52 protein-coding genes (2 of these 52 cut by a window edge) are annotated in these 57,137 nt (G+C 69.3%); 19 read left to right on the top strand and 33 right to left on the bottom strand.

The genetic code is table 11. From position 1 onward, the window contains the following. Window positions 1-1,232 carry the 5' portion of an MATE family efflux transporter gene (locus tag PGB26_RS04220; protein WP_271639097.1) on the bottom strand. The gene continues 337 nt to the left of window position 1, outside the view, so the window shows 1,232 of its 1,569 coding nt (coding positions 1-1,232); the start codon lies at window positions 1,230-1,232; the stop codon falls past the left edge of the window. Between the two features lie 184 nt (window positions 1,233-1,416). Between PGB26_RS04220 and PGB26_RS04215 the strand changes: the two genes are divergently transcribed. The 3 genes from PGB26_RS04215 to PGB26_RS04205 all read left to right on the top strand — a co-directional run bounded on the left by PGB26_RS04215 (window position 1,417) and on the right by PGB26_RS04205 (window position 3,557). After that, entirely contained in the window at window positions 1,417-2,391 is a 975-nt protein-coding gene (locus PGB26_RS04215) for a DNA topoisomerase IB (protein ID WP_271639096.1), read from the top strand. Between the two features lie 68 nt (window positions 2,392-2,459). Continuing rightward, complete coding sequence (locus PGB26_RS04210) at window positions 2,460-2,675, top strand: hypothetical protein (protein ID WP_271639095.1); 216 nt, start codon at window positions 2,460-2,462, stop codon at window positions 2,673-2,675. A gap of 84 nt (window positions 2,676-2,759) precedes the next feature. After that, window positions 2,760-3,557 (top strand): alpha/beta fold hydrolase, encoded by a 798-nt coding sequence (locus PGB26_RS04205; protein ID WP_442923005.1) that lies wholly within the window; start codon window positions 2,760-2,762, stop codon window positions 3,555-3,557. Window positions 3,558-3,560: 3 nt separating this feature from the next. On the opposite strand, the gene PGB26_RS04200 is transcribed toward PGB26_RS04205, so the two are convergent. Then, on the bottom strand, window positions 3,561-3,749 hold the full coding sequence (locus PGB26_RS04200) for a hypothetical protein (protein WP_271639093.1): 189 nt from the start codon (window positions 3,747-3,749) through the stop codon (window positions 3,561-3,563). 35 nt (window positions 3,750-3,784) lie between these two features. On the opposite strand from PGB26_RS04200, the gene PGB26_RS04195 reads away from it, so the two are divergent. The 7 genes from PGB26_RS04195 to PGB26_RS04165 all read left to right on the top strand — a co-directional run bounded on the left by PGB26_RS04195 (window position 3,785) and on the right by PGB26_RS04165 (window position 9,365). After that, window positions 3,785-4,699, top strand: coding sequence for a J domain-containing protein (locus PGB26_RS04195; RefSeq protein WP_442923004.1), 915 nt, complete (start codon window positions 3,785-3,787; stop codon window positions 4,697-4,699). A 48-nt stretch (window positions 4,700-4,747) separates the two neighbouring features. Continuing rightward, window positions 4,748-5,404: a histidine phosphatase family protein gene (locus PGB26_RS04190; RefSeq protein ID WP_271639090.1), complete on the top strand. Its 657-nt coding sequence runs from the start codon at window positions 4,748-4,750 to the stop codon at window positions 5,402-5,404. Between the two features lie 20 nt (window positions 5,405-5,424). Beyond that, window positions 5,425-5,595, top strand: a complete 171-nt coding sequence (locus PGB26_RS04185; protein ID WP_271639089.1) for an FAD-dependent oxidoreductase — start codon at window positions 5,425-5,427, stop codon at window positions 5,593-5,595. Between the two features lie 6 nt (window positions 5,596-5,601). Further along, window positions 5,602-6,717, top strand: a complete 1,116-nt coding sequence (locus PGB26_RS04180) for an FAD-dependent oxidoreductase (protein WP_271639087.1) — start codon at window positions 5,602-5,604, stop codon at window positions 6,715-6,717. Between the two features lie 95 nt (window positions 6,718-6,812). Continuing rightward, on the top strand, window positions 6,813-8,000 hold the full coding sequence (locus PGB26_RS04175; protein ID WP_271639086.1) for an AI-2E family transporter: 1,188 nt from the start codon (window positions 6,813-6,815) through the stop codon (window positions 7,998-8,000). 52 nt (window positions 8,001-8,052) lie between these two features. Then, the gene (locus PGB26_RS04170; protein WP_271639085.1) at window positions 8,053-8,829 is read left to right on the top strand and encodes an alpha/beta fold hydrolase; all 777 of its coding nucleotides are present in this window, start codon (window positions 8,053-8,055) and stop codon (window positions 8,827-8,829) included. A gap of 38 nt (window positions 8,830-8,867) precedes the next feature. Beyond that, a complete protein-coding gene (locus PGB26_RS04165) occupies window positions 8,868-9,365 on the top strand; it encodes a DUF427 domain-containing protein (protein WP_271639084.1) in 498 nt (165 codons plus the stop codon). A gap of 9 nt (window positions 9,366-9,374) precedes the next feature. Here the strand turns inward: PGB26_RS04165 and PGB26_RS04160 are convergent, their stop codons facing one another. The 8 genes from PGB26_RS04160 to PGB26_RS04125 all read right to left on the bottom strand — a co-directional run bounded on the left by PGB26_RS04160 (window position 9,375) and on the right by PGB26_RS04125 (window position 18,930). Next, entirely contained in the window at window positions 9,375-10,025 is a 651-nt protein-coding gene (locus PGB26_RS04160) for an LON peptidase substrate-binding domain-containing protein (RefSeq protein ID WP_271639083.1), read from the bottom strand. 49 nt (window positions 10,026-10,074) lie between these two features. Next, on the bottom strand, window positions 10,075-11,466 hold the full coding sequence (dnaB, locus tag PGB26_RS04155) for a replicative DNA helicase (protein WP_333909435.1): 1,392 nt from the start codon (window positions 11,464-11,466) through the stop codon (window positions 10,075-10,077). A gap of 392 nt (window positions 11,467-11,858) precedes the next feature. Then, window positions 11,859-12,887: a LacI family DNA-binding transcriptional regulator gene (locus tag PGB26_RS04150; RefSeq protein WP_271639082.1), complete on the bottom strand. Its 1,029-nt coding sequence runs from the start codon at window positions 12,885-12,887 to the stop codon at window positions 11,859-11,861. A 95-nt stretch (window positions 12,888-12,982) separates the two neighbouring features. Then, window positions 12,983-14,422: a GH1 family beta-glucosidase gene (locus PGB26_RS04145; RefSeq protein WP_442923003.1), complete on the bottom strand. Its 1,440-nt coding sequence runs from the start codon at window positions 14,420-14,422 to the stop codon at window positions 12,983-12,985. 1 nt (window position 14,423) lies between these two features. Then, window positions 14,424-15,344, bottom strand: a complete 921-nt coding sequence (locus tag PGB26_RS04140; RefSeq protein ID WP_271639081.1) for a carbohydrate ABC transporter permease — start codon at window positions 15,342-15,344, stop codon at window positions 14,424-14,426. Then, window positions 15,341-16,342 (bottom strand): carbohydrate ABC transporter permease, encoded by a 1,002-nt coding sequence (locus PGB26_RS04135; protein ID WP_271639080.1) that lies wholly within the window; start codon window positions 16,340-16,342, stop codon window positions 15,341-15,343. Before PGB26_RS04135 ends, PGB26_RS04140 begins: the two co-directional genes overlap by 4 nt. Window positions 16,343-16,424: 82 nt before the next feature. Next, the gene (locus tag PGB26_RS04130) at window positions 16,425-17,720 is read right to left on the bottom strand and encodes an ABC transporter substrate-binding protein (RefSeq protein WP_271639079.1); all 1,296 of its coding nucleotides are present in this window, start codon (window positions 17,718-17,720) and stop codon (window positions 16,425-16,427) included. 178 nt (window positions 17,721-17,898) lie between these two features. After that, on the bottom strand, window positions 17,899-18,930 hold the full coding sequence (locus PGB26_RS04125) for a Gfo/Idh/MocA family protein (RefSeq protein WP_271639078.1): 1,032 nt from the start codon (window positions 18,928-18,930) through the stop codon (window positions 17,899-17,901). A gap of 145 nt (window positions 18,931-19,075) precedes the next feature. Between PGB26_RS04125 and PGB26_RS04120 the strand changes: the two genes are divergently transcribed. Together PGB26_RS04120 and PGB26_RS04115 are read left to right on the top strand one after the other, a co-directional pair. After that, complete coding sequence (locus tag PGB26_RS04120; RefSeq protein WP_271639077.1) at window positions 19,076-20,080, top strand: hypothetical protein; 1,005 nt, start codon at window positions 19,076-19,078, stop codon at window positions 20,078-20,080. Window positions 20,081-20,163: 83 nt separating this feature from the next. Next, window positions 20,164-21,549 (top strand): chaplin family protein, encoded by a 1,386-nt coding sequence (locus PGB26_RS04115; RefSeq protein ID WP_271639076.1) that lies wholly within the window; start codon window positions 20,164-20,166, stop codon window positions 21,547-21,549. A 237-nt stretch (window positions 21,550-21,786) separates the two neighbouring features. On the opposite strand, the gene rplI is transcribed toward PGB26_RS04115, so the two are convergent. The 14 genes from rplI to PGB26_RS04045 form a co-directional block, all read right to left on the bottom strand. Beyond that, complete coding sequence (gene rplI / locus PGB26_RS04110) at window positions 21,787-22,239, bottom strand: 50S ribosomal protein L9 (RefSeq protein WP_271639075.1); 453 nt, start codon at window positions 22,237-22,239, stop codon at window positions 21,787-21,789. Window positions 22,240-22,250: 11 nt separating this feature from the next. Beyond that, window positions 22,251-22,505, bottom strand: a complete 255-nt coding sequence (gene rpsR / locus PGB26_RS04105; RefSeq protein WP_071641238.1) for a 30S ribosomal protein S18 — start codon at window positions 22,503-22,505, stop codon at window positions 22,251-22,253. Between the two features lie 45 nt (window positions 22,506-22,550). Next, window positions 22,551-23,045, bottom strand: coding sequence for a single-stranded DNA-binding protein (locus PGB26_RS04100; RefSeq protein WP_271639072.1), 495 nt, complete (start codon window positions 23,043-23,045; stop codon window positions 22,551-22,553). A 5-nt stretch (window positions 23,046-23,050) separates the two neighbouring features. After that, a complete protein-coding gene (rpsF, locus tag PGB26_RS04095; RefSeq protein ID WP_204974971.1) occupies window positions 23,051-23,416 on the bottom strand; it encodes a 30S ribosomal protein S6 in 366 nt (121 codons plus the stop codon). A 120-nt stretch (window positions 23,417-23,536) separates the two neighbouring features. Then, entirely contained in the window at window positions 23,537-24,868 is a 1,332-nt protein-coding gene (locus tag PGB26_RS04090; protein WP_271639070.1) for a DUF6716 putative glycosyltransferase, read from the bottom strand. Further along, window positions 24,865-25,737 (bottom strand): N-acetylneuraminate synthase family protein, encoded by an 873-nt coding sequence (locus PGB26_RS04085; RefSeq protein ID WP_271639068.1) that lies wholly within the window; start codon window positions 25,735-25,737, stop codon window positions 24,865-24,867. Before PGB26_RS04085 ends, PGB26_RS04090 begins: the two co-directional genes overlap by 4 nt. Window positions 25,738-25,851: 114 nt before the next feature. Beyond that, window positions 25,852-27,015, bottom strand: a complete 1,164-nt coding sequence (locus tag PGB26_RS04080; protein ID WP_271639067.1) for an acylneuraminate cytidylyltransferase — start codon at window positions 27,013-27,015, stop codon at window positions 25,852-25,854. Continuing rightward, on the bottom strand, window positions 27,012-28,373 hold the full coding sequence (locus tag PGB26_RS04075) for a polysialyltransferase family glycosyltransferase (RefSeq protein ID WP_271639066.1): 1,362 nt from the start codon (window positions 28,371-28,373) through the stop codon (window positions 27,012-27,014). Before PGB26_RS04075 ends, PGB26_RS04080 begins: the two co-directional genes overlap by 4 nt. Further along, complete coding sequence (locus tag PGB26_RS04070) at window positions 28,370-29,347, bottom strand: glycosyltransferase family 2 protein (RefSeq protein WP_271639065.1); 978 nt, start codon at window positions 29,345-29,347, stop codon at window positions 28,370-28,372. Before PGB26_RS04070 ends, PGB26_RS04075 begins: the two co-directional genes overlap by 4 nt. 64 nt (window positions 29,348-29,411) lie before the next feature. Beyond that, window positions 29,412-30,251, bottom strand: coding sequence for an ABC transporter ATP-binding protein (locus PGB26_RS04065; RefSeq protein ID WP_271639064.1), 840 nt, complete (start codon window positions 30,249-30,251; stop codon window positions 29,412-29,414). Then, window positions 30,241-31,035: an ATP-binding cassette domain-containing protein gene (locus PGB26_RS04060; protein WP_271639063.1), complete on the bottom strand. Its 795-nt coding sequence runs from the start codon at window positions 31,033-31,035 to the stop codon at window positions 30,241-30,243. The genes PGB26_RS04065 and PGB26_RS04060 overlap by 11 nt, the downstream gene beginning before the upstream one ends. Continuing rightward, entirely contained in the window at window positions 31,032-31,937 is a 906-nt protein-coding gene (locus tag PGB26_RS04055; RefSeq protein WP_271639061.1) for an ABC transporter permease, read from the bottom strand. The genes PGB26_RS04060 and PGB26_RS04055 overlap by 4 nt, the downstream gene beginning before the upstream one ends. Next, window positions 31,934-32,995 (bottom strand): ABC transporter permease, encoded by a 1,062-nt coding sequence (locus tag PGB26_RS04050; RefSeq protein WP_271639060.1) that lies wholly within the window; start codon window positions 32,993-32,995, stop codon window positions 31,934-31,936. The genes PGB26_RS04055 and PGB26_RS04050 overlap by 4 nt, the downstream gene beginning before the upstream one ends. Window positions 32,996-33,009: 14 nt before the next feature. Next, window positions 33,010-34,596: an ABC transporter substrate-binding protein gene (locus tag PGB26_RS04045; RefSeq protein ID WP_271639059.1), complete on the bottom strand. Its 1,587-nt coding sequence runs from the start codon at window positions 34,594-34,596 to the stop codon at window positions 33,010-33,012. A gap of 149 nt (window positions 34,597-34,745) precedes the next feature. On the opposite strand from PGB26_RS04045, the gene PGB26_RS04040 reads away from it, so the two are divergent. Next, entirely contained in the window at window positions 34,746-35,333 is a 588-nt protein-coding gene (locus PGB26_RS04040; protein WP_271639058.1) for an Lrp/AsnC family transcriptional regulator, read from the top strand. 14 nt (window positions 35,334-35,347) lie between these two features. On the opposite strand, the gene PGB26_RS04035 is transcribed toward PGB26_RS04040, so the two are convergent. Continuing rightward, window positions 35,348-35,707, bottom strand: a complete 360-nt coding sequence (locus PGB26_RS04035) for a hypothetical protein (RefSeq protein ID WP_271639057.1) — start codon at window positions 35,705-35,707, stop codon at window positions 35,348-35,350. Window positions 35,708-35,736: 29 nt separating this feature from the next. Here PGB26_RS04035 and PGB26_RS04030 point away from each other — a divergent pair, with 29 nt between their 5' ends. Both PGB26_RS04030 and PGB26_RS04025 read left to right on the top strand, forming a co-directional pair. After that, window positions 35,737-36,909 (top strand): hypothetical protein, encoded by a 1,173-nt coding sequence (locus tag PGB26_RS04030; protein WP_271639056.1) that lies wholly within the window; start codon window positions 35,737-35,739, stop codon window positions 36,907-36,909. A gap of 111 nt (window positions 36,910-37,020) precedes the next feature. After that, window positions 37,021-38,055: an NAD(P)-dependent alcohol dehydrogenase gene (locus PGB26_RS04025; RefSeq protein ID WP_271639054.1), complete on the top strand. Its 1,035-nt coding sequence runs from the start codon at window positions 37,021-37,023 to the stop codon at window positions 38,053-38,055. Between the two features lie 61 nt (window positions 38,056-38,116). Here PGB26_RS04025 and PGB26_RS04020 read toward each other — a convergent pair whose 3' ends face one another. The 4 genes from PGB26_RS04020 to PGB26_RS04005 form a co-directional block, all read right to left on the bottom strand. Then, window positions 38,117-38,512 (bottom strand): DUF779 domain-containing protein, encoded by a 396-nt coding sequence (locus PGB26_RS04020; protein ID WP_271639053.1) that lies wholly within the window; start codon window positions 38,510-38,512, stop codon window positions 38,117-38,119. Between the two features lie 73 nt (window positions 38,513-38,585). Next, complete coding sequence (gene exaC, locus PGB26_RS04015; RefSeq protein WP_271639052.1) at window positions 38,586-40,133, bottom strand: acetaldehyde dehydrogenase ExaC; 1,548 nt, start codon at window positions 40,131-40,133, stop codon at window positions 38,586-38,588. 107 nt (window positions 40,134-40,240) lie between these two features. Next, window positions 40,241-41,572 (bottom strand): GAF domain-containing protein, encoded by a 1,332-nt coding sequence (locus tag PGB26_RS04010; RefSeq protein ID WP_271639051.1) that lies wholly within the window; start codon window positions 41,570-41,572, stop codon window positions 40,241-40,243. Window positions 41,573-41,653: 81 nt separating this feature from the next. Beyond that, window positions 41,654-42,952: a glycosyltransferase gene (locus PGB26_RS04005; RefSeq protein ID WP_271639050.1), complete on the bottom strand. Its 1,299-nt coding sequence runs from the start codon at window positions 42,950-42,952 to the stop codon at window positions 41,654-41,656. 61 nt (window positions 42,953-43,013) lie between these two features. Here PGB26_RS04005 and PGB26_RS04000 point away from each other — a divergent pair, with 61 nt between their 5' ends. Beyond that, window positions 43,014-43,649: a TetR/AcrR family transcriptional regulator gene (locus tag PGB26_RS04000; RefSeq protein WP_271639049.1), complete on the top strand. Its 636-nt coding sequence runs from the start codon at window positions 43,014-43,016 to the stop codon at window positions 43,647-43,649. A gap of 142 nt (window positions 43,650-43,791) precedes the next feature. On the opposite strand, the gene PGB26_RS03995 is transcribed toward PGB26_RS04000, so the two are convergent. From PGB26_RS03995 to PGB26_RS03980, 4 genes are all read right to left on the bottom strand, one after another. Continuing rightward, window positions 43,792-45,219, bottom strand: a complete 1,428-nt coding sequence (locus PGB26_RS03995; RefSeq protein WP_271639047.1) for a CCA tRNA nucleotidyltransferase — start codon at window positions 45,217-45,219, stop codon at window positions 43,792-43,794. Window positions 45,220-45,300: 81 nt separating this feature from the next. Next, window positions 45,301-50,211, bottom strand: a complete 4,911-nt coding sequence (locus PGB26_RS03990) for a metallophosphoesterase (protein ID WP_271639045.1) — start codon at window positions 50,209-50,211, stop codon at window positions 45,301-45,303. A 138-nt stretch (window positions 50,212-50,349) separates the two neighbouring features. Next, the gene (locus tag PGB26_RS03985) at window positions 50,350-51,408 is read right to left on the bottom strand and encodes an LLM class flavin-dependent oxidoreductase (RefSeq protein ID WP_271639044.1); all 1,059 of its coding nucleotides are present in this window, start codon (window positions 51,406-51,408) and stop codon (window positions 50,350-50,352) included. 29 nt (window positions 51,409-51,437) lie between these two features. Further along, window positions 51,438-52,955 carry a DUF7059 domain-containing protein gene (locus tag PGB26_RS03980; protein ID WP_271639043.1) on the bottom strand — a complete coding sequence of 506 codons (1,518 nt, stop codon included), beginning with the start codon at window positions 52,953-52,955 and terminating at the stop codon, window positions 51,438-51,440. Between the two features lie 82 nt (window positions 52,956-53,037). On the opposite strand from PGB26_RS03980, the gene PGB26_RS03975 reads away from it, so the two are divergent. The 3 genes from PGB26_RS03975 to trxB form a co-directional block, all read left to right on the top strand. Beyond that, a complete protein-coding gene (locus tag PGB26_RS03975; protein ID WP_271639042.1) occupies window positions 53,038-55,155 on the top strand; it encodes a DUF6049 family protein in 2,118 nt (705 codons plus the stop codon). Further along, window positions 55,152-56,771, top strand: a complete 1,620-nt coding sequence (murJ, locus tag PGB26_RS03970; protein WP_271639041.1) for a murein biosynthesis integral membrane protein MurJ — start codon at window positions 55,152-55,154, stop codon at window positions 56,769-56,771. Before PGB26_RS03975 ends, murJ begins: the two co-directional genes overlap by 4 nt. Window positions 56,772-56,925: 154 nt before the next feature. Further along, on the top strand, window positions 56,926-57,137 hold the 5' portion of the coding sequence (trxB, locus tag PGB26_RS03965; RefSeq protein ID WP_271639040.1) for a thioredoxin-disulfide reductase. It continues 763 nt past the right edge of the window; only the first 212 of its 975 coding nucleotides appear in the window; it begins with the start codon at window positions 56,926-56,928; its stop codon lies off the right edge, out of view.

Raw genomic sequence — 57,137 nt, 5'->3', positions numbered from 1 at the left:
AAGTCCCAGACCGCGCCCAGCGCGACAGCGGCGATCACGCGGGCGACCAGCTCGACCACGCCCGTGATGGTGGGGATGGCGACCCGACCGACACCCTGCAGCACACCACGCAGCACGAACAGCACACCGAGGGCCGCGTAGCTCACGCCGTTGATGATGAGCATCTGATGGGCGAGGTCGACCACCCGCTCGGATTCGTCACCGACGAACAGCCGCACAACCGAGGCGCCGAAGGCGATCATGATCACACCGAGCAGCACCGAGGTGGCGATCGCCATCCACAGCGCCTGGACCGTTCCCCGGCGGATGCGGTCGGGGCGGCGAGCGCCGAGGTTCTGCGCGGCGTACATCGACGACGCGAGCCCCAGAGAGGCGAGCAGCGCGACGGCGAGGCCGTCGATACGGGATGCGGCGGTGTACGCGGCGACCGCGTCGGCGCCGAGCGTGTTCAGCGCCACCTGCACCGCGAGGGCGCCGATCGCGATGATCGATGCCTGGAAGCCCATCGGCAGGCCGAGCCTGAGGTGCTCGAGGGCGTCGGCACGACGCACCCTCCAGTCGTCGCGGTGCACGTGCAGCACGGGCAGCTTCCGCCACAGGTATCCGAGGCAGAGCAGCACCGAGATGGCCTGCGCGATCACCGTGGCCAGAGCTGCACCTGCGACGCCCCAGCCGAGCGGCCCGACCATGAGGATCACGAGTCCGACGTTCAGCCCGCACGAGATGGTGAGGAAGACCAGCGGAGTGGTCGAGTCGCCGATGGCCCTGATGATGGCGGCCAGGTAGTTGAAGAACATGATCGTGCTGCCGCCGATGAAGGTCACCTGCGTGAAGGTCGTGGCCTCGGCGAGCAGCTCGGACGGCGTCTGCAGCAGCTCGAGGAACGGGCGTGCGATGAGCGGACCGAGCACCGTCAGGATCAGGCTGGTGACACCGGTGAGCAGGGTGCCGGTGGCCACCGACCGGCTCACGCCCCTGGCATCCCCCGCGCCGAACGCCTGGGCGGTCGGGATCGCGAAGCCGCTGGCGAGACCCCACGCGAAGCCGATGATGAGGAAGATCAGGCTGCCGGTCGCGCCGACCGCGGCGAGCGAGTCGACGCCGAGCTGGCGTCCGACGACGATCGTGTCGACGAACTGATAGAGCTGCTGCACGACGTTGCCGATGAGCAGCGGCACGGAGAAGAGCAGGATGACGCGCCAGGGGCGACCGGTGATGAGTGTGGTGGCCATGATGATCCGGGGAGGGGAGGAGGGGATGCCGGTAAAAAAGACGGCGGCACCGTGGATCGTCACGGCGCCGCTCCCGACAGTCTATCGAATCGTTTCGAAGAGGTCGACACCGGCGATCTATTCCTTTCCGCCGCACGCCGCCAGGGGCTTGCCCGCTACCCGTCCCTTTGGGTAGTCCGGATGCATGACCCGCCTGCGTCGAAGCGACCCGCATGCCCCCGGAATCCGGCGCGTGCGTCACGGTCGCGGCTATAGGTTCCTCGGCGCGGACGGCGCCGCGGTCGACGACCCCGAGGTGCTCGCGAGACTGCGCGAGCTGGTCGTGCCACCCGCCTGGTCCGACGTGTGGATGTGCCCGTACGCGAACGGCCACATCCTCGCGACCGGCATCGACGCGGCCGGCCGGCGTCAGTACATCTACCACCCGGCCTGGCACGAGCGGATGGCGCGCGAGAAGTTCGATCGCATGCTGCAGCTCGCAGAAGTGCTCCCCGCCGCCCGCGGCGGCGTGACCCGCGATCTGCGCACCGACGGGTTCGGCCGCCCGCGGCTGCTCGCCGGTGCGTTCCGGATGCTGGACTCCGCCCTGCTGCGCGTCGGGTCGGAGCAGTACGCGAGAGCCCACGGCAGCATCGGGCTGGTCACCCTGCGCGGGTCGCACGCGCGCGTGCGCGGCGGCAGGATCGTCGAGCTGCGCTTTCCCGGCAAGAGCGGCCAGCCGTGGGAGTCCGAGGTCGACGACGCCGATCTCGCCGGGTTGATCGCCGGCCTGAAACGCCGCGGCGGCCGCTCGCTGCTGCTGAGCTGGCAGGACGACACGGCGCGTGCCGCTGCATGGCATCCGCTTCGCGCCGCCGACATCAACGACGACGTCAGACTGCGCACCGGTGGCGACTTCACGGCCAAGGACTTCCGCACCCTGCACGGCACCATCTCGGCCGCCGTCGCCCTGGCCCAGATCGGCCTCAAGCCGACGGCGACGGCACGGTCGCGGGCGGCCGCCCAGGCCGTGCGCGTCGCGGCATCCGCCCTCGGCAACACCCCCGCCGTCGCCCGGGCTAGCTACATCGACCCGCGCGTGTTCGACCTCTACGACGAAGGCGTGGTCGTCGACCCGACGCGCCGGGTCGAGGGGCAGCTGGTGACGCTGTTCGCCTGACTCTGTCAACCCGGTGGGCAGTACCGGATGCACGGGCTAGCGTCGCCCGCAACGATGGAGGAGGAGCGATGAACGACGACATGACGACAGACGAGCGCGGCGCCGACGACCGCGAACGGCGGGACGAGGTCCCGCAGGGCGACGACACCGGGCAGGCGACGGACACCAGCGGCCGCTCCGGCGGCGGCGATCACCCGAGCCAGGCCGAGGGCGAGGATCCGGAGAACCCGCCCGCGCGGCCCGACCCCGACACGACGGGGCACCCCTCCCAGGCCGAGGGCTGAGATCGGGGCCCGCACGCAGGCGCGCGGCACGCAGGCGCACGAGCGCAGCCATCCTGCGACCGCCGACAGGAGCATGATGGAGGTGTGGTCGACATCCTCTCCGCACTCTCGACGATGCCCGAGCCCCAGTACGTCGAGGTGGGTGACGGCGTCGCGCTCGCGACGTACTCCTGGGGCGAGGCTGATAGGCCCCCCGTCGTGCTCGTGCACGGGTTCGCGTCGAGCACCGCTGACACCTGGGTGCACACGGGGTGGGTGCGCATGCTCGAGCGCGAGGGCTTCCGCATCCTCGGTGTCGACCAGCGCGGGCACGGCGCGAGCCAGAAGCCGCACGACTCCGCCGGCTACACCGTGCGCAGTCTCGCCCGCGACATCGAATCGGTGCTCGACACCTTCCTCGTCGACGAGGCGCTGTACGTCGGATACTCCTTAGGCGCGCGGGTCGGCTGGCAGGTGGCGCTCGATCTCGGCGAGCGCATCACGCGGGCGGTGCTCGGCGGGGTGCCAGACGGCATCCCGCTCGATCGGCTGGACACCGCCCAGGTGCGCCGGTACGCCGAGGACGGCACGGCGGTCACCGATCCGGTGACGCAGCGCTACATCGCGCTGGCCGAGCGGGTGGCGGGGAACGACATGCGCGCGCTGCTCGCGCTTGCCGAGGGCATGCGCGACTCGCGCTCGATCGACCCCGATCCCGCGCACGCCCCGCAACAGCCGGTGCTGTTCGCGACCGGATCGCAGGATGCCGTGCTCGACGGTTCACGCCGGCTGGCCGAGGCGGCTGCGCAGGCGACGTTCTTCGAGATCCCGGGTCGGCATCACTTCAACGCTCCCGGGTCGAAGGCGTTCCGTCTGGCCGCCCTGCAGTTTCTGAAGGGCTGAGCCTCAGCGACGCTCGCCGCCGGATCGGGCCAGCAGCGAGCGGATGACCACGAAGACGATCAGGGCGACGACGGCGACGATCGCGAGCTTGGCGATGAACCAGATCAGCGAGAACAGCGCGTTCACGATCCAGAACGCGATGACGACCGAGACGACGACGGCGACGATGGTCCAGATGGTGCTCTTGTTCATGTCTTCAGCCTAGAAGAAGCGTCTAACGTGTGATGGTGACCTTCGACGGCCCGCTCTCGGCATCCGCATACGAGCTGCTCGGGGTCGAGTCCACCGTCTCGGACGACGAGCTGCGCCGTGCCTACCGGCTGCGGCTGCGCCAGACGCATCCCGACACCGGGGGCGACGCCGCCGTCTTCGTCCGCGTGCAGCGGGCCTGGGAGCTCGTCGGGACCGCGGCGGCACGCGCCGCGTACGACCGCGGGCGGGGAGCGGCGTCCTGGGCCGCGCGCCCGACGACTCCCGGCGCGACCGGCACCCGACCGCGCGGACGCTCGTACGGCCGGGCGGGCGCGTGGCGCCGTCGCCGCTACCGCGAGCTGCTGTCCGACCAGCTCGGCCACGAGGTGACGGATGCCGAGGCGTACGACCCGCTGGTCGTGCGCGCGGCGCCGTGGGAGGCGCGTCGCATGCTCGCCGACGCGCTGGCCGAAGAGGCCACGGCCGAGGCGATCGAAGAGCTCGGCATCGGGTTCACCGCCTGGCACGACGTCGTCACCGGCGAGGACGCCGCCGGCAAGCTCGATCACGTCGTGCTCAGCCCGAGCGGGCTGTACGGTCTCATGTCGGAGGACTTCGGCGGGCCGGTGAGATTCCGTCAGGGCGAGGTCATCGGCGCCCACGTCGGCGGCGCCGCTCCGATCCGCGAACTGCTCGCCCGCATGCGCACCGTGGCGCGCCGTGCGCGGGTGCGCTTCGGAGGAGCGATCCTCATCCTTCCCGACGACGACCTCGACGACGCGGTCGCTCCGCTCGGTTCGATCCGCGGTGTGCCGGTGGTGGTCGTGCGCCGCAGCGCGCTGCGCACGGTGCTGCGCAGCGGCGTGCCGAGAGCACGCGTGCTCGGCGGCAACGAGGCGTTCGACGTGCGCAGCCGGCTGACGCACAGCGCACGCGTGCTCTCGCCGTGAAGCAACGCGGGGAGGCCGGGATGCTGGCGCGGGGGTTACGGTGAGAGCGTGGATGCCGTCGACCCGCTGCCTGATCGCCCCGCTCCGGATGCCCCGGAAGGCAAGCTCGTGCTGCTGCGCCACGGCGAGACGGAATGGTCGCGAACGGGCAGGCACACCGGACTGACCGACATCCCGCTCACCCCGCACGGCGAAGACCTCGCGCGAGCTGCGGGCGAGCTGGTGAAGGGCTACGACTTCCGGCTCGTGCTCAGCTCGCCGCTGCAGCGCGCGCGGCGAACGGCCGAACTCGCCGGCCTGCAGGCCGAGATCGATCCGCTGCTCGTGGAGTGGGACTACGGCGGGTACGAGGGGCGCACGACGAAGGAGATCAGGGCCGAGCTCGGCTACAACTGGACCACCTTCGCGCACGGGGTGATCCGCGGCGACACGCCGGGCGAGACGGTCGAAGAGGTCGCCGCCCGGGCATCCCGCGTTCTCACCAGGGTGCTGCCGGCGATGGCATCCGGAGATGTCGCCCTCGTCGCGCACGGACACTACCTGCGTATCCTGACCGCCGTGTTCCTGCGGCAGGCGCCGCGATTCGGGGCATCGATCTCGCTTGATGCCGGATCGGTGTCTGTTCTCGGGTTCGCCCGCGAGCAGCCCGCGATCCTCGCCTGGAACCACGGCCCGCATCTGCCGATGCAGCCTGCGGAATCCTGAGACGGGACGGGAGAGGCGGCATGAGGGCAGTGGACCACGACGTGATCGTCATCGGCGCGGGCCTGGCGGGCCTCCGCGCCGCAACGGTTCTCGCCGAGGCGGGGCTCGACACGGTCGTGCTCGAGGCCTCGGACGACGTCGGCGGGCGCCAGCGCACCGACATCGTGGACGGGTTCCAGCTGGATCGCTGATTCCATGTGCTCAACCCCGCCTACCGCTCCGTCCGACGGTGGGCCGACGTGCCGGCGCTGCGCCTGCAGCCGTTCCCCGTCGGCGTGCATGTGCGCCGGGCGGAAGACGTCGCGGGCGACCCCATCGGGCTGGCGACGCTGGCAGATCCGCGCCGCCATCCGCTGTCGATCCGCACGAGCCTGCGCAGCGGGCTGCTCGACCCCGGCGCTCTGGTCGCTCTGGCTCGCTGGGCCGCCCCGTCGGTGCTCGCGCCGCGACGGCTGCTGAGGCGAGCCGCCGCGGGGGACGACCGCGCCGCGCGAGAGGGCTGGGACGCGGCGGGGTTTCACGGGGCGCTGCGCACGGAGGTCGTCGAGCCGTTCTTGTCGGGAGTGCTCGCCGATGGCCACTTCGGCACGTCCGAGGTGTTCGTGCGGTGGCTGGTGGGGCTGTTCCTGCGCGGTGCGCCCGGGCTCCCGGCGGAGGGCATCCAGGCGCTGCCCGCCGAATTGGCGGCACGCGCACGGTCGGCGGGCGCGGACATCCGGCTCTCCCATCGCGTCACCGGCGTGCGCGCCGAGCGGGGGCGCGTCGAGGTCGACATCTCGGGTGCCGATCCGGCGAGCGCCGCCGCCGCCATCGTCGCCGTGGACGCGCATCATCTGGCCCCACTGACCGGTGTCGCCGCCCCGCCGATGCGCGGACTGCAGACGTGGTGGTTCGCGCCCGATACCGCGCCCTCCGCATCCGGCATGCTCGCCGTCGACGGGCGCCGGCGGGGGCCGATCGTGAACACGGCGATCATCTCGCGTACCGCCCCGACCTACGCTCCCGCCGGCCGCCACCTGGTGCAGGCCACCTGCCTGCTCTCCGACAGCGGCGGGTCGGAGGCGGAGGTGCGCACCCAGCTCGGCGAGATCTGGCGTACGGATGCCCGCAGCTGGCCGCTGCTGCGCCGCGACGACATCCGTCATGCCCTGCCGGACCAGCCGCCCCCGCTGCGGCCCTCACCGGTACGCGCCGGTGAGGTGGTCTACCTCGCCGGCGACCATCGCACGAGCCCGTCGATCGAGGGCGCCCTCGTCTCGGGTGATCGCGCGGCGCGCATCCTGCTCGCCGACCGGGCGGCTCGATGCCGGTGAGCGGCGCGCCCCGCCGCGCAGCGGGCAGTGTGCGACATCCGCGGCGCGCGGTCAACCACTCGCCGCGGATGCACCCCGGAGCCTAGGCTCGCGGAATGACCCTGTTCCGCAGCGATCGTCCCCGTCGCATCCAGCTCGATCAGACGACGGTGGAGCCCCGAGCGACTCGCCCGCCGTGGAGTCTCTGGGCCGACGCGTTCGGACGCCTCGGCATCCGCTCGGTTCAGATCCTGCTGGTCGTGGCCGTCGCGGCGGGCATCGTGTACGTCATCCAGTACCTCACCCTGGTCACCATCCCGCTCGCGATCGCGCTCATCCTCGCGTGCGCGTTCGCCCCGGCGATGAACTGGCTGCGCCGGCATCACGTGCCGGATCTGCTGGCGACGATCATCACCCTGCTGACGATCGTCGCGGTGCTCAGCGGACTGAGCTGGCTGATCGTGTGGGCGGTTCGCGATCAGTGGGACGACCTGTACGCACAGGCGCAGCAGGGCATCGACCACGTGTTCGACTGGATCGACACGCTGCCCTTCCAGCTGTTCACCCCCGACCAGATCGAGGAGTGGACCAACACGCTCACCGACTTCGTCACGAGCTCGCAGTTCGGCTCCGGCGCCCTCGCTGGCGTCAGCGCGGTGGCGAGCTTCGTCACCGGATTCGTGCTGCTGGTCACGATCCTCTTCTTCTTCCTCAAGGACGGCCCGCAGATGTGGGAGTTCCTGCTGCGTCCCTTCCACGGCGAGAACGAGAGCCGGGTGCGCCGGATCGGCCACAAGACCGTGGGCGTGCTCGGGTCGTACGTGCGCGGGACGGCGACAGTGGCTCTGGTGGATGCCGTCGGCATCCTCATCGGCCTGCTCATCCTGCAGGTGCCGCTGGCGATTCCCCTGGCCGTGCTCGTCTTCCTTCTGGCGTTCATCCCGATCGTCGGTGCGACGCTGGCCGGTGTGCTCGCGGCGCTGGTCGCCCTCGTGGCGAACGGCTGGGTGAGCGCGCTGCTCGTCGTCGGCGTCGTCGTGCTCGTCAACCAGCTCGAGGGCAACCTCCTGCAGCCGTTCCTGATGGGGCGCACGATGAAGCTGCACGCCTTCGTGATCCTGGTCGCTCTGGCCGTGGGAACGGCGCTGAGCGGCCTGGTCGGCGCCGTGCTGGCCGTGCCGACGACCGCGGCCGTGTGGGGCATCATCCAGGTGTGGGACGGCGAGAACCTGCCCGCGAAGTGGGCACGGCGCAAGCCACGAGAGCCCCGCGCGTCGCAGAGCACCGCCGTCGAGGTCGCCTGAGCCTCATCGACAACCCGTCGCGCCGAAGCCGTCGAGGTGGTTGCATGGCGTCATGAGCATCGCGACCTCCGCAGACGGAACCGAGATCTCCTACACGACGACCGGGGCGGGGCCGGCCGTCGTCGTCGTCGTGAACGGCGCTCTGTCGACGGCGGCGGATGCCGGGCCGCTGGCCGAGGCGCTGGCTCAGAGCGGCTTCCGCGCGGTCACCTGGGATCGTCGCGCGCGGGGTGCGAGCGGCGACCGCCCGGATTCCGCGCCGGCCGACGAGGCCGACGACCTGGCCGCCGTGATCGCGGCGGTCGGCGGAGCGGATGCCGTGCTCGGCCACTCCTCGGGCGCGATCCTTGCCCTGTTCGCCGCGTCGCGCGGCGTGCCGACCGGTGCGCTGTTCCTGTCGGAGCCGCCGATCGACTTCGACGGCGAGGGCTGGGGGGAAGAGCTGCCGCGACCTCTGCAGGAGCTGGTCGACGCCGCCCGCCATGATGACGCAGTGGCGATGTTCCAGCGCGACGCCGTGGGGCTGCCGGCCGAGATGGTGGAGGCGGGCCGCGCGAGCGGCCAGCTCGCCGCCCTGGCCCCGCTCGCGCAGTCGACCGTGTACGACGCCCGGCTGACGCTGCGCTACCGGCGTCCGGATGCCGCGCTGCTCGACGTCGATGTGCCGGTCACCGTGCTGCGCGGGGCGCAGACCTTCCCTTTCCTGGTCGCGTCGTCCGACCGGCTCGCCGCCGAGATCGAGGACGCCGGCCTGGTGATCGTGCCGGAGTCGGTCATGCACCGTGCCGATCCCGTGGCGACCGCACGGGTCATCGCCGAGCGGGCCTGACGGCAGTCGCGTCGCGGTGAACGAGTACCCTCGCGGGTATGAGACGGCCCGTACCCGATCCCATCCGTCCAGGCGAGGAGTCCGTGTGGGACTATCCGCGGCCGCCGCGCGCCGAGCCGGAGCGAGAGCGGATCACGATCCGCCTCGGCGGCGTGCTGATCGCCGATACCGTCAACGCGATCCGCGTGCTAGAGACGAGTCATCCGCCGGTCTACTACCTGCCGATCGCGTCGTTCGTCGACGGAGCGCTCATCCCGGCAGAGGGGTCGTCCTTCTGCGAGTTCAAGGGGGAGGCCGCGTACTTCGACGTGCACGGCGGCGAGCGGGTTGTGCCTGGAGCCGCCTGGACGTACCCGCGCCCGGCACGCGGGTTCGAGTCTCTGAGCGGACGCGTGGCGGTCTACGCGGGCGACATGGATGCATGCACGGTCGGCGACGAGCAGGTGACACCGCAGCCTGGCCGGTTCTACGGCGGCTGGATCACGTCCCGCATCCGCGGCCCGTTCAAGGGCGCGCCGGGCTCGATGGGCTGGTGAATGCGCTGATCAGGCGGTGAGGCCCGGTTCGTCGCCGGCACCGCCGCCATGGTCGAACGTGGCCTTGAGCAGCTCTTCGGCCTCGAGCGTGAGATCGATGGTGCGGGCGAGCAGCCCTCCGAGCGAGGTGGCGCGCAGCAGCTCGAGCTGGTCGATCGGCCCCAGCGGCGCTATCGCGGCGAGCTGCCATGACGACTCCAGGGGGTCGTCCGAGATCTCGATGTTCGGATCCCACCGGCTGCCGGAAGTCATCGCCGCGCGCGTGAGCACGCGACGAACGTGCTTCTCCGCCTCGTCGCGCAGCGGCGCGAGTGCCGGATCCCACCTCAGCTCGCCGATGGCGTGCACCTCGGCGGTCGGATACGCCTCGTCGTTCCACCACGCGCCCACTTCGATGCGCTCCCCGCCGACGACGAGCAGCTCGATGTCGCGCTCGGTCGCCGCGACCTCGACGATCCGAGCCATGGTGCCGGTGCGGAACCGGGTATCCCCTCCCCCGGCCTCGGATCCGCGCTCGATGAGCACCACGCCGAACGACGGCTCGTGCGATTCGAGCGCTGCGCCGAGCATCTTCAGGTAGCGCTCTTCGAAGACGCGCAGAGCCAGCGGCGTGTACGGGAACAGCACCGTCTCGAGCGGGAACATCGCAGTGGCTGCCATCGCGCCAGTAAATCACTATGGCCGCGCTGCGTCACCCGGCTCGCGAGGGTCAGTTGAAGTCGCCGCCCCCGCCGCCGAAGTCGCCCGGCGCCATGTCCATGAATCGCGAGTAGTGCCCCTGGAAGGCGACGGTGATCGTCGCGGTGGGGCCGTTTCGGTGCTTGGCGACGATCAGGTCGGCCTCGCCCGGACGGATGTCCTTGTCGTAGGCGGCCTCGCGGTGCAGCAGGATCACCATGTCGGCGTCCTGCTCGATCGAGCCGGACTCGCGCAGGTCGCTGATCGCGGGCTTCTTGTCGGATCGCTGCTCGGCACCACGGTTCAGCTGCGACAGCGCGATCACCGGCACCTGCAGCTCTTTCGCGAGCAGCTTGAGCGCACGCGAGAACTCCGACACCTCCTGCTGACGCGACTCGACGCGCTTACCGCTCGTCATCAGCTGCAGGTAGTCGATGACCACCAGCCGCAAGCCGGCGCGCTGCTTGAGCCGGCGGCACTTGGCGCGGATCTCGACGAGCGTCATGTTCGGGCTGTCGTCGATGTAGAGCGGAGCGTCGTTGATGCGTCCGCGAGTCGCGGCGACGGTGGTCCAGTCACGGGGATCGAGGGTTCCCTTGCGCATGTTCTGCAGCGGGATCGCGCCCTCGGCGCTGAGCAGACGCATCGCGATCTCACTCTTGCCCATCTCGAGCGAGAAGAAGATCGATGGCTCGTTGTGGCCGATGGCTGCCGCCCGGGCGAAATCCAGAGCCAGCGTTGATTTGCCCATAGCAGGCCTCGCGGCCACGACGATCATCTGGCCGCCGTGCAGACCGTTGGTCAGCTCGTCGAGCTCGCGGAATCCGGTCGGGATGCCGGTCATCGTGCCGTCACGGCCGTTGGCCGCCTCGATCTCTTCGACGGCCGCGTCGACGGCGATCGTCAGCGGCACGTAGTCTTCGGCCGTCTCGGATCCGGTCACCGAGTAGATCTCGGCCTGCGCGTTGTTGACGATGTCGGTGGCGTCGCCCTCGCCCGCGTAGCCCAGCTGGACGATGCGCGTGCCCGCGTCGACCAGGCGGCGCAGGATCGCGCGCTCCGCGACGATCCCGGCGTAATAGCCGGCGTTCGCGGCGGTCGGCACGATCGAGGTGAGCGTGTGCAGATAGTCGGCACCACCGGCGCGCCCGAGCTCGCCGGTCTTGATCAGCTCATCGGTGACCGCGACGACGTCGGTCGGCTCACCGTGCGAGTACAGCGACAGGATCGCCTCGAAGATCAGCTCGTGCTTGGGCACGTAGAAGTCGGCGCCCTTGAGCATCTCGATGACATCGGCGACGGCATCCTTCGACAGCAGCATGCCACCCAGCGCGCTCTGCTCGGCCAGAAGATCGTGCGGCGGGGTGCGCTCGGGCGTGCGCGAACCACCCAGACGCTCGTTCGAGATATCTGCGATCGACACCGTGCTCCTCCCGGCCGGCACGACTCGACACACGTCACCGGCGCTTGCGACCGGCGGGTCGTCGGCCTCAGGCGCAAGCAGAACACGCGCCACCGACATCCGGTCTCCCCCAAGCTAGAAGCCGGGTTATCCCCATGCAACTAGGGCTGTGGATAACTATGTGGAGAGTGTGCGAAGAACTCTGGAGTGTCTGTGCAGAACGGGTGTGGACAACTCGGTGGAGAGTTTCAACGTCGTCGAATTTTCTTGCGTTTGATCAGGTTTTCTTCGGTTCCCCACCCTGTGGAGGGATTTCCGCTTCAACGTGAGATTGAAGGTTTCGGCGAGTCGGCGCCGATGTGCAGAACCTGGGGAAAGTCAAGTGGAATCGCGCCCGGGCGCGCCGCGCCGGATCACGCGCCCGTGGACTCGCGGATCACGAGGTCGAGCGGCAGCGGAGAGTCGGCGCCGAGCTGTTCGCCGCGAATCAGACGCACGACCGCCGCCATCATCGCCGCGCCCTTGTCCGCGGTGTGCAGATCGACGGTCGTGAGCTGCGGAGACGCGCTCGTCGAGAAGACGTTGTTGTCGACCGTGGCGACGGCGACGTCATCCGGAACCCCGATTCCGCGCTCCTTCAGCACGCTCAGCGCGCCGGCCGCCATCTGCGCCGACGCGACGAACAGGGCATCCATCTCCACCCCCGCATCGAGCAGCCGACGCGCGGCCGCCGCTCCGCCGGTCGGGGTGTAGTCGCCCTCTTCGCTGCCGGCCTCGTCGAGGCCCGCAGCTCTGAGCACATCGCGCCACCCCTGGAGACGCTCCTGCCCAGCCGACGTGTCGAGCGGTCCGGTGATCGTGGCGATCCGCCGCCGCCCCCGCTCGATGAGATGCCGCGTGGCGAGCGCGCCGACGGCGGTGTTGTCGACGTCGACGATGTGGATCTCTTCACCGGTCTCGCCCGGCGGGCGCACCCCGAAGACGACCGGCAGCGTGCGCGCCAGCTCTCGATACGACGACGATGCGCTGTGATGCGAGAGGATCAGCGCTCCGTCCACATTGCCGCGGCGCAGCAGCTGGTGGGTCTTCTGCGGGTCCTTCTCCGACTCGATGAGCAGCGTGAGCGAGTACTCGGTCGACGACGCATACATCGCGGCGCCCTGGATCACCTCGGCGAAGTACGGGTCTGCGAAGAACTCCGCCGTGCGCTCGGGGATGACCATGGCCACCGTCTGAGTGCTGCGACGGGCGAGGCTGCGCGCCGCACGATTGGGCACGTAACCCACCTTCGCGATCGCCGCATTGACTCGCGCGACGGTGTTCTCGGTGACCCGCGGCGACCCGTTGATCACCCGCGACGCGGTCGAGCTCGACACCCCTGCGAGCGCCGCGACCTCTTCGAGCGTCGGGATCCACGGCTTCGCGCTGTGAGACGGCTTCATCGTCACTCTTCGTCTCCTGCTGCGCATCCAGCGCGATCGTGGACCTCGCCACTCGAGGGCGGACCTCTTCACCGTACGCCACGCGGGCCCGGTGATCACTCCGGGATCCGGTGCTCCTCGATCAGTCGCGACAGCCACCGTCCGCTGTCCTTCACCGTGCGCTCCTGCGTGTCGTAGTCGACGTGCACGATGCCGAATCGCTTGCTGTACCCGTAGCCCCACTCGAAGTTGTCGAACAGCGACCACACGAGATAGCCGCGCAGGTCGACGCCCTGCTGAAGAGCGCGATGCGCCGCAGTGAAGTGACGGCGCAGATAGTCCAGCCTGGCGTCGTCGTGCACTCGATCGCCGATGCGCTCGTCGTCGAAGGCGGCGCCGTTCTCGGTGATGACGAGCGGCAGACCCGGATGCTCGCGACTGAGCCTCAGCAGCAGCTCCTCGAGCCCGTCGGGAGCGATGTTCCATCCCATCGCCGTGTACGGGCCGTCCTGCCTCAGGAATTCGACGATGTCGCTGCCCGGCCAGGCCGAGCCGCCGACGTCCTTGTGACCGTCGGCGCGCTCGCGCGGGGCGGAGCCGTCCCACATGCGCACCCGCGTAGTCGAGTAATAGTTGACGCCGAGGAAGTCGATCGGCTGATGGATGATCTCGGCGTCGCCCGGCCGCACGAACAGCCAGTCGGTGACCTGCGCGGTGTCATCGATGAGATCCGCCGGGTAGCCGCCGACGAGCATCGGGTGGGTGAACGACCTGTTGGCCAGGGCGTCGATGCGTCGCACCGCCTCGGATCGCTGCCCGTCTGCGCCCCGCACGACGTGGAAGTTCAGCGTCACCGACACCTGTGCGTGCGGCGCGACCTCCCGAAGCACCTGCACGGCGAGGCCGTGGGCGAGGTTCAGGTGGTGCATCGCCTGAAGCGCTGCGGCACCGTCGGTGCGGCCGGGAGCGTGCGCGCCCGAGCCGTAGCCGAGGAAAGCGCTGCACCAGGGCTCGTTCAGGGTGGTCCACACCGGCACGCGGTCGCCGAGCGCTCGGGCGACATGGCGGGTGTACTCGGCGAAGCGATAGGCGGTCTCGCGGTTGGTCCAGCCGCCGGCATCCTCGAGCGCCTGCGGCAGGTCCCAGTGATAGAGAGTCGCGATCGGACGGATGCCGCGGGCGATCAGGCCATCGACGAGGCGGCCGTAGAAGGCCAGGCCCGCCACGTTCACCGGTCCGGATCCGGTCGGCTGGATGCGCGGCCACGAGATCGAGAACCGGTACGCCTCGATGCCGAGCTGAGCCATCAGGTCGAGGTCGGACTCGAGCCGGTTGTAGTGGTCGACGGCGACGTCGCCCGTGTCCCCGTCGACGACCCTGCCCGGCGTGGCGCTGAACGTGTCCCAGATGGAGGGCCCCCGTCCGTCGGCGGTGGCGGCGCCCTCGATCTGATACGCCGCAGTGGCCGCGCCGATGACGAATCCGGCGGGGAAGTCGAGTCCGGCGTCCCGGTAGTCGGGGCTGTCTCTGGTGTGGGCCTGCATCTCGATCGTCATGTCAGCCTTTCACTGCGCCTTGCATGATTCCGGTCACGAGCTGCTTTCCCGCGACGAAGAAGAGGATGAGGAGAGGGATCACCGAGAGCACCGCACCGGCGAGCACCATCGCATTGTCGGGGTTCTGCCCGCCGGCGGCGCTCAGCGCCGCCAGCGCGGTCTGCACGCTGGGATTGCGAGGGCTCAATGCCAGCAGCGGCCACAGGTAGTCGGTCCAGGCGGCCATGAAGCTGAACAGTCCGAGCACGGCCATCGCGGGGCGCGCGGCAGGCAGGGCGACGTGCCAGAACGTGCCCCACATGCTCGCGCCGTCGACGCGCGCCGCTTCGATGAGCTCATCGGGGATGACGTCGACGAGATACTGGCGCATGAAGAACACCCCGAAAGCGGTCACCATCCCGGGGATGATGACGGCCTGCAGAGTGCCGATCCAGCGCCACTCGGCCATCAGCATGAACAGCGGGATGATGCCCAGCTGAGTCGGAACGGCCATGGTGGCGATCACCGTCACGAGCAGGCCGGTGCGCCCCCGGAAGCGCAGCTTGGCGAACGCGTATCCGGCCAGGGTCGAGAAGAAGACGACCGAGATCGTGATCGCGGCGGAGATCACCGCGCTGTTCACCAGCGAGAGCAGGAACGGCACGCTCTCGAATGCCTTGCCGGCGTTGGTGAGGAAGTTCGGTCCAGGCAGCACTGCCGGGGGCACGAGGTTGATGTCGGACGACTGACGTGAGGCGATGACGAATGACCACCACAGCGGGAACGCCGATCCCACGAAGTAGGCGATGAGCAGCGCATACGTGAGCATGCCGGGGCGCTCGTACGCGCGGCGGCGTCTGGCACGGCGTTCGGATGCCTCGGCGCGGCGCTGATCGAACTCGGGCGAACCGGGCGCGACGGGACGGGTGAGGATGGCGGTCATGATGCTCCCTGCTGCTCGCGGGCCGAACGGGCGCGCGCAGTGCGCATTCGCGCGGTCTTCGCGTCAGCCGAGCGGATGGCCCGGGTGACCGCGAAGCTGAGCAGGCCGACGAGCATGATGATGACGAACAGGATCCACGCCGTCGCCGACGCCCGGCCGAAGTCGCGCAACGGGAAGCCGAGCTGGTAGAGGTACAGGACGATCGTCTGGAACTGGCGGTCGCTGCCGCCGTAGGTGCGGCTGTCGAACAACCTCGGCTCGGCGAAGATCTGCAGCCCTCCGATGGTCGCGGTGATGACGACGAAGATGAGAGTCGGGCGGATCAGCGGAATCGTGATCGACCAGAACTGGCGCAGCCTGCTCGCCCCGTCGATGGTCGCCGACTCGTACATGTCGCGCGGCACGGCCTGCATGGCGGCGAGCAGGAGCAGGGCGTTGTAGCCGGTCCAACGCCAGTTGACCATGGTCGCGATCGCGACGTGCGAGGGGAAGACGTCGAAGGTCCAGCGGATCGGGTCGAGACCCAGCAGCTCGAGCAGACCGGCGACGGGTCCGTGGTACTGGTTGAACACCTGCAGGAAGATGACTGTCACGGCCACCGGAGCGACGATGTACGGCAGCAGGATGCTCATGCGCCAGAACGTCCTGCCGCGGATCGCCTGGTTCAGCAGCGCCGCCACCCCTGTGGCGATGACGAGCTGCGGGATCGCCGAGAGCAGGAAGATGCTGAACGTGTTGCGGAAGGCGTTCCAGAAGAACGGATCGCTCAGCACCGTGACGTAGTTCTGAAGTCCGACGAAGTCGCCCTGCCCCTTGAGCAGATGCCAGTCGTACAGCGAGACGTTGAAGGTGTACGCGATGGGGAAGACGCCGATCAACGCGAAGAGGATGAAGAACGGCGCGATGTACAGGTAAGGGGAGAAGGTGTGGTCGAAGCGACTCACCTTCTGCCGGAACGTCAGTTCCGTTCGGGGCGCTCTGCTGGTTGTGATGCTCATCGTTGAACCAATCGCAAGATGGGTGCGGAGAGATGGATGCACGGGCGGCTCGACGGCGTGACGCGTCGAGCCGCCCGGGCAGTCAGCTCCGGAACTGGTCGAGCAGCTCCATGGCGGCGTCCCAGGCCTCGTCGGCGTCGGTGACCTCGCCCTGACTGACGCGGTCGAAGATGGGGCCGAAGACGTTGTCCTGGATGTTGGAGTCCTCCGGTCCCTTCACCTGCGCCACGACGCCCTTCGAGCGCTCGGCGAAGATCTGACCGATCGGAGCGTCGTTGAAGAACGGGCTGGTGGTGTCGGCGACCAGCTTCTGACCCTCCATCGTGCTGGGATACGGGCCGGCCTTCTCGAACGCCGACGCCTGCTGCTCGGGCGATGCCAGCCACAGCGCGAGCTTCGCCGCCTCCTCCTTGTGCTCGGACGACTCTGCGACACCGAGGAATGCGCCACCCCAGTTGGCCGCGCCGCCGGGGAGCACGTTCGCGAAGTCCCAGCCGCTGTCGGTCGTGCCCTCGTCGTAGTAGCCCTGCACGATGCCGAGCATCCAGCTCGGGCACATGTAGACGGCGAAGTCGCCGGCCTTGGCCTCGGGACCGACCTCCCAGCCGGGAAGGCCTGCGCCGAGACCGTCCTTCTCGGCTTCGACGATCTTGGCGAAGTGCTCCTTCAGCACCTCGTTGTCGTCGATGTTGAGGGTCTCGCCGTCCTTCTTGTAGTAGCCCTCCTTCTGCTGGTTGACGAAGGAGTTCCAGAAGAATCGCGGGCTGTGGTAGAAGGCTTTGCCCGACTTGTCGACGTACTCCTTGCCGACCTCGAAGAAGCGATCCCAAGTGGCATCTTCGCCGCCGAAGTAGGCCGCCACCTCCTCACGGTCGCTGGGCAGCCCCGCGGCCTCGAAGAGGTCGCCGCGGTAGCAGAGGCCCTGCGGGCCGATGTCGAGGCCGGCGCCGATCACCTTGCCGTCGGCCGTGGTGCCCTGCTCGTACTTCCAGTCGAGCCAGGAGTCCTTGACGTCTTCGATGCCGTAGTCGCGCAGGTCGACGAACGCGTCGGACACCTCGGCGATCGTGCCGAGCCAGCCCTCCTCGATCGCCACGATGTCGCTGAGGCCGGTGCCGGCGGCGATCTTCGCGTAGGCGTCGTCGCGCGCAGCTCCACCGCCCTCGAGGTTGGTCGCCTCGATCTTGATGTTCGGATTCTGCTTCATGTACTCGGCGTACTTCGCATCGACGCCCATCGTGCCGAAGGTCGTGATCGACAGGGTGATCTCGTCGTCACTCGCTTCGGCACCACCTCCACTCGAGCATCCGGTGGCGACGAGGGCCACGGCTGCGACGCCGGCGACGGATGCGGCGATCTTGTTTCGTGCTGATTTCACGGTCACTCCCTTGTGTGCGCTCCGGGTGAAGTATGCAAGCGCTCCCATGACTCGACGTGGGAGCGCTCCCAGCAGCTTCGGCGTTCACGTTACGCTCGCGCGTCGAGCCCTGTCAAGAGCTTTGTGGGCGCGCTCCCACGGCGAAGTCGCATTCCTTCACCTCAGCGAGCGACACGGCTCAGCGCGTGCGTGACAGCTGCCGACGCGCCTCGTCGATGATCGTCACGACCTCGATCGACGTCCGCAGCGGATGCAGCGGCGACTCGAGGAGCCCGTCATCGATGTGCTCCGCCACCGATACGGCCTGCCAGGCCATCCCCTCGCGGTGGCGCAGGCCGGACTCGTCGACGAACCGACCTCGGGCATCCCCGCGCTGCGCGAAGAAACCCCCCGGGAACACGAACGACGGGTCGATCTGCACGGAGCCGTCGGATCCGGAGATGGATGCCGCGCCCGGCGACGTCACCCGGATGCTCGTGCTCAGCAGAGCCTGAGCGCCCGACGCGTAGTCGAGCACGAGCGCACTCTGCTGATCGACGCCCGAATCGGTGAGAGTGCCGACGGCCGTGACGGCTGTCGGCGTTCCCAGCCACAGGTGGCTGAGCCAGACGAGGTACACGCCGAGGTCGAGCAGCGCCCCGCCTCCCAGGGCCGGATCGAAGAGCCGGCCGCCGTCGGCGGGGTCGGCGGCGAAGCCGAGATCGGCGAGGAGAAGTCGCGGATCCCCGATGATGCCGTCTTCGAGCAGGTGCAGCATGACATCCGTCTGCGGAAGGAAGCGGGTCCACATCGCCTCCATCGCGAAGACCCCGGCGGCGCCGGCAGCGGCGGCGACCTCGCGCGCCTCGTCGGCGGAGAGCCCGATCGGCTTCTCGATGAGCACGTGCTTGCCGGCGGCGATCGCATCGATCGCGAGTCGCCGATGCTCGCTGTGCGGTGCGGCGATGTACACGATCTGCACCTGCTCGTCGCCGTACAGCCCGGCGTAGTCGTCGTGCACCCTGGCGATGTCGTGACGCCGCGCGAACGAACGCGCTCGGTCGACCGATCGCGAGGCGACCGCGATCACGCGCTGGTCGGTGTGCGCGTGCAGGGCGTGCACGAAGTCCGCCGCGATGCCGCCGGGCGCGACGACACCCCATCGCAGAGCGGGACCGCCCCTCAGCGGTGTCGTGCGCGGAGCGGGCATGGTCAGGACGGGCGCGGTCATGAGTCCTGAACCTAATGCACCGAACTGCCCGCCCTGCACGTGAGTCCTGACGCAGGGGTGGACGATCTCGAGGTCGTCGGGTATCGTCCTGGGCACGATCGGAGATTTCTCGGATTGCACGGGGGGGCTGAGCGTGAACGTGGAGATGACAGGGGTCCGCAGATCTGCGGTGTACCTCTGGGGCGCGCTCTTCGTGCTCGCCTGGGCGCTGCTCAGCGCCGTGTTCTCCGGCGGTGACGCCCGAGCGGATGACGAAGCTCCGACGCCTCTGTCGGGGTTGACGTCACTCGTGGGCGAGACGCTGGGCGATGTCGTGGCCCCGGTCGCCAAGACGGCGACGTCGACCGTCGAGCAGATCGCATCTCCCGTGGTCTCGACCGTCGAGAAGGCGGTCGAGAAGACGACCGCCACCGTGGCATCCGTGCCGGTGGTGGGAGCTCCGGCGGCCGAGGTGATCGCCACGACGGGCGACACGGTCTCGGCCGTGACGCAGACCGTCGGAGCGGTCGCCGAGTCGGCTCCCGTCAGCGCGATCGTGGCGCCGGTGACCGATGTCGTCAGCAGCGTTCCCGTGGTCGGTGCGGTCGTCGACGGACTGGGCGCGACCGACCTCGTCGGGGAAGTCGCGACCGGCGTCGATGGCATTCTCGAGGTGGTGCCACCTGTGATCGACAGCACGATCGAGCCCGTCGTCGACGGACTGAAGCCGAGCATCCCGACCACGGGCGACACGGCGCTCCCCGACGCCGAGGTTCCGTCAGACACTGACTCCTCAGAAGCCGGCCCCGCTGTGGAGGCCGCGGCCGAACCCGATGCCGAGCCCGAGGGGCTCACCGCTGAGGCGACTTCGGCGCATCCGTCGACCTTCGCCTTCGCCGTCTCCATGAGCGCAGACGCGTCACCGCCGGCGCGGGACGCCGTCGTTCAGCCGGCCGCACCATCCGGCAACCCGCACGGTGCGCCCGCGAGCGGCCCGGGCGCCGTGACACCGACAGCTGCCGCAGGCGGCACCGGGCCCGCGTCGGGCACGAGCTCTGACACTCCATCCTCCGCGCGTCTCGACGACGCGGCGTCTTCACGAACGGGCATCCCCGATGATGCCGCTCTGCCGGCGTCTCCGGCGGGCAGCACCGACGTCTCCCCTGACTGACGAGAGGGCGGCCGATTCTGCATCGGCACGCCGGATCACGCGACCGTGTGATCTTCATCTCGTACAGATCAGGAGAAATTCTCATGCGCACTATCGTCAAGCACGCCATGTGGGGCGTGCTCATCGCCGGCGGCGTCTCGCTGCTCGGCGCCACGGCCGCGAATGCGGCTGAAACGAACGGAGACGAAGGTCTTCTCTCGGGGACGCAGATTCTCGCACCCATCACCGCGCCCGTCGACGTCGTCGGCAACGCGGTGTCGGTACTCGGCGACGGGGTCGTCGGGTCGATTCCGGATGCCGCTCCACCGGCACCGGCTCCCGCCCCGGCTCCGGCACCGGCCGAGACCAGCGGCGACGACGGCGTGGCGTCGGGCACGCAGGCGCTCATCGACGTGGCCGTTCCGGTGACCGTGTCGGGGAACGCCGTGAGTGTTCTCGGGTCGTCCGCGACTCAGGCGGATACGGCTGCTCCCGCGCCGGCGCCCGCACCGGCCCCGGCACCGGCCAGCACCTCCGGGTCTGACGGCATCCTGGCGGGAACCCAGGGTCTCATCTCGGTGACCGCGCCCATCACGGTGACCGGCAATGGCATCTCCCTGCTGGGCGACTCCACCGTCGTTCAGGGAGCCGACGCAGCCCACGCTCCCGCCCAGGCACCCGCGACCGACGCCACGACCGGCGGAGACAACGGGATCCTCGGCGGCACCCAGGTGCTCGCACCCATCACCGCACCCCTCACGGTCACCGGCAACGGCATCTCCGTCCTGGGCGATTCCACCGTCGCTCAGGGATCCGACGCAGCCTCGGCTCCCGCCCAGGCACCCGCGACCGACGCCATGACCGGCGGACACGACGGCATCCTCAGCGGCACCCAGGTGCTCGCACCCATCACCGCGCCCATCACGGTGACCGGCAACGGCATCTCCGTCCTGGGCGATTCCACCGTCGCTCAGGGATCCGACGCAGCCTCGGCTCCCGCACAGGCACCCGCGACCGACGCCATGACCGGCGGAGACGACGGCATCCTCAGCGGCACCCAGGTGCTCGCACCCATCACCGCACCCATCACCATCGGCGGCAACGGCATCTCGCTGATCGGCGACAGCACCGTTGAGGTTCCCGGCGCCAACCCCGGGACCGAACCCGGCACCGACCCGGGAACCGACCCGGGAACCGAGCCCGGAACCGAGCCAGGAACCGACCCGGGAACCGAGCCCGGAACCGACCCAGGAACCGACTCGGAGCCTGGGACGGACGCCGCATCCGGCAGCGACCAGGGGACGACTCTCGGCGTCGTCGCCGCGGCGACGGCATCGCCTCGCGTGGCAGCCATGACGTCGACCATGACCAGCGCTCCGGCGCTGGCCGTGACCGGCGGCGGACAGATGGCTCCGGCATTCGCCCTGCTCGCCGGCCTGATGCTGTTCCTCGGGGCAGCGCTGATCGGTCGCGCTCGCGCGGCGGCCTGACACCAGCCCTTGCGGCGGATGCGACCTCGACAGTCGCATCCGCCGCAGCGGCATGCCCTGACGAGGATATCTCCGGCATCCGTCTCGCACCCGCCCCGGGTCAGAAACGTACGAAATCCAGCCCCGAAGCGGGCATAGTCGACCCCGCACCGCCCCTCATCGCTCCGGCTTCGCGGTCGCGCCATGCAGAAGGCCCCCGGCATCCGGAGATGTCGGGGGCCTGCTGGTGCAGTGAGATTACTTCGCGGCGATGACCTGGAGGGTGATCACGGCGGTGACGTCGTCGTGCAGACGAACCGACGCCTCGTGCTCGCCCGTCGTCTTGATCGGAGCGGTGAAGTGAACCTTGCGCTTGTCGATCGAGCCGAGGCCCTCAGCGGCGACGGCGTCGGCCACGTCGGCGGTCTTCACCGAGCCGAACAGGCGCCCCTCGGCGCCGGCCTTGACAGTCAGACGCACCTTGGTGCCCTCGAGCTTGTTCTTGAGTGCGGTCGCCTCGTCGAGGTCGTGGATCTGGCGGGCCTTGCGGGCTGCCTGGATCGACTCGACCTGCTTCTGGCCACCACGGGTCCACGCCACTGCGTAGCCCTTGGGGACGAGGTAGTTGCGGGCGTACCCGTTCTTGACCTCGATGACGTCACCGGCGCTACCCAGCCCGGCGACCTCGTTCGTGAGAATCAGCTTTGCCATGTCGGTACCCCTCAGCGGCCAGCGCCGGCATAGGGCAGGAGAGCCATCTCGCGAGCGTTCTTGATCGCCTTGGCGATCAGACGCTGCTCCTGCACCGAGACACCGGTGATACGACGGGCGCGGATCTTGCCGCGCTCCGAGATGAACTTGCGAAGCGTCGCGACATCCTTGTAGTCGATGACGCCAACGCGGATGGACTTCGCGGGAGCGGTGGGCTTGCCACCCTTCCGCGGCTTGCGGCGATCGCCGCTCGACTTTCCAGCCATGTTTCTTCCTTAAGAGATGAGATCGGATGCCTGGGCATCCGGAATTCAGAACGGGGTGTCGTCGCCGAAGCTGCCCGGAGTGCTCCAGGCGTCAGCGCTCGAGGAGCCGGGCGTCGACCACGGCTCGTCCGAGACCTGCTGCTGCTGCTGCGGACGCGACTGCCCACCGCCGTTGGATGCGGCCCGCGTGACCTGTGCCGTCGCGTATCGCAGCGACGGACCGATCTCGTCAACCTCCAGCTCGATAGCCGTGCGGTTGTTGCCTTCGCGGTCCTGGTAGGAGCGCTGACGCAGACGGCCCTGCGCGATGACGCGCATGCCCTTGGTCAGCGAGCCTGCCACGTGCTCGGCGAACTCGCGCCATACCGACGCGCGGAGGAACAGCGCTTCGCCGTCCTTCCACTCGTTGGCCTGACGGTCGAACGTGCGCGGGGTCGAGGCGATGGTGAAGTTCGCCACCGGCAGACCGTTCTGCGTGTAACGCAGCTCGGGGTCTGCCGTGAGGTTGCCCACCACGGTGATGACGGTTTCGCCGGCCATGAGCCTTAGGCCTTTGCGACCTTGGGCTTGCGAGCGGCCTTGTCGGCTGCGCGCTTGGCCTCGGCGGCGACCATGGCCTGTGCCTCTTCAGCACGCAGGACCTTGGTGCGGAACACGAGCTCGCTCAGACCGAGCTGACGGTCGAGCTCCTGCGTGGCCTCGCTGGTGGCGGTGAAGTTGACGACGGCGTAGATGCCCTCGTTCTTCTTGTTGATCTCGTAGGCGAAACGACGCTTGCCCCAGATGTCGACCTTGTCAATCGAGCCACCATCGTTGGTGATGACCTTCAGGAACTTGTCGAGGTTGGGGGCAACCTGGCGCTCGTCCAGCTCGGGGGTCAGAATGACCATGAGCTCGTACTGGTGCGTCACTTACCCACCTCCTTCGGACTAGAACGGCTCCCGGGACTTTCCCGGAAGCAGGAGGGTGTGTAGCACGTCGTCTGACGCAGCTTCCCGAATGGATGCCGGCGGGCAGACAACCACAGCAGTCTACCGGATCGACGCGTATGCCGCAGACCGTCGTCGCACCGGCTCTGCGAGCGGGCTCGGCGCGAGCGTGAAGTCCGCTGCCAGGGCATCCGGAACAGCCGGTCGGCTACGGCGGCGCTTCAGCGCGGCCAGCGCTGCGATCGCCGGCGTCACGAGCACGGCCGCGATGCGTCCCGACGGTGTGCGGTCGGCGTCGCCGAGCACCATCCGGCGGTGCCACGCTGCGTGCAGGGCACCGCCGCGCGGCAATGGCACCGCGCGCGCGGGCAGGGCGCCGCGGCGTCGCTGCGCGACCAGCGCGCGCACCTGCTCCCACCACCGCGAATCGCGCGAATCGTGGAAGTAGTTGGCCGCCGCCCACTGCGGGTCCGGATGCCGGAAGCGCCGCGCCACCACGTCATCTCCGCCGCCGAGCAGCCCGCTGCGGTCGAAGACGCGGTTGAGCAGGTCGGGCCGGATGCCGAAGTCGTCGAGTGCGATCACCGGGACGCCCGCGGCCAGCGCCTCCACGGCCGCCGTCGAACTCACCGTGACGAGGCCTTCGGCAGTGGCCAGCGCCTCGGCCATCGGCGCGAACGAGAAGACGAGGTTCTCGGGGGCGTTCTCCAGCAGGTCGGTGTAGCCGTCGCGCTCCTGATGCGCTTCGACTTCACCTGGCCGCGAGCGCAGCTTGACGACGACGCGGCGCGACGGGTCGGCCACCGCCGCGAGGCGCAGGACCTCGGCGATGCGGCGCCGCTCGGCACGATCACCCGGCACGAGCGCCTGCGCGGCGAACACGAGGTCGGTGCCTGTGCTCGCCACCCGAGCCGGCTTCGCGAACGGAAACGTCGCGAGCCCCACGGGCACCGTGACGCCGAGGGCACGGCCGAGGCGCGTGTACGCGGTGACCTCGCGGCGCGAATGCACCACGACGAGGTCGCAGTGCCGGCGATACTCGAGTGCGCCGCGCAGCGCGGGGATCGACATACCCGGCAGACCGCTGACCACGACAGGGCGGCGGGTGAGCCGGTCGATCTCGCGTCCGAGCAGACGCACGAACGGGGCGCGACCCGCGAGCACGACGACGTCGGGAGTGTCTCTGGCGAGCCAGTCGGCGACGTCGTCGAAGGCGATCCGCGTGATCGACGCGGGGTGGTCGGCGAAGCGGGTGCCGGCGACCGCGGCATCCCGCTGCGCATCGCTCACGACCAGCGGCGTGTGCACCAGCAGCAGGTGCTGACTGATGTCGTCTACCTGGTCGATGAGGTGGGCGGCCCACTTCACGAACGAGTCGGCGTCGCCGATGGCGACCACCCGCAGGCGGGGCGGCCGGCTGCCGGGGAAAGTCATGCCCCGACGCGACGCAGCTTGGCCATGGGAGCGAGCTCGCCCGGATAGACGCGCTTGACTCCGTCGCCGAGTGCTTCCTCGATGACGCGGATGTCGCGAACCAGGCGCTCGAGACCCGCCGGTTCGAGGGACGCGGCGTGATCCGAGCCCCACATGGCGCGGTCGAGTGTGATGTGGCGCTCGACTCCCACTGCGCCAAGCGCGACGGCGGCGAGCGAGATCTGCAGGCCGCGCTCATGGCCGGAGTAGCCCACCGGCACGCCCGCGTAGCGGTCGCGCAGCGTGGCGATCATCTTCAGGTTCGCCTCGCCCGACTCCATCGGATACGTCGACGTGGCGTGCATGAGGATGGTGCGGTCGGAGCCCAGCGTGTCGAGCGCCCGGTCGATCTGCTCGATCGTCGACATGCCGGTGGAGAGGATGACGGGCTTGCCGGTCGCGCGCAGCGCCTGCAGCAGCTCGGTGTCGGTGAGGCTGGCGGATGCCACCTTGTGGGCGACCACGTTCAGGTCCTCGAGGAACTCGACGCTCGGCACATCCCACGGCGAGGCGAACCAGTGCAGGCCTGCCATCGTCGCGTAGTCGCCGATCTCGATGTACTGCTCACGGTCGAACTCGACCCTGCGGCGGTAGTCGAGGTAGCTCATGGTGCCCCAGGGCGTCTCGCGGGACACGTCGCGCATGTGCTCGGGAGTGGCGATCTCCGGAGTGCGCTTCTGGAACTTCACGGCGTCGGCGCCAGCGGCGCGGGCCACGTCGATGAGCTGCTTGGCGATCTCGACATCGCCGTTGTGATTCAGGCCGATCTCGGCGATGACGTACGTGGGACGGCCTCCGCCGATCACGCGGTCTGCGATGGTGACGGTCATGAGGACCCTCCGTTTCCGGTCGTGTCCTCCCGGTCTACGCGGGTCGGGTGAACCTGCGGCGTCGAGCCGGTGACCGGCTGCCGACGCTCGTACGGCGAACCGGGGCGGCGGGAATCAGCGCGCGGCGAGCATGCGCTCGGCAACCTCGCGCACCGCTCCCTCGCCACCGCGACGAGTCAGGACGACGCGCGCGGCCGCCCTCACGGCGGGGTGGGCGTTCGCCACGGCGATCGGCCAGCCGACGATGTCGAGGGCGGCGAGGTCGTTCACGTCGTTGCCGACGTAGGCGATGTCGGCGAGCGCGATGCCGTTCTCGGCGGCCCACGACTCCAGAGCGGCGGTCTTGTCTTCGATGCCGTGCAGCACCGGCACCTGCAGCTTCTCAGCCCGACGAGCGACGACGGGGTTCAGTTCGGTGGAGAGGATGAGCATCGGGATACCCGCGCGGCGCAGCCGCGAGACGCCCATACCGTCCTCCCGGCTCACCCGCACCGACTCGCGGCCCTCGGTGTCGACCGTGGCCGTGTCGTCGGTGTGCACCCCGTCGAAGTCGGTGACGAGCACGGATGCCGGGATCGGGGCATCCGGTGCGGGGTCGAGCGCCGCGAGAGCGTCTGCGACGGCGAGCTGGTGCTCGTCGTCGATCTCGATGGCGGAGGTCTCGGGCACGTCGACGATGCCGATGCGGCCGAAGAACCGGTGACCCGCCGCGCGGAAGCCATCGGCGGTGAAGGCGTAGAACGCCCCGGTCTCGAGGTGGTGCGGCTCGCGGTCCTGCCGGCGCGGCCTGTTCGACGCGTCGTGGTTGACCGCGGTGGCCAGCTGATCGGCATCCCGTCGCCAGAGGAAGCCATAGGTCTCGTGAGCGGAGAAAACGCTGTCGTAGCGGTCGGTCGCGATGTGCGCGGCGGCCTCGGCGATGCCCTCGCTCGGGATGAAGGGGGACGTCGCCTGCACGAAGACCACGGTGCCGACCAGGACGCCGTCGGCGGCGAGCGCGTCGAGGGCGTGCAGCACCGCGCTCTCCGACGTCGCGGTGTCGCTCGACAGATCGGCTGGGCGCGTGATGACCCGCGCACCCGCCGCGGCGGCGACGCGTGCGATCTCGGCGTCGTCGGTGCTGACGACCACCAGGTCCACGCCTCGAGCCTCTGCAGCAGCGCGAACCGCGCGTTCGACCAGCGATATCCCGCCGACCCGCCGCAGGTTCTTGCCCGGCACGCCCTTCGACCCGCCGCGCGCGGGGATGATCGCGACAGTGAGCTCGTTCTCGGTCATCGGCCGGTCGCCGCCTTCCAGACTCTGCGGGCGCGGCGCTTCGCGCCGGCTGCGGTGAGCTGCAGCTCCTCCCAGCGCCCGACTCCCCCGGCCTGGCGACCCGGCCGCTGCCACCGACCCCGCGCGGGCGCACCGGGCAGGTCGAGGGCGCGCAGTCGGTCGGATGGCACGTATCGCTCACGGTCGCGGCCGGTCATGGTCGCCAGCGCCGCGATCGCGCGCGGCCGAAGATGCCCGACGATGTGGGGCTGCATGGCGTATCCGACGGCGTCGACGATGCCCTGCAGCTCATCCGTCGCGACGCCGCGCTCGAGGGCGTCGACGATGGCGGCGGGCACTCGGTTGCTGTTCTCGTACGGTGTGAGTCGTGCGAGCACCGTGTCGGATCCCACGGCGTGTCCGGGGATCCCGAACACCGTTCGCGCTGTCGGCAGAGCGGTCGAGAACCCGGCGATGACCGCCGCTGCCCCCAGGCGGTGCGCGACGTACTCCGCCGGCTGGTCGCCGGCGTAGGTGGCGAAGGCGAGCCCTCGAGCGAATGCCCGCTGCCCGAGCGCATCCGAGAGCGCAGGCGGCGCGGAGGGGTGCGGTTTGAACACGACGCGCTGCGCGCCGGCATCCGCCGCCCGGTCGATCATCCGCGTCTGCAATGAGGTCTCGTCGTCTTGGCTCATCAGCCCGAGAGCCGACAGGTACTGCCCGAGGACCAGCGCCGTCGGGACGTCGGGCGACACGAGGGCGTCCAGAACGGCATCCGGCTGCGCCTGCCCCACCTCGCACAGCACCCGCCCGTGATCCGCAGGGTCGACCGGCACCGGGATCGCGCCGGTCTCGGCGAAGACGAGCGGTACGACGCCCGGCACGACATCGGGGTGCACGACGCGGGCGACGCGCTCGGTGACCTGCCGTGGCATGGCGCTGCGGATCGGCGAGTACGTCATGAGCCCGTCGCCGATGACATTCAGCTGCGCCTGCGAGAACAGCGCCATCAGCGTGCGCGCCGGTGCGACCTGCGGCGACTGCACGAACAGCTCGAGCCGGGCGTCGTGGAGGGCCCACGTACGTCTCAGCAGCCGCTCAAGCATCGGCAGATCCTGCTCATCGGGGTGCCAGGTGGTCGGGTGCAGCGGATCGAGCAGCGGGTTCAGCGGCTCGATGCGGTCGAATCGTGCGCGCAGCGGGGCCAGCCGGGGCACGCTCTCGAGATCGGGTGCGGTCTCGGGCACCGCGGCGGTGTTCATCGGCACGAGGATGCGCTCGACATCGTCGTCTCCCAGCAGCCCTGCGTCGATGGCGGCGACTGCCGTCATCAGCCCGTAGGCGCTGTGCAGGGCGAACAGCTGAATCGTCCGGCTCATGCGTGATCCGCGTCCCGGAGCACCCGCGCGAGCACCCGCCTACGGGAGCCGCCGATGCGGTCGATCGCCGTCCGCGCCTGGTCGCGAGGCAGGCGAGCGAGGAGATCCCGGATGCCGGCACGCAGCTCTCTCCGCACGGCAGGCCGCATGCGGCGAGCGCGCACGAGGTGATGCGAACTGAGCGCGAGCACGCTGAACACCGCCTTGGGCAGCAGCTGATCGGCATCCCGATCCGCCTCGACGAGATCGAGCACCTCGCTCAGAGCCCGGGAGAAGTGCAACTGGCGCCGATCGAGCGTCTTGGAGAGCGAGTCGGAGAGACCCCGGCGGTACAGCAGGTGTGGGGCGTCGACGACGGCGAACGACCGCGCGTGCAGGTGCAGCCGCCAGATCCAGGGGCGGTCCTCGGCGGTGAACAGACCATCGCTGAACGCGGCGACGCCGCTCTCGAGCATCCGGCGGTGCAGCAGACCCGCCCACGCGAACGGATAGTCGACCATCGTGCGGTCCTCGACGGGCAGGATCGCCTCGCGCGGATCGGCGACGATCCCGCGATGGGTGAACGGGGCGCGCACGAGCCGCCGCTGCGCACCCTGAACCGTGACGTGATCGGTGCGCACGAAGTCGCAGCCGAGGGCGCGCAGTGCGCGCTGCAGGGCAGGCAGCCGGCCGGGCTGCATCCAGTCATCACCGTCGAGGAAGCAGAAGGAGTCGCCCTCGACGTACGCCAGGCCCTGATTGCGGGCGGTGGCGAGCCCTCTGGGGGTGCCGTTGCGAATCACCTCGGCATGCGCGAACCGCTCGGCGTACCGGCGCATGATCACCCCGGTGTCATCGCTCGAGCCGTCGTCGATCGCGACGAGCTTCAGCGCATGATCGTCGGGGAACTGGCGGACGAGGGTCTCGAGAGCCGTGCCGATGAACCTGCTGGCGTCCTTCGCGGGGACGATCACGGTCATCGACGGTGCGGGCACGGCGTCATCGTGCCTGGCCGCTCTTACGGGCGTCGGTCCGCCCGGTGAACAGCGGGTGACGTCGTCAGCGCTGGATGGCGGGTACGTCGGCCCAGATCGCACGCTCGGCGGCCGACGGCGCCGCGGGGATGCGGCCCGCGCCGTCTGGCTCGGGTATCGCCGCCAGCAGCGCCTGCGTGTACGGGTGCTGCGGGTCGGCCCAGAGCTGCACGGTCGGCCCGGACTCGAGCACGCGCCCGCCGAACATCACGAATGTGCGGTCGGCGATGCGCTGCACGACGGCGAGGTCGTGCGAGATGAACAGCATCCCGGCGCCCGCCTCTTTGACGAGATCGCGCATGAGCGCGGCCACACTCGTCTGGGTCGACGCGTCGAGAGCCGAGATCGGCTCGTCGGCGACGAGCAGCTGCGGGCGGGCGGCGAGCGCCCGCGCGATCGCGATGCGCTGCTTCTGACCGCCCGAGAACTGGTGCGGGAACATCGAGACGGATGCCGTGGGCAGGCCGACCTTCTCGAGCCACTCCTCGACCGTCGAGCCCTCCGCACCGCGCGCTCGCGCGGTGGCGATGCCGTCGGCGATCTGGTCGCCGATCCGGCGGCGGGGGTTGAGCGAGGTCGACGGGTCCTGGAACACCATCTGGATTCCGGTGAGGTGCTTCGGGCGGCGGCGCACGCGCAGCGGCGTCACCTCCCCATCGAGGAAGCGTGCCGTGCCGCCCGCGAGCTTCTCGATGCCGACGGCGGCGCGGGCGAGGCTCGACTTGCCGCTGCCGGATTCTCCGACGAGGGCGACGGTCTCACCGGCGCGCACCTGGAGCGACACGTCGTCGACTGCGACGACGGGCGGGTTGCCGGGGTAGCGGACGACGATGCCCTGAGCGTCGAGGACGGTCTCATGCGCCATGTTCGTCGCCTCCTTCGATGCGTGATCCGGGCAGAGCCGCGAGCAGCTGCCTGGTGTACTCGTGCTGCGGGTGGCGGAACAGCGTCGCTCGATCAGCGTGCTCGACGACCCTGCCGTCCTTCATCACCGTGACGACGTCGGCGATCGCGCTCATCACACCGAGATCGTGGGTGACGAGCAGAACGGCGATCTGGCGCTCGTCGGCGAGGTCGCGCAGCAGCTTCAGGATGCCGGCCTGCACGGTCACGTCGAGTGCCGTCGTCGGCTCGTCGGCGAGCAGCACCTCGGGATCGCAGGCGAGCGCGCACGCGATCGCGATGCGCTGCCGCTGGCCGCCCGAGAACTGGTGCGGGTAGCGTCGCAGTGCTTCTTCGGGGTTCGGGACCTGCACCCGCTCGAGCAGCTCGACTGCACGCTGTCTGGCTGCCGTCCCGCGCAGCGCGAGGTGCACACGCATGTGGTCGGTGAGCTGACGACCGACGGGGATCTGCGGGTGCAGAGACGCCGACGGATCCTGGAAGACCATCGCGATGCGCTTGCCGCGGATGCGGTTCATCGCCCGCCTGCCGAGTCCGAGCAGCTCGGCGTCGCCGAGCCGGACCGAGCCACCGGTGCGCGCGTGGCGCGGCAGCAGACCGAGGACCGACATGGCGGTGAGCGTCTTGCCCGATCCCGATTCCCCGGCGAGCCCATGGATGCGCCCGGCATCGAGCTGAACCGACAGGCCCTTCACGAGTGGGCGACCGATATCGACCGTGAGGTCGCGAATGTCGAGGATGCTCATGCGCCGCCTCCGCTCGATGCGACCAGCTCGGTCTGCTTCTCGTGCGTCACCTCGGCGGTCGGGTCGAGGATGTCGCGAAGCGCATCGCCGAGGAAGTTGAATGCCAGCACGACCGTGAGAATGGCGAGGCCGGGGAAGACCCCGAGCCACCACGCATCGAAGTTCTGCATTGCGGCGGAGATCATCGAGCCCCATTCCGGCGTTGGGGGCTGTGCGCCCAGACCGAGGAACGACAGCCCCGACAACAGCAGGATCGCCGCACCGATGTCGAGTGTCGCCAGCACCAGCAGCGGACCGGCGACGTTGGGAAGGATATCGACGACGAGGGTGCGTGTCGGTGAGTGGCCGAGCAGACGACCGGCGATCACGTAGTTCTGATTGCGCAGCGACAGCACGATGCTGCGGGTGACGCGCGAGTACTGCGGCCACGACACGACGACCGCCGCGATCACGGCGTTGAACAATGAGGGGCCGAGCGACGCGGCGACGACCATCGCGAGGATCACGGTCGGGAACGCCATGAACAGATCGGTGATGCGCATGAGCGTCTCGTCGACCCAGCCGCCGAAGTACCCGGCGAGCGCGCCGATCACGGCGCCGATGACAAGGGCCGCCACGACCAGGGTCAGGGCGAGCGGGATCGTGACCGTCGCACCGGTCATGAGTCTCGAGAAGATGTCGCGGCCGTTGCCGTCGGTGCCGAGCAGCGTGTCGACTCCCGGCGCCTGAAGGCGGGGCAGCGCCTGGGCGTTCGGCTCGAACGGCACCCACCACTGCGCGGTGAAGGCGACGATGATCCAGGCGGCGGCGACGACGCTGCCGATGATGCCGAGCGGGGTGCGCCAAGCACGGGGCCAGCGCAGCCTGAGCCGCCCCGGCATGCGGGGTTCGCGAGAGGTCATGCGATCCTCACTCTCGGGTCGAGCACGCCGTACAGCAGGTCGACGACGAAGTTGATGACCAGGTAGATGACGCCGACGATGAGGCCGACGCCCATGATCCCTGGCAGGTCGAGGTTGGCCGCCGAGTTGTAGGCGTACGTGCCGAGGCCGGGCCAGGCGAACACCGACTCGACGAGCACCGTGCCCGAGAGCAGTGAGCCGAAGGCGACGCCGACCACGGTCAGCACCGGCAGAGCAGCTCCGCGCAGCACGTAGTCGAGCACCACCCGCATGGCCGGCAGACCCTTCGCGCGAGCCGCCCGCACGTAGTCGCTGTCGAGCACCTCGAGCACGGACGTGCGGATGAACCGGGTCAGCAGACCGATCGTCACCAGCGACAGCACCATCACCGGCAGCGCCAGGTGCGCCATGGCGTCGGTCCAGCCCACGCCGTCGCCGTTCAGCAGGTAGTCGATCGTGTACAGCCCGGTCACCCGGGGCGGCGGGATGATCGACGGCGAGATGCGACCGGACCCGGGCGCGATGCGCAGGTTGAGGAAGAACACGTAGAAGCTCACGAGTGCGAGCCAGAAGGTCGGCACGCTGAGCCCGATCAGGGTGACCACTCGCACGATCTGGTCTGTGACCATGCCGCGCCGGTACGCGGCGAGCGTGCCGAGGACGAGGCTGACCGCGAGGCTCAGGACGATCGCGCAGAGCGCGATCTCGATCGTGGCGGGCACGGCCGTGGCGAGATCCGCGGTCACCGGCTGCCCGGTGACGAGGGAGGTGCCGAGGTCGCCGCGCAGCAGCTTGCCCATGTAGATGAAGTACTGCACGAACAGGGGCTGGTCGAGCCCCTGCGCCTTGATGAAGGCTTCACGCGTCGCGGGGTTCTGAGACGCCCCCTCACCCAGCGCCGCGGAGACGGGGTCTCCTGGCACCAGGTTGGTGAGCAGGAACGTCACGACCGTGACGCCGATCAGCAGCAGCACCGAGGTGCCGGCCCTGCGCAGCAGGTACCCCGCCAGGGGCGACTTCTTGCGCTGCGCCTGTGTCTGCACAGCCACTGTCGTCATCACGGTCGTTCCGTTCAGCCGGCGGGCGTGATCTCGGCGATGTCCATCTCCCACACGGAGTTGTAGACGGCGCCGTCGACCTTGTCAGAGGTGGCGATGTTGCGGCCGGGCACGATCAGAGGCACGAACGGGCCGCTCGCCTGCATCGTCTCAGCGAACTTCGTGAACGCGGCGGTGCGCTCGTCGGGATCGGTCGCGCTGGCGGCATCCGCGGCGATGGCGGCGATCTCGGGGTTGGCCGACTGCTCCCAGCCCGCACGCAGACCGACCTTCAGACCGGGTCCGAAGGGCAGGAAGTTGGCAGAGTCGGCGTAGTCAGGGCCCCAGAACCAGAGGCCGAAGCCCTCGGTGCCGTTCACGTACGCGTCGAGCTCGGTGGCGAACGGAGCGGGGGCGAGCTCGACCGTGACGCCGGCGTCCTTCAGCTGCGCCTGGATGCGCTCGGCGAGCGGCGTGAACTCCACCCCGCCGACGGGGTAGTCGTTCGGGAACTGCAGCTTCAGCGTCTGACCGGTGTAGCCGGCGGCGTCGAAGGCCGCCTTCGCCTTGCCGAGGTCCTGGGTGACGCCCTCGTCGAGGGCGCCTTCGAATCCGGGCGGGATCACGCCGGTCGCCTGCTCGGCACCGGCGCCGGCGAGCTCGAGCAGAGCCGGGTAGTCGAGTGCGTACCTGATGCCTTCGGCGAGCTTCACGTTGGCCAGGTCGCCGGCGACACCGGTCGACTGGTTCAGCAGCAGGAAGATGGTCTGCCCGGACGGCACCGAGTCGACGTCGAGGCCGTCACCGAGACCGCTGACCTGGTCGCCGTTGAGATCCATGGCGACCATCGAGTCGCCGCCCTTGAGGTTGGCGAGCTGGGTGGCGCTCTCGGAGACGTTGCGGATGACGACGCGGTCGTAGGCGGGCTTCTCGTCGCCGTTGTACTCGTCGTTCTTCTTCAGCACGATCTGCGAGCTGAGGTCGAGAGTGTCGAGCACGAAGGGGCCGGAGCCTGCGGAGGCACCGTCGAAGTACTTCTGCGCGGAGTCGGAGCCGTCGGTGCTGCCGCCGTTCTTCATCACCACGTCGGCGTTGACGATGCCGAGAGCGGGGTTCGCGAGGATGGCGGGCAGCTGCAGCAGGGGCGTCTCGGTGGTGAAGAGGATCGTCTTCTCGTCGACCTCCGTGATGGTGACGCCGGAGAGGAGGAAGTTCGGCTTGGCGTCGGCCATGCCCTGGATACGCTGCAGCGAGAAGACGACGTCCTTCGCCTCGATCGGGGTGCCGTCCGAGAAGACGCGGCCGTCTTCGAGTGTGAAGGTGAACTCGGTGGCGGAGTCGTTGGCCTTCCACGAGGCGAGCCCGGGGATCGGGGTCGAGACGTCCGAGCCCTTGAAGTCGACGAGCGTCTCGTACATCGCCTTGGCGAGCATGTTGCCGGTCGGGTCGTAGGTGTGCCCGGGGTCGGCGGTCTCGACCGAGAACGCGGTGTCGATGACCAGGGAACCACCGGACTTCGCCCCGCCGTTGTTGTTCGCAGAGTTTCCTCCCGAGCATCCGGTCAGGGCGAGGAGCGCGATCGCTCCGAGGGCGATCGCCGGCGTGCGCAGCGTCGACAGCATGGGTACCTCCATTGGCAGGGTGGATCGGGAGTCCTGGGCATCCAATGCTGGACGACCGTGATCAGATTCCCATGGTGTGCGACGATTTGTCCAATGACATTGCGTCATGTAGACAAAACCTGTCCGCACGATGGAGATTAGGATGCAGAATGTCCAGCACTGACGCTGAAGATACCCGGGATTCTGGACGAAGTGCCGCTGCCCTTGATCCGGTCTCGTATCGAATCCTCGATCTTCTTCGCGAGAACGGGCGCATCTCGATCGCCGCGCTGGCCGAGAAAGTCGGCATCTCGCGAGCCAACGCGTACACCCGAGTGGAGGGGCTGGTGTCGGACGGTGTCATCACGGGCTTCAGCGCGCGGGTCGACCCCGCCAAGGCGGGACTCTCGATCGGGGCGTTGATCTTCGTCACGGTGTATCCGCAGGCGTGGGCGTCGTTCCGGGCGCAGATCGCCGAGATGCCCGACATCGAGTACTGCGCCGTGACGACCGGAGAGCACGACGCCATGCTGCTGATCCGCGCGACGGACGTCAGCGGTGTGCACGAGTTCTCGACCGGGGTCATCGCTCAGCTTCCCGAGGTGCGCACGGTGGTCAGCGTCGTCGTGCTCGACGAGGTGATCCGTCGGCCGTTCGTGCTTCCCCCCGACCTGCCCGAGCGCAGCCTCGATGTGCCGCTGGGCATGACGCAGTGGACGCCGGCGACGGCGGGAAGAGGCGCCCTGCCGCCGCGGTGACCGCGACGACCGGATCAGGCCGCGGCGGTCTCGACGCACACGCTGAGCTGCGCGGCGCCGTGCATCTCGTAATGCTCGACCAGGCGCAGCATCCCGTCGTCGCCGATCTCGATCTCGCTCTCGCCGTCGCCGGTCACGACCTCGCCCGTGGCGGCCAGCACGTGCACGAACGAGACCCAGATGGTGTCGCCGGTGCGGGTTCCCACGAAGCGGCCGATCGTGACCGTGTCACCGGTGTAGTCGCCCCAGATCACACCGTCCTGCTCGAAATAGTGGAAGACGCTCGGGGCGTCGTGGTTGACGACGGACGTCGTCGACGACACCATCTTGAACGTGCGGCCGTTGAGACTGGGGAGGGTTCGGGTCTGAGTCACCCATCGATCATGGCAGGTACCGTTGACCCATGATCCCGGCGCCGCCCCCGCAGCAGCCGTTCGAGACGCGCCCCCTCACTGAACCGGTCGACGCCCGTGCCGTGAGCGCGTTCTGGCGGACGGTCAAGGCGCAGAACCCGACGTCGGGTGCCCAGATCGTCATCGGCGTGATCGTCGCGGTCGTCTTCGGCCTGGTGTTCCTGCCGACCATCGGCTTCACCCTGTTCGGGCTGATCGCAGGCATCGCCTCCGGGGACGCGGGGGTCGGGGCGCTGTTCTCCCTGCCGGCGCTGATCCCGTTCGTGATCGCCGCAATCGCCATCCCGCTTCTCGTGATCTCTCGCCGCCGCACACGCGAGAGCACCTACCGGATAGCCCGGTTCGCGCAGGCGAACGGCATGACGTTCCGCCCGTTCGTCAGCGACCCGCCGCTTCCGGGCATGATCTTCCACCTCGGCCACTCGCGCATTGCGTCACAGCTCGTCCGCGGGCAGGAGCCGCGCTTCGTCGAGTTCGGCAACTACCGGTACACGACCGGGTCGGGCAAGAACAAGACGACGCACAGCTGGGGCTACGTCGCCGTGAAGCTCGATGTGCCGTTGCCGAACATCGTCCTCGACGCCCTGGGCAACAACGGGCTCGGGTCGAATCTGCCGTCGACGTTCTCGAAGGACCAGCGCCTCTCACTCGAGGGCGACTTCGACCGGCACTTCACGCTGTACTGCCCGAGCGGGTACGAGGCCGACGCGCTCTACCTGTTCACGCCGGACATCATGGCGCGCTTCATCGACCATGCGGCGCAGCTCGATGTCGAGATCGTGGACGACTGGCTGTTCCTCTACATGCGACGGCCCGCCTCGACCACCGACGTCAGCACCTGGGCCTGGCTGTTCGGCACGGTTGGTGCGCTGCTGGGCAAGTTCGATCAATGGGCGCGCTGGCGCGACGACCGGCTGCGATCGGCGCAGCACGTTGCCGCGCCGCATCCGGCCACCCGGCTGCCGCCGCCCCCGGCTTCGCCCGCGGCTCTGCCCTTCGCCCCGCCTGCTGCCATGCTGCGGCCGCCGGCAGGGGTCGCACCGCAGGGCCGCCGCCTGCGCAAGGGCTTCTCGTGGGTGACGCTCGTGATCATCATCATCGTGTTCGGCGTGACGCTTCTGCCGCACTTCCTCGGCCTGCTGTCCTTCGTCTTCTTCCGCTGACACGGCCGGAATATATCCGGGGCGGCGGGCTTTCGGTCGATCCCCGGATGGAGGATGCTGGACGAGCATGCGGCCGCGCCCGCCGCCGCAGCTCGATCAGGAGGTTGCACGATGAAGGCCATCCAGTACCGCACGATCGGCAGAGGACCGGAGCTCGTCGACATCGAGACGCCGGAACCCGGGCCGGGCCAGATCCGTCTGAAGGTCACCGCCGCCGGCCTGTGCCACTCCGACTGGTTCGTCATGAACCTCCCGGCCGAGCAGTACGTGTACGGCCTTCCCCTCACGCTCGGGCACGAAGGGGTGGGTGTGGCCGAGAAGCTCGGCGACGGCGTGGAGGGCATCGAGCTCGGGGCCTCGTACGCCGTCTACGGCCCATGGGGGTGCGGGCAGTGCCACGCCTGCGCACGGGGTGCGGAGAACTACTGCACGAGGGCCGCGGAACTCGGCATCCAGCCTCCGGGCCTCGGCTCGCCGGGTGCGATGGCGGAGTACCTGATCGTCGACGACGCGCGCCATCTCGTTCCCATCGGCGACCTCGACCCGGTCGAGACGGTGTCGCTGACCGACGCCGGTCTGACTCCGTACCACGCGATCATGTCGTCGAGGGACAAGCTCGTCGCCGGGTCGACGGCCGTCGTCATCGGCACCGGCGGACTTGGCCACGTCGGCATCCAGCTGCTGCGCGCGATCTCATCCGCGACCGTCATCGCTCTCGACATCGCCGAGGAGAAGCTCGCGCTGGCGCGGGATGTCGGAGCCCATCACGCGCTGATGTCGGACGAGTCGGCCGTCGATGAGATCCGCCGCCTCACCGAGGGTCGCGGAGCCGAAGCCGTGTTCGACTTCACGGGCGTGCAGCCGACTCTCGACATCGCGCGCCAGGTCGTCGCCGTCGACGGCGACATCCAGATCGTCGGGATCGGCGGCGGCCTGCTGCCGACCGGCTTCTTCTCCACCCCGTTCGGCGCATCGGTTCGTGCCCCGTACTGGGGCACCCGCAGCGAACTCATGGAGGTGCTGGCACTGGCCCGCGGCGGATCGGTGGGTGTGCACGTCGAGCGCTATTCGATGGACCAGGCGGTTCAGGCATACACGCGGCTGCACGACGGGAGGGTGCAGGGACGCGCGGTCGTCGTGCCCTGACGGCGGTGTGACGCGTCGGCACGCGGTACGCCGAGATGGTCGGATGCTCTGATCCGGATGCCTAGGCCGGAGCGAGGCCGAAGTACTCCAGCTCGGCATCGTTCAGCATCCGGGACCGGATGAGGAAGCGCATGCCCGTCGGACCCTCGACGCTGAAGCCCGCCCCGCGGCCGGGCACGACGTCGATCGTGAGGTGCGTGTACTTCCAGTACTCGAACTGCGCCTCCGACATGAACACCTCGATCGGTTCGAGGCCCGCGATGTCGAGCTCACCGAGGCGCACGTCGCTCGGTCCGGTGATGAACATGCCGATCGGGTAGCACATGGGCGACGAGCCATCACAGCATCCGCCCGACTGATGGAACATCAAGGGCCCGTGCTGCGCCGTCAGCTCGCGCAGCAGCTCGGCCGCGGCATCCGACACGTCCACCCGCTCGTACCTTCCGATGCTGACCATCTGCGACTCCTTCGCTCGGGAACGGCTGCCGGGCGGACGTCACGCGACGCCCGCCCGGCACTGGGGAGGCCGATCAGAAGAAGCCCATCGGGCCTTCGGCGTACGACACCAGCAGGTTCTTCGTCTGCTGGTAGTGATCGAGCATCATCTTGTGGTTCTCGCGGCCGACTCCCGACTGCTTGTACCCGCCGAACGCGGCGTGGGCCGGGTACTGGTGGTACGTGTTCGTCCATACGCGACCGGCCTGAATGGCACGGCCTGCTCGGTACGCGGTGTCGCCGCTGCGGCTCCACACGCCGGCGCCGAGACCGTAGAGCGTGTCGTTGGCGATCGAGATGGCGTCGTCGAAGTCGCTGAAACTTGTCACCGACAGCACGGGGCCGAAGATCTCCTCCTGGAAGATGCGCATGCTGTTGCTGCCCTCGAACACTGTCGGCTCGACGTAGAAGCCTTCGCTGAGGTCGCCGCCGAGGTCTGCCCTCCCGCCTCCGGTGAGCAGCTTCGCGCCCTCCTGCTTGCCGATGTCGATGTAGCTGAGGATCTTCTCGAGCTGGTCGTTCGACGCCTGCGCGCCGATCATCGTGGCGGGGTCGAGCGGATTGCCCTGGACGACCTTGCCGACACGTTCCAGTCCGTCGGCGAGGAAGCCGTCGTAGATCGAGCGCTGGATGAGCGCGCGCGACGGACAGGTGCAGATCTCGCCCTGGTTGAGCGCGAACATCGTGAAGCCCTCGAGCGCCTTGTCGTAGAACGGGTCGTCGGCGCGGGCGACGTCTTCGAAGAAGACGTTGGGTGACTTGCCTCCGAGCTCGAGTGTGACCGGGATGAGGTTCTGCGAGGCGTACTGCATGATCAGCCGGCCCGTGGTGGTTTCGCCGGTGAATGCGACCTTGCGGATGCGCTTGTGCTGCGCGAGGGGAGCGCCGGCTTCGATGCCGAAGCCGTTGACGATGTTCACGACACCGGCCGGCAGCAGGTCGCCGATGATCTCGAAGAGGAAGAGGATGGATGCCGGGGTCTGCTCGGCCGGCTTGATCACGATGCAGTTGCCCGCGGCGAGCGCAGGAGCCAGTTTCCAGGTCGCCATGAGGATCGGGAAGTTCCACGGGATGATCTGCCCGACTACGCCCAGTGGCTCCTGGAAGTGGTAGGCGACGGTGTTCTCGTCGAGCTGGCTGATGCCGCCTTCCTGTCCGCGCAGCACGCCGGCGAAGTAGCGGAAGTGGTCGACGGCGAGCGGGATGTCGGCGGCGAGCGTCTCGCGCACAGGCTTGCCGTTCTCCCACGTCTCGGCGACGGCGATCGCCTCGAGGTTCTCCTCGATGCGATCGGCGATCCGGTTGAGGATGACCGACCGCTCAGTGGGTGAGGTGCGCTTCCACGATTCGAACGCCTTCCAGGCGACGTCAACAGCGCGGTCGATGTCTTCGGCGGTGCCACGGGCGACCTCGGTGAACGGCTTGCCGTTGACCGGGCTGATGTTCTCGAAGTACTGGCCCTTGGCGGGTTCGACGAACTCGCCGCCGATGTAGTGGCCGTACCGGGCGCGGTAGTTCGCGACGGCGCCGGGCTGGCCGGGGGCGGCGTACGCGGTGGACACGTCTTCTTCGACGATGGTCATCGTTGACTCCTTCGACGGGCCGCGGCCTCGATGCTGCGCGGCTGTTGGGTTCGAAGGTAGGGGGCGTCAGGTTGCGCCCCCGTGCGCAACGTTGCAGTCGGTTGCGGTCACTCGACGTCGAGACGCTCGATCCGCGCGACGAGACCCGAGCGTCTCGGCGAGCGGGCGGGAAGCATCTCGAGGGCGAGACGCAGCGCCTCGGCGTCATTCTGCCCCTCGGGGATCTCGGCGTAAGCGAGCAGCACGTCGAGACTGGCCTCGCTGACCATCACCTCGTGCAGGGCCGCGCGTACCGTCTCGCGGAACTCCTCGACGCCGGGTGATGCCGACTCGGGCAGCACCGCACCCGGATAGGCGCTGAGCGCGACGCGGTGCGCACCGCGGTCGAGCAGCGAGAGCACGTTCTGCGCGTCGGTCTCGAGCGGTGCGGTCAGCCGATACGGCCGTGACTGCGGCGCGAGGTCTGGCGAGACCCGCTCGAGCACCCTGCGCAGACGCACCATCTCGGGCCGCAGGGTGTCGGGGGACGCGCCCTCGCCGTAGACGAGCTCGCTGAGCCGCTCGGCCGACAGGCCCTGCCGGTGCACGGCGAGCATGAGCAGGATCTCGGCGTGCCTGGCGCTGAGCTCGATCGTCGTCTCGCCCTCGGCGGAGTCGACCTCGAGGCGGGCACGGTCGCGTGCCAGCACCTGCAGGCGGGCATGCCTGGTGTCACGCGGCGAGCGGCGCGGCGAGCGCTCCGACCCGCGGGGTGCCTCGCTGCGGGCCCGCAGACGCGCGACGAGCAGTTCGGATTCGACGGCTCGCGCCGTGGCATCCACCAGCATCCGGGCCTGCGGTGTGACGGCCTCGGCCCCGCCGGTCACGTCGATCACCCCGAGGATGCGGCGGGTCTCGGGGTCGAACACGGGGGCCGCCGTGCACGACCACGGCTGCACGAGTCGGTTGTAGTGCTCGGCGTGGTGGATCTGCACCGACTCGCCGAGGGCAAGCGCCGTGCCGGGGGCGGAGGTGCCGACGGTCTGCTCGGACCAGTTCGCGCCCGCGACGAATCCCATCTCGCCCGAGAGCACGCGCTGTCGAAGGTCGCCCTCGACCCACAGCAGCCGGCCGGCGTGGTCGCCGACCGCGACGACGACTCCCGAGTCCTCGGCACTGCCGGGCAGCAGCAGCGAGCGGATGAGGTCCATCACCCCGGCGAGCGGATGCCCGGTGCGGTACGCCTCGAGAGCGTCCTGACTGAAGTCGAGCGGCGGCAGTCCCTCGGCGCCGACGCGTCTCTGCCACGCCCGCTCCCAGGACGCCCGCACGAGCGGGCGCACCTGCTGCAGGCGGCGATCCTCGAGGTTCCCGGCGACGAGCTCTTCGTGTGCGCGCTCGATGAGAAGGCGCGAGACCTCCGGGGAGGCGTCACGCGATGACGACCAGGGGGACGGCACGCTGGCTCCGATCGGCGCTGATGGGTGTGCCCAGTGTATGTGTGCGCGACCTGTTCGGTCACGCGTTTCACCGCACCCGGATCAGGTGAGGGCGGTGCGCCGGATCATGCTCGCGTCGATGACCTCGTCGAGCGTCCGCCAGGGATCGGCGGCGCGCAGGGCGTGACCGATCTGCGCGGCGGTCGCCCGGAACGCGGGCTCGTTCAGCACGCGGTGCACGGCGTCCCGGATCTTCGGCGCATCGGCCGTCTGCGTGCGCAGGTCGATCCCCGCTCCCGACCAGCCGACCCTCGCGCAGACCTCGACCTTGTCCTCGGTTCGTCCTGCTACGACCAGTGGGATGCCGTGCCGCAGCGCCTGCTGAACACCGCCATAGCCGCCGTTGGTCACCATGGCGTCGACCTTGGGCAGCAGCTGATCGTACGGAAGGTACTCGGCTACTCGGGCGTTCGCCGGCAGATCGGATGCCAGGTCTCCGAGGGCACGCCCCCCGGTGGATGCGACGACGAGCACATCGCTGTCGCGCAGCGCCTCGAGGGTCGGCAACACGAGCTGCGAGAAGTCGCGGTTCGCGATGGTTCCCTGGGTCACGTGCACGACGGGTGTGCCGGCGTCGAGATCGCTCCACCATTCCGGCAGAGCGGGAGTGGAGATCACGGCGGGAATCGCTCCGGCGTAGTGCACCGTCGGGGGCAGATCCGATCGGGGGTATTCGAACTCGGGAACGGTGAACTGGATGTAGGCGTCGGCTCGACCGGCCCAGTCGAGGACGAACCCTCCGAGGCCACGACCCGTCTCGCGAGCGGCGAGCCGATCGGCCTCCCGCTGCACGCGGCGGAAGATCAGCCGCTCCGCGATGGTCCGCAGCGCGGCGTTGCGCAGTCGCCCAAGGGGACCGGCCATCGGCGTGACGCCGAGGCCGAACGGCGCCGTATCGCGACTGCGGACCCCGAGCGGGAAGATTCCGAGCGCGATCACCGGCGGCCGGTCGTGCCGCGGCAGCTGCTGCAGCAGAGCGGCGCCGAGGAAGAGCGGTTCGGCGAGCACGGTGTCGATGCGCTGCTCTGCCAGCACGGCGCGCACAGCGGCGAGCTGAGCGACTCCCGGCCTCACGAACAGATTGCTCATGTCGAAGCGCAGAGCTGCCGCTCCGGTCAGCCCCACGCGCTCCGGGAACGCGGCGTCGGCGTCGTCGAGGTCGATGTCGGCCGCAGCAGGAAGAGCGACGAACCGGGCTCCCGTGCTCGCGACTCGTTCGCCGTAGCGGGAACTGGTGAGGAACGTCACATCGTCACCGCGCTCGATGAGATGGCGAGCGATCTGCAGCAGCGGCATGACATGCCCGTGCGCCGGTGTGCAGGCGATGAGGTGGCTGGACATGGCACTCCTTCTCTAAGATCGATATACCGAGACAGTATTCATCTGCTTGCAAGGAAAGTCAATGACGGAATCGACCGCTCGCGTCTACCGCTCCGAACTCCGGGCCCGCCAGGCACGTGAGACGCGCGCCCGGATCATCGCCGCGGCCGGGGAGCTGTTCGCCCGACAGGGGTACCAGGCGACCACCATCGCCGCGATCGCGCGCGCGGCCGGCGTCTCCGGTGAGACCGTCAAGACGGCCGCCTCGAAGGCCGAACTGCTGATCGCGGCGTTCGAGGTGACGTTCTCGGGATACGAGGGCGCCGAGTCGCTCACGGACACGGATGTCGCCGCCGGCGTGCTGGAGCTGCCCGACGATGTGTTCCTCGACGCCGTGCTGGCTCAGATCACCGACGCGAACGCACGCGGGCATCGGCTGTGGACGGTGCTGCTGGGCGCAGCCCTGTCGGATGAGCGGGTGGACGAGGTGCTCACGCAGATCCTGCATCGTCGCGCCGACGACTACCGACGCCTGATCGACGAACTCATCGCCCGCGGTCTGGCCGCCCCGAAGGCCGACCCCCAGGCGACCGCTGCGACGCTGTCGTTCCTGCTCTCGCCCGAGAGCTATCAGCAGCTTGTCGCACAGTCGGGATGGGACGCCGGCACCTATATGCAGTGGCTGCGTGGGGCCGTCGCGGCCGAGCTCGCCCGCTGACCCCCGCCCGCGCCGCGCCGCGCGCGCGCGGGCGGCGCCGAGACTTCCGTTCCAGCACGAGACCTGCCTGTGTAAGCCCTGTCTCGTGCTGCAAGCCAAGTCTCGCGACGGAGATTGCGAAAACGTGGCAAAGCCGCGCAGCTCAGCCGCGCGCGGCCCACCACTCGCGCAGACGCTGCTCGGCGGCATCCGGGCCGATCACACCCTCATCCAGCCGCACCTCGAGCAGGAAGCGGTACGCCTCGCCGACCTCGCGACCGGGCTTGATGCCGAGGATCTGCTGGATCTGATTGCCGTCGAGCTCGGGGCGGATGCTGTCGAGCTCCTCCTGCTCGCGCAGCTCGACGATGCGCCGCTCGATGTCGTCGTATGCCGAGGCGAGGCGAGCGGCCTTGCGCCTGTTGCGCGTGGTGACATCGGCACGCACGAGGATGTGCAGTCGCTCGACGACGTCGCCGGCGTCGCGCACGTACCGCCTCACGGCGCTGTCGGTCCAGGCGCCCTCGGCGTAGCCGAAGAATCTCAGGTGCAGTTCGATGAGCTTCGCGACCGCGTCGATCGTGTCGCCGTCGAAGCGCAGCGCCTGCAGGCGCTTGCGCGCCATGCGCGCGCCGACCACGTCGTGGTGATGGAAGGTGACCCCTCCCCCGTTCTCGAGTCTGCGTGTGCGCGGCTTGCCGATGTCGTGCAGCAGCGCGGCCAGCCGCAGCGGCACATCGGCAGCCGCACCGGGGTTTCGGGCCTTCTCGAGGTCGATGGCCTGGCGCACCACGGTGAGCGAGTGCTCGTAGACGTCCTTGTGGTGGTGGTGCTCATCGACCTCGAGTCGCAGCGCGCTCACCTCGGGCAGGAACTCGTCGATCAGTCCGCTCTCGACCAGCACCCGGATGCCCCGGATCGGGTCATCGGTCTGCATCAGCCGCACGAGCTCACCCTGCACGCGCTCGGGGCTGACGATCGTCAGCGTCTGGCGCAGCTTCTCGATGGCGGCGAAAGTGGCATCTTCGATCGCGAAATCGAGCTGGGCGCTGAATCGCGCCGCCCGCAGCATCCGCAGCGGATCGTCGCCGAAGCTGATCTCGGGGTCGATGGGAGTACGCAGGATGCCCGAGACGAGGTCTTCGACCCCGCTGGTCGGATCGATCAGCTTGACGGCGGGAACCTGCAGCGCCATGGCATTGACGGTGAAGTCGCGCCGCAGCAGGTCTCCGTCGATGGTGTCGCCGAATTCGACGACGGGCTTGCGGGTGACGCCGTCGTAGCTGTCGGCGCGGTAGGTGGTGATCTCGACCTGTTCGCCCTGCACGCGTGCGCCGATGGTGCCGAAGGCGCGGCCGATGTCCCATTGGGTGCTGGAGATCGGCTTGACGATCGCGAGGATGTCGTCGGGGCGGGCGTTCGTCGTGAAATCGAGGTCGTGTGTCTCGCGGCCGAGCAGCGCGTCGCGCACCGGACCACCGACGACGGCGAGGTCGAAGCCCGCCTCAGCGAAGGCGGTCGCGAGGGTGGCGACGACGGGGTTCGCGGCGAGCGCGCCGAGTCGGGACAGGCCCTCGGCCATATTGAGCATGGATTCAAGGGTACCGGGGCGAAGCGGGCCGACGCGGAGAACCCCACAGGCGGTGCCCGTGGGGTTCTCGTGCGATCGATGTCATGTCCGGCGTCGACCGCCGCACAGCAGGATGCCCCCGGCCAGGAGCGCGAGCAACGCGACGATCCCGAGGCCGAGCGTCCACGATGCCGACGAGCCGGTGGTCGCCAGCGGGTGACCGGGTCGCACGACGCTCGGTTCCTGCTCTCCCGCGTCGGATCCGCTGGCTGCCGGACCCGTGCCGCCACCCGTGCCGCCGTCGCCGGGGTCGCCGTCGCCGGCACCACCCTCGCCCGGGCCGCCCTCGCCGGGCCCGGTGGTGCCCTTGCCATCGATCGTGAACGAGCGAACCTCGGTGCTCTCGACACCGCCGAACGGACCGGTGGTGCGCACGTACCAGCCGTGCTCACCGGCATCCAGTTCCGTCCACGCGACTGCGGTCTGCTCTCCGCTCACGACGTCCTGCACGCAGTCGATCTCGTTCGTGGTGAGGATGTCAGCGCGGAACGAATCCGTCGAGAGCACCTTCGTCACCGGGGCGATACCGCCGGCTGCGTATGGGATCTCGAACTCCTGCATGCCGGCCGGACTGTTCAGCGACGCGTCGTCCGAATCGAAGTCGTCGAGCGACGGCGAGTAGGTGCGCACGATGATCCGCTCCTGCTCGTTGTCGAAGTGCAGCAGGCGCAGATACCCCTGACCGCCCTCCGGCAGACCCTGGTAGTCGAACAGCATCGAGTACACCGTGCGATCAGCAGTGCCGTCACCGTCGTCGTCGAACTCGTCCAGGCGCGTGTAGGCGTCGTGGTAGTGGCCGGAACCCACAGAGATCACGTTCGCGTTCGGCGCCACGACCTCGTCGTAGATCCGCTGTGGGAACGGCCCGAGCCCGCCGGTGGTGAGCATGTACTCGTGCAGGTTGATCATGACCTTGCGCTCGGGGTACTGCCGGATCACCGAGTTCATCCACGCGATGTCCTCGGAATTTGACGCCTCGTCGTTGGGGTCCGGCCAGCCCATGTACATCATGAGCATGTCGATCCCGCCAGCGGTCACCAGGTCGTAGTGACCGCGGTTGTCCTTGTACGACCCGCCGTACCAGGGATTCTCGGCGAAGCGCGCCTCGCCGAAGCTGGCGCTGTACGCGGTGTAGTCGCCGTCCCAGTGCCCGACGTCGTGGTTGCCCGCGAGCACGCCGTACGGGATTCCCGCATCATCCAGCTTGCGGTACGCCGCGTCTGCGTTCTTCCACTGGTGCGGCTGGTCGTAGTTGTCGACGATGTCGCCGGTGTGCGTCACGTACTGCAGGTTCAGCGCATCGCGCTGCGCCACCAGGAAGTCGTTCATCTTCACCTGGTGCTGATACCAGACGTCCGATCCGCCGGCACCGGCGAGGGCTCCCTCGTTTCGGTTGTAGTACTGCGTGTCCGACAACCAGCCGAGCGTGAAGTCGTACTGGTCACGAGGTGTGGCGCCGGCGTTGAACGGTGTGACCTGCGAGTCGCGCGAACTCGAGTCGGCCCCGGCCCAACCTTCGGAGTGCTGCACGAGCACGGTCAGCTCCCCTCGCTTCGCGTGCCCGTCGACGGGCACCTCGGCCTCGAGCGCGAAGCTGGTGGGCCCGCCTCCTGTGGTGACGTGGCGATCGACCTCCTCCCACGAGCCGTTCGTCTTCTGCACGTACAGCAGCACCTTGGCATCCGCGTTGGCAGACCCCTCCCAGCCGACGCGCATCTGCGCGCCGGTGCCGACGCGTGCCGGAACCTGCACGGTGAACAGCTGGTACGGCATGGCCGTGTCGGAGGTCGCGGCGACCTCGATTCCGTCCAGTCGCGCGATGCGTGCCAGCTCGTCCTCGCTGAGCGGCTTCGCATCGCCGCGGTCGGTCGTGCGGGAGCTCGACGTGGTTCCGGCGGCGACCTGCACCTCGGCATCGAGCGAGGTGTACGAGTACCCCTCCGCGAAGCACAGTTCGAGACGATCGTCGATCTGCGAACCGGGTCGAGCGACCAGGTCGACCCGGTCGCCGGTCAGCTCGGCGCCGTCATCGGGGCTGATCAGCTGTGTGCGCGGCTTCTCGTCGGCCGTCGAGAACGCGATCGTGCTCGTCGAGACGTTGCCGACGGCGTCCTTCGCAGTGACGACCAGAGTGTGGTCACCGGGCGACAGCGTCAGCGATGACGTCGTCAGCGGAAGCGCGATCTCCTTCTCGTCGAGGGTGGCCGTGACCGATTCGAAGCCGGAGCCGGCGTCAGTGACCGTCGCGTCGATGGTGAACTCGCCGCGGTACTGCCGGCCATCGGTGAGCGTGCTGTCGATCCGGGGAGCAGTGTTGTCGACGACCACCGTGCGGGTGGCCGTGAGTGCGTCCGCAGCCCCGGCGCGAGTCGTCCCAGCGTGCTCGGATGCGGTGACAACGTGCGGGCCGTCGGCTACGGCAGTCGTGTCCCACAGCGTCGACACCGAGTCGAACGCATCGTCGGGGATGGTGAACGTCGCGAGGAAGTACACCAGATCAGCGTCGCTGAAATTGATCCGCTCGGTCGAGGTCGTGGGACAGCTGCGTGCGGTGGGCTCTTTGCCCTCTCCGGCACCGGAGCAGGAGGTCGGGCGCAGCACCCGCCCATCGGGCAGAACGAGGCGCGGGTTCATCGCCGTGAAATCGTCGTTGTTCTCGTTCGGATCGGGCTGCGGCCACGCCTTCGTCCCGGCGTAGACCCCGAGCGTCAGCTGTTCGCCGCGGACGACCTCCTGAACGGGGACCTCTGCGTCGACCGTGACGACGCGGTCGTAATAGCCCTCGTCGAACACTGTCAGCACCGTGTCGCCGAGCTTCAGCCCGTTGCGGAAGAACGCGTCGGTGCTGGTCGCCTCGATGGCGAAACGGGGCGCACGCTCGAGAGAAGCGATGGTCTCGCCCACCGGCTCACCGTCGACAGACAGAGAGAGGGATGCCGGGTCGCCGTCGGTCGTCGCGACGAGCGGCGTCTGCCCGCCGACGAACTGGCCGTCGGCGACGTTCAGCCGTACCGGGTCGTCTGGACTGCTGTCGAGAGTGAGGCGCACCGGTCCGAGGGTGGTGGTCTGGAGGCCGTCGCCTGCCGTGACCGAGTACTCCAGCCAGCGTTTGCCGAAGACGTCGACCGAGGGGATGCTGTACTCGTATCGCCCGGCAGAGGTGAACGCGAGCTCGCGCGTCTCCGTCGCGCCCAGGTCGTCGGTCAGCGTCAGGGTGACGCGGCGCACGAGCACGTCGTCGGTGACGTCGAACCCGAGCGCCACATCGTCACCCTGCGGCAGCTCGGAGCCGCCCGTCAGGTCGACGATCTTCGGAGCGGTGCCCCCCTCCGGGTGCGGCACGTAGGCGTCGGCCACCTGGTCCGCGCTGACGGCCCCCGGGGTCGGGGTCGCGAGACCGAGCATGCTCTGGCTGGTGCCGGCGGGGTCGGCGGGCACCCACAGTGCGCCGCTGGCATCAGCAGGGTTCCAGCCGTACTGGATCGCCGTGGATGCGGTCGTCTGGCCGTCGTCGAAGTAGTAGGCGCGCGAGATGTCGTGACCGCTCTTCGTCATCAGCTGCAGGCCGCGCGAGCCGCCGTTGGCCATGCCGCCCGACGCGATGGTGAGGATGCTCTCGCCGAGCACGAGCTCGGTGCCGAAGGCGGCGTTGAAGTCGGCGACCGTGTATCCCGCGCGCAGCACGGCCGGGTTCTGGATCCACAGCACGAGCGTCTCGCCCGGCTCGATGGCCGGCTCTCCCGGGCCCGCGGGCCACAGTGTCGACGCATTCGTCGTCGGGCCGCTGAGGGCGTTGTCGGTCGTGAGGTAGTGCAGCGCGTAGTCACCGAAGCCGACCGGCGCGTCCGAGGCGTTGTACACCTCGATGAACTCGAAGGCGTCGGAGCCCGCGACGTTCGCCGTGTCGGGGGCAACCTCGGTGATCTGCAGGATGGGACCCTTGGCGTCGGGGTCGGTCGGCTTGGGTGCCGGGATCAGCTCGCTGGTCACCTGCTCGACCGTGATCGTGCCAGGCGTGGGTGCGGCGGTCGCTCCGGTCGGGTCGAAGCCGAGCAGGCGGGCGTCGGCCGATCCGATCTGATTCGGCACGGCGAACTGAGCGTTCCACGGCGTCGAGCCGACGCCGTCGTCCGACGGCACCCAGGCTCGTGCGAGGGTCGCACCCTCGGCATCCGTGAGGCTGAAGCCGCGCGAACCGCTGTTCGCGAACCCGCCCTGCGGACCGAAGCGCAGCACCTGAACCGTCTCGGGCACGCCGTAGAAGGCGCGGAACTGCTCTTTCGTGAGGCTGCGGCGGGCATCACCGTCGGCGTAGTTCATCCAGAGCACGGCGGTGCCGCCGGCGGGGATGACGGCGGGACTGTCGCCTTCTCCGTCGAGGTGGATGAGCGGCTGCACGGTGCCGGTGTTCCACTGGCTGGTGTGATAGCGGATCTGCAGGCCGTCGGCAGTGAGATCGATCGGCTCGGCGGTGGTGTTCGTGACCTCGACGAACTCGTACGTGTCGGCTCCGGCGTTGTCGCCGTTGATCTCGGTGATCGCCAGCGGCCAGTGCTCGGCGGCGTTTCCGCTCTCGCCGGTGATGGGAGTGAGATCGGATGCCTCGGACGCCGCGTCATCAGGGCTCGGAACGCGGTCTGCGGGGGCGGTGTCGGCCGGGGTGGGATCGGTGGGGACCGGTTCCGGGGAAGCCGAAGCCGTGGCATCCGGAGCTGGCCTGGTCGTGTCCTCCGGCGTGGGAGGATCTTCGGGCTCAGGAGTCTGCTGCGGGACGTCGGGCGTCGGCGAAGGCGAGGAGGTGCTCTGAGCAGGCGTCGACGGGATCGTCGAGGTCGAGTCGTCGACATCGGCGGCCGAGGCGACCTGCGGTACACCGCCAGACACCAGCGCTGTGGCTACGATCACCGCGGCGAGCGCTCCGGCTCCGGAACGGCGAAGTGAGGGATTGGGCATGGAAGGGGAACCTCTTCACGAAGGGGGAACGGCGAGTGCCGCTTCTCTTCGTAGTCACCCCACATGACGCCCAGGTGTCCGAACGCGCCCGTCTTCGACCGTTTCGTGAACCCTCGGTGAACTTCGTGACCGCTCCGGTCAGGCGATGGGGTCGCCCTGCACCGGGCCCTCTGTGTTTGGCTTCCAGCCCAGCGCCGGGGCGACGTGCTCGGCGAAAGCCTGCAGCACGTGCAGGTTGTACTCGGGGCCGAGCTGGTTCGGGATCGTCAGCATGAGGGTGTCGGCCGCCATCACGGCCTCGTCGGCCTTCAGCTGCTCGATCAGCTCGTCGGGTTCGGCAGCGTACGTCTTGCCGAACGTCGAGCGATACCCGTCGATGATGCCGACCTGGTCGCTGTTCTCGCGCGAGCGCAGGCCGAAGTACGCCCGGTCACGGTCGCTGACCAGCGGGAACACGCTGCGGCTCACCGACACCCGGGGTGCGCCGGTATGACCCGCTTCCCGGTACGCGGTGCGGAAGAGATCGATCTGCTCGCGCTGCAGCTCATGGAACGGCTGACCGGTCGCCTCGGTGAGCAGGGTCGAGCTCATCATGTTCAAGCCCATGCGCCCGGTCGTCTCGGCCGTCGCCCGCGAGCCGGCACCCCACCAGATGTGGTCGCGCAGGGTGGGCGACTGCGGCTCGATGGCCAGGTAGTGACCCTCCCCGACCATGCGCGGATCACCGGGAGCGACGCGCTCCCCGTCGATCGCGCGGAGGAAGAGGTCGAACTTCTCGCGTGCCATCACGCTGCCGCGCTCGGTGTCCTCCTCATCATGGAAGCCGAAGGTCTCGTAGCCGCGCAGCGCCGTCTCGGGTGACCCGCGGCTCACTCCGAGTGCGATGCGACCGTCGGCGATGAGGTCGAGCGCAGCCGCCTCCTCGGCGAACTGGAACGGGTTCTCATAGCGCATGTCGATCACGCCCGTGCCCACCTCGATGCGCTTCGTCCGGGCGGCCATGGCCGACAGCAGCGGCATGGGCGATGCGGCCTGGCGCGCCCAGTGGTGCACGCGCACGTACGCGCCGTTGACACCGATCTCGTCGGCGCCTTCCGCGATCTCGATGGTCTGGCGCAGCATGTCGCCCGCGGTGCGGGTGAGGGATCCGGGCACGTCTGCGTAGTGCCCGAAGGAGAGGAAGCCGAATGCCTTCATGTCGTATGCAAACGCATAAAAGTCGACGGCTATTCCGCAGCCGGCAGCAGCAGCCCGTCGAGCACCAGACGACGGATGCGCGGTTCGATATCGGCCCACAGGTCGGCGAGCGGCACGTCGAACAGGTCGGCGAGCGCGCCCACGATCTGAGCGACGGTCAGCTCGCCGTCGCACGCGCCGACGAACCCCGCGAGCGCACTGTCGACGCCGATCGTGCGCCCGAACCCGCCGCCCTGGCGCAGTTCGATGACGCTCGGGTCGTCCTCCCCGGGCATGTGGTGCCGCGCCTCGGTGACGTCGGGCGCGACGACGAGGCGATCCGGGATGCCATCAGCCAGCGCGTCGTGTGCGGCGAGACCCGCCCCGAGGGCGCGACCGAGGTTCGACACCGGCTGCGAGACGGTCTCGAAGCGACGCAGCACCCCGGCGCCCGAGGCGGATCGGCGCAGCAGGATGTACCCGAAGCCGACCGCCGTCACCCCGCGCTGGGCGAAATCGTCGAGCCACGCGGTGAGCAGACGGGTGAACTGGGCGTCCCGCGGCAGCGTGCCTCCGTCGCGGATCCAGAGTTCCGCGTATCCGAGCGGCGTGAGCTCTTCGCGCTGGATCACCCAGGCATCCAGATCGGCGTTCACCCACGAGCGAACGCGATCGAGCCCGCGGACTCCGGCGCGCGACTCCCAGTTGCCGAGCAACTGAGCGATGCCGCCGGGAGCGAGATGCGCGGGGGCGCCGCGCAGGAAGTCCTCGACGAGCGCGTCGCCCACAAGGCCGCCGTCGCGGTACTCGTACTCGGGCACGCCCGTGGCGCGCGGCGTGATCACGAACGGCGGATTCGACACGATCAGATCGAACGTCTCCCCCGCGACGGGTTCGAAGAGACTGCCGAGTCGGAACTCGATGTTGTGCACGCCGTTCAGCTGCGCATTCAGCTCGGCATAGGCGAGCGCGCGTGTCGAGATGTCGGTCGCCACGACCGCGCCGGCATGCCGTGACACGAGCAGCGCCTGGATGCCGCATCCGGTGCCGAGGTCGAGTGCCCGGTGCACCGGCACCGGGATGACCAGCTCGGCCAGCGTGCGAGATGCACCGCCGACGCCGAGCACATGATCGGGGGGCAGCGCCGTGCCGAGCGCGATCTCGTCGAGGTCGCTGGCGATCCACCATTCCCCGACACCGTCGGCATCCACGAAGGACTGCGGGCGGATCAGCGCCTGCGGATGCACGCTCTCGCCCTGCAGGCGCGCGAGGCCCAGGGCGACGACTCCGACGACGCCGACTCCCGGCAGCGCCCGCTCGACGGCGGCCTGCGGCTGCGCCATCCCGAGCACCCACAGCCGGCCGAGCGTCGAGAGCACGTCGTCACGCCCGTGCAGGGCCCGCAGGATCGGCTCGCGCAGCCCGCGCCCCAGCGCGTCGTCGGCCTCCTCGCCCCACAGCGACCGCAGCGGGTCGGAGCGGAAGTCGGCGGAGTCGAGATCGGCGGCGAGCGCCCGCGTCAGAGGGGCGTCCGGGCGAGGCTGAGCGCGATCTGGCACGGCGGTCACTCTACGCGCCTTCAGGGTTCACCGCGCTCTGCGCCCTAGAATCGGGGGCGTCGTCGGTGCTGGCATCCGACGACCCGCACTCATGATCTCGACACTGCATCGCGAAGGCCGACGTCCGCGCGCGCGTCGGCTGCTGGGCCGCCTCGCCGCGGCGCTCGTCGTCGGCTCTCTCGGTCTCGGCATCGCTCCGGCGACGGCCGCCGATGATGCGGATGCCGAGCAGCAGACCGACGCGGTCGTCGAGATGTTCCTCTCGGCCGGCGATGCCGGCGAGGTCACGCCCGGCGCGCCGCTGCTGAGCAGCGTCACGATCGAGAATCCCACCGACGGCACCATCACCTCCGGCAGCGTCAGCGTCGAGCTGAACACCACACCCCTCGCCGACGGCACCGCACTCGACGCCTGGCTTGATGACGACACCGCAGGCGGCGCCTTCCGCACCGTGGCCGCCGAGAGCTCTCCAGCCGTCGGCGACGGGTCCGACGAGACGATCGAACTGAGCGTCGAGCCCGCTGCGCTCGGCGAGCTGGCACCCGGCGTCTATCCGCTCAAGGCCCGTCTCACCGGGGCGACCACGACCGATGCCGACGGCAAGACCGTGCCGTTGAGCATCACGGCAGCGTCGGTGCTGGTCGTTCCCGCCCCGACCGACGCGCGCACGGCTGTGATCGTTCCGGTCACGGCGACGCCCGAGAACGGCGCCCTGCTCACCGCTGACGAGCTCACCGCCCTCACCTCCGACGGGGGCGACCTCGCCGAGCTGATCGATGCCGTCTCCGGCACCGGAGCGATCCTGGCGATCGACCCCGCGATCCCCGCGTCGATCCGTGTGCTCGGCGATCGCGCGCCCGCCGGCGCCACACGATGGCTGGAGCGGTTCGAGGCACTGCCTAATGACATGTTCACGCTGCAGTTCGGCGACGCGGATGCCACGGTGCAGGCGCAGAGCGGGCGTTCCGAACTGCTCGGTACGCCTGATCTGACCCCGCTGCTCGACCCTGCCGACTTCCCCGCCGTGGACCCGAAGCTCGAGCCGACCTCGGAGCCCACACCGACTCCCCTTCCCACCGCCGAACCTGAGCTGCCCGAGAGCAGCGAGCTGACGGCCGTGCGGGGCGCGCAGGGCAGCATCCTCTGGCCCCGCCCGTCGGTGACCGAGCAGGATCTCGCGGCCTTCGGCGCATACCTCGGTGACAAGACCACGACGATCCTGCCCTCCACCTCTGTGCAGGAGGGCGCGGCCGTGCACAGCAGGGTCGACGCGCACGACCTGCTCATCACCGACGCCGCAGCCTCGGCGCGCCTTTCTGCGGCGGTGGAGCGCGCTGATGCCGCAGCCGCAGACGCCGGGATGGCCGCAGTCGCCGGGCAGCTCTTCTTCGCCGAACAGCGCAGCCCGCTCACGGCGGTCGCGCTGGAGCGATCCGAGACCCGCTCCCCCGACGCGCTGCGAGCGGCCCTGCTGGCCTTCGCCGATCCGGGCGCGAGCCTCAGCACGCTGCGCGCCGCAGAACCGGCATCCGTCTCACTCGCCGAGACGACCACTGCCGGTGCGCGCGTCGGCGAGCTGAACAGCATGCTCGCCGCGGCCGACCGGCTCACCGCTTTCGCGACGATCCTCGAGGAGCCGGCCGTGCTGCTCGTCCCGGATCGCATCCGCATGCTGCGCGTGATCGGAGTCGGCCTGGACGATGACGTGTTCACCGAGCGTGTCGCCGAACATGCCGAGCGTGCCACCACCACTCTCAGTTCGGTGAATGTGGTCAAGCCCAAGCCCGTACAGCTGTTCACCTCGGCCGCACCGCTTCCGGTGTGGGTGCGCAACGACCTGCCCTGGCCGGTCACCGTCACCCTGTACAGCACGCCGTCTGACAACCGTCTCGACATCCAGCCCGCGACCGAGGTGACCGCCCTCGCCTCGAGCTCGACCCGAGTGGACGTCCCGATCGAGGCCCGCGTCGCGAGCGGTCAGGTCGACGTGCGCTTCCGGCTCGAGAGCCCCACGGGCGTGCCCATCGGGCAGCCCGAGGTCGCCGATGTCACCCTGCGGGCCGACTGGGAGGGCATCGGCCTCGGAATCCTCGGAGCGGTGATCGTCGTGCTGCTGATCGTCGGCAGCGTGCGGATGGTGCGTCGACGCAGAGCGGATGCCCTGCACCAGGCTCAGGGCACGAACGGGTCTGCAGAAGGAGAGCAGTGACAAGTCTCGGCCGCGCCAGCGCCATCCTCGGGGCGGGGACGCTCATCTCGCGCATCACCGGTCTCATCCGCACGATCGTGCTGGTCGCAGCCATCGGCACGATCGGACAGGCCGGTGACGCCTTCGGCGTCGCGAACCAGCTGCCCAACAACGTCTTCACGATCATCCAGACGGGCATCCTCACGGCAGTGATCATCCCGCAGATCGTGAAGTCGGCCAGTCACGCCGACGGCGGCGGCGCGTACATCTCGAAGCTGTTCACGCTGGGCACCGTGGTCTTCCTCGGCGCGACCGCGCTGGCCATGCTGGCCGCCCCCTGGCTCATCGCGCTGTACGGACCGAACTTCACCCCCGAGCAGCTGGCTCTCGGCACCGCGTTCGCGTACTGGTGCCTGCCGCAGATCTTCTTCTACGGCCTGTACGCGCTCATCGGCGAGACGCTCAACGCCAAGCGCGTCTTCGGTCCGTACACGTGGACCCCCGTGGCGAACAACATCATCTCCATCGCGGGGTTCCTCGTCTTCATCGCCCTGTTCGACGGGGATCAGAGCCGGGTAGACGTCTGGGATCCGACCATGATCGCCGTGCTCGGCGGTACGGCCACACTCGGCATCGTCGTGCAGGCCCTCATGCTGCTCTTCGCCTGGCGGCGCACCGGGTTGAGCCTGCGCCCCGACTTCCGGTGGAAGGGCGTCGGCCTCGGCCAGATCGGCACGCTCGCCGGCTGGACCTTCCTCATGGTGATCGCCGGCCAGATCGCCGGGCTCATCCAGACGCGCGTGGTGACCGACTCATCGGGCGATTACCCCTCGGTGTTCATGATGCAGGCCGCCTGGCTGGTGTTCATGCTGCCGTACTCGATCTTCGCGATCTCGATCGGCACCCCGTACTTCACGCAGATCGCCGAGCATGCGCACGAGAACCGTCGCGACGAGGTGCGCGCCGACGTCGCCCGCTGCATCCGGGTCGTGTCGCTGTTCATCGTCGGCTCGGGCATCGCCCTCGCCGTCGCAGCGGTGCCGGCCACGCGCATCTTCACCCAGAGCCCTGCGGATGCCGTCGCCGCGGCCCCGGTGCTGGTCTGCTATCTCGTCGGCCTGCTGCCCCTGTCGGTGCTGTTCATCGTGCAGCGAGCGTTCTACGCGTTCGGCGACACCCGCACACCGTTCGTGTTCACACTCGTGCAGGTCGGGCTGATCATCGGCTTCTCGTATTTCGCCGCCGCGGTCGCCCCGCTCAGTCAGCTCGCCGCCGCCGTGGCGCTCGGGCAGTCGATCGCCGGTCTCGTGCAGACGGTGATCGCCGTGCTCATCCTGCGCCGCAGGCTGGGCGGGCTCCAGCTGCCGCAGACGCTTCTCTCCATCGGCCGCTTCGTCGTCGCCGCCGTGCCGGCGGGCCTGGCCGGATGGGGAACGTACCTGCTGCTCGGCGCCGATCGGGGATGGACGGTCGGGCAGACCGGATCGACCTTCATCGACAAGCTGCTCGGCGCGGTCGGCACGGGCGTCATCGGCCTCGTCGCCGTCGTCGTCTATGCGCTCGCGCTGCTCGTGCTGCGTGCGCCCGAGACCAGCGCAGCCCGTGGACTGGTCACCCGCTTCCTGCCCAAGCGCTGAGCCTCATCGAGCACGCCCCGCGCCTGACATCCGGACGCGTCTTCCGCGAAGCGGCTCTCCCGGCGCGGGGGAATGCGGCGCGGTTACCATGGGTTGAAGCAGACGACGCGGATCATCCCGCGCCCGCCGGTCACCCGCAGCCTTAGGAGAGCACATGCGTCAGGTCATCATCATCGGCTCCGGCCCGGCCGGATTCACGGCCGCGATCTATGCGGCGCGCGCCAACCTCAAGCCGCTGCTGGTCGCCAGCACCGTCGAGGTCGGCGGCGAGCTGATGAACACGACCGACGTCGAGAACTTCCCCGGCTTCCCCGAGGGCATCCAGGGCCCCGATCTGATGGCGAAGCTGCAGGCGCAGGCCGAGAA

Origin of the sequence: Microbacterium sp. nov. GSS16, assembly GCF_028198145.1 — a bacterium.
Classification (GTDB): domain Bacteria; phylum Actinomycetota; class Actinomycetes; order Actinomycetales; family Microbacteriaceae; genus Microbacterium.
Note: the sequence above shows the minus strand (reverse complement) of the source record. Positions and strands in the feature narration are given on the sequence as shown.

Excerpts from the sequence above, each read along its gene's own strand:
- PGB26_RS04040 (WP_271639058.1), top strand. The coding sequence starts at position 34,746 with ATGTCCAGCACTGACGCTGAAGATACCCGGGATTCTGGACGAAGTGCC.
- PGB26_RS04100 (WP_271639072.1), bottom strand. The coding sequence starts at position 23,045 with ATGGCCGGCGAAACCGTCATCACCGTGGTGGGCAACCTCACGGCAGAC.
- PGB26_RS04055 (WP_271639061.1), bottom strand. The coding sequence starts at position 31,937 with ATGACCTCTCGCGAACCCCGCATGCCGGGGCGGCTCAGGCTGCGCTGG.
- PGB26_RS03985 (WP_271639044.1), bottom strand. The coding sequence starts at position 51,408 with ATGAAGGCATTCGGCTTCCTCTCCTTCGGGCACTACGCAGACGTGCCC.
- rpsR (WP_071641238.1), bottom strand. The coding sequence starts at position 22,505 with ATGGCTGGAAAGTCGAGCGGCGATCGCCGCAAGCCGCGGAAGGGTGGC.
- PGB26_RS04165 (WP_271639084.1), top strand. The coding sequence starts at position 8,868 with ATGAGACGGCCCGTACCCGATCCCATCCGTCCAGGCGAGGAGTCCGTG.
- rplI (WP_271639075.1), bottom strand. The coding sequence starts at position 22,239 with ATGGCAAAGCTGATTCTCACGAACGAGGTCGCCGGGCTGGGTAGCGCC.
- PGB26_RS04085 (WP_271639068.1), bottom strand. The coding sequence starts at position 25,737 with ATGACCGTCACCATCGCAGACCGCGTGATCGGCGGAGGCCGTCCCACG.
- PGB26_RS04090 (WP_271639070.1), bottom strand. The coding sequence starts at position 24,868 with ATGACTTTCCCCGGCAGCCGGCCGCCCCGCCTGCGGGTGGTCGCCATC.
- PGB26_RS04140 (WP_271639081.1), bottom strand. The coding sequence starts at position 15,344 with ATGACCGCCATCCTCACCCGTCCCGTCGCGCCCGGTTCGCCCGAGTTC.
- PGB26_RS04200 (WP_271639093.1), bottom strand. The coding sequence starts at position 3,749 with ATGAACAAGAGCACCATCTGGACCATCGTCGCCGTCGTCGTCTCGGTC.
- PGB26_RS04050 (WP_271639060.1), bottom strand. The coding sequence starts at position 32,995 with ATGACGACAGTGGCTGTGCAGACACAGGCGCAGCGCAAGAAGTCGCCC.
- PGB26_RS04000 (WP_271639049.1), top strand. The coding sequence starts at position 43,014 with ATGACGGAATCGACCGCTCGCGTCTACCGCTCCGAACTCCGGGCCCGC.
- PGB26_RS04045 (WP_271639059.1), bottom strand. The coding sequence starts at position 34,596 with ATGCTGTCGACGCTGCGCACGCCGGCGATCGCCCTCGGAGCGATCGCG.
- PGB26_RS04210 (WP_271639095.1), top strand. The coding sequence starts at position 2,460 with ATGAACGACGACATGACGACAGACGAGCGCGGCGCCGACGACCGCGAA.
- PGB26_RS03975 (WP_271639042.1), top strand. The coding sequence starts at position 53,038 with ATGATCTCGACACTGCATCGCGAAGGCCGACGTCCGCGCGCGCGTCGG.
- PGB26_RS04005 (WP_271639050.1), bottom strand. The coding sequence starts at position 42,952 with ATGTCCAGCCACCTCATCGCCTGCACACCGGCGCACGGGCATGTCATG.
- PGB26_RS04025 (WP_271639054.1), top strand. The coding sequence starts at position 37,021 with ATGAAGGCCATCCAGTACCGCACGATCGGCAGAGGACCGGAGCTCGTC.
- PGB26_RS04030 (WP_271639056.1), top strand. The coding sequence starts at position 35,737 with ATGATCCCGGCGCCGCCCCCGCAGCAGCCGTTCGAGACGCGCCCCCTC.
- PGB26_RS04075 (WP_271639066.1), bottom strand. The coding sequence starts at position 28,373 with ATGAGCCGGACGATTCAGCTGTTCGCCCTGCACAGCGCCTACGGGCTG.
- PGB26_RS03990 (WP_271639045.1), bottom strand. The coding sequence starts at position 50,211 with ATGCCCAATCCCTCACTTCGCCGTTCCGGAGCCGGAGCGCTCGCCGCG.
- PGB26_RS04115 (WP_271639076.1), top strand. The coding sequence starts at position 20,164 with ATGCGCACTATCGTCAAGCACGCCATGTGGGGCGTGCTCATCGCCGGC.
- exaC (WP_271639052.1), bottom strand. The coding sequence starts at position 40,133 with ATGACCATCGTCGAAGAAGACGTGTCCACCGCGTACGCCGCCCCCGGC.
- PGB26_RS04150 (WP_271639082.1), bottom strand. The coding sequence starts at position 12,887 with ATGAAGCCGTCTCACAGCGCGAAGCCGTGGATCCCGACGCTCGAAGAG.
- PGB26_RS04170 (WP_271639085.1), top strand. The coding sequence starts at position 8,053 with ATGAGCATCGCGACCTCCGCAGACGGAACCGAGATCTCCTACACGACG.
- PGB26_RS04080 (WP_271639067.1), bottom strand. The coding sequence starts at position 27,015 with ATGACCGAGAACGAGCTCACTGTCGCGATCATCCCCGCGCGCGGCGGG.
- PGB26_RS04020 (WP_271639053.1), bottom strand. The coding sequence starts at position 38,512 with ATGGTCAGCATCGGAAGGTACGAGCGGGTGGACGTGTCGGATGCCGCG.
- PGB26_RS04120 (WP_271639077.1), top strand. The coding sequence starts at position 19,076 with ATGACAGGGGTCCGCAGATCTGCGGTGTACCTCTGGGGCGCGCTCTTC.
- PGB26_RS04135 (WP_271639080.1), bottom strand. The coding sequence starts at position 16,342 with ATGAGCATCACAACCAGCAGAGCGCCCCGAACGGAACTGACGTTCCGG.
- PGB26_RS04175 (WP_271639086.1), top strand. The coding sequence starts at position 6,813 with ATGACCCTGTTCCGCAGCGATCGTCCCCGTCGCATCCAGCTCGATCAG.
- PGB26_RS04160 (WP_271639083.1), bottom strand. The coding sequence starts at position 10,025 with ATGGCAGCCACTGCGATGTTCCCGCTCGAGACGGTGCTGTTCCCGTAC.
- PGB26_RS03995 (WP_271639047.1), bottom strand. The coding sequence starts at position 45,219 with ATGCTCAATATGGCCGAGGGCCTGTCCCGACTCGGCGCGCTCGCCGCG.
- PGB26_RS04145 (WP_442923003.1), bottom strand. The coding sequence starts at position 14,422 with ATGACGATCGAGATGCAGGCCCACACCAGAGACAGCCCCGACTACCGG.
- PGB26_RS04185 (WP_271639089.1), top strand. The coding sequence starts at position 5,425 with ATGAGGGCAGTGGACCACGACGTGATCGTCATCGGCGCGGGCCTGGCG.
- PGB26_RS04060 (WP_271639063.1), bottom strand. The coding sequence starts at position 31,035 with ATGAGCATCCTCGACATTCGCGACCTCACGGTCGATATCGGTCGCCCA.
- PGB26_RS04125 (WP_271639078.1), bottom strand. The coding sequence starts at position 18,930 with ATGACCGCGCCCGTCCTGACCATGCCCGCTCCGCGCACGACACCGCTG.
- PGB26_RS04215 (WP_271639096.1), top strand. The coding sequence starts at position 1,417 with ATGACCCGCCTGCGTCGAAGCGACCCGCATGCCCCCGGAATCCGGCGC.
- PGB26_RS04065 (WP_271639064.1), bottom strand. The coding sequence starts at position 30,251 with ATGGCGCATGAGACCGTCCTCGACGCTCAGGGCATCGTCGTCCGCTAC.